The sequence below is a fragment of the Butyribacter sp. genome, assembly GCF_056818865.1.
This window is the reverse complement of record NZ_DBLYGC010000015.1, coordinates 1-57,671: the sequence shown is the minus strand read 5'-3', so window position 1 is coordinate 57,671 and position 57,671 is coordinate 1. Positions and strand designations below refer to the sequence as shown.

43 protein-coding genes, 1 pseudogene and 1 riboswitch (1 of these 45 running past the window's edge) are annotated in these 57,671 nt (G+C 35.3%); of the genes and pseudogenes, 31 read left to right on the top strand and 13 right to left on the bottom strand.

The genetic code is table 11. The features are described from left to right. The 8 genes from ACZLXV_RS08455 to ACZLXV_RS08420 form a co-directional block, all read left to right on the top strand. On the top strand, window positions 1-8 hold the 3' portion of the coding sequence (locus ACZLXV_RS08455; protein ID WP_482383119.1) for a peptidase associated/transthyretin-like domain-containing protein. It extends 3,166 nt beyond the left edge of the window; only the last 8 of its 3,174 coding nucleotides appear in the window; the start codon falls outside the window, past its left edge; it ends in the stop codon at window positions 6-8. Window positions 9-361: 353 nt separating this feature from the next. Beyond that, the gene (locus ACZLXV_RS08450) at window positions 362-3,007 is read left to right on the top strand and encodes a hypothetical protein (protein WP_482383118.1); all 2,646 of its coding nucleotides are present in this window, start codon (window positions 362-364) and stop codon (window positions 3,005-3,007) included. A 264-nt stretch (window positions 3,008-3,271) separates the two neighbouring features. Continuing rightward, window positions 3,272-4,849: an AAA family ATPase gene (locus ACZLXV_RS08445; RefSeq protein WP_482383117.1), complete on the top strand. Its 1,578-nt coding sequence runs from the start codon at window positions 3,272-3,274 to the stop codon at window positions 4,847-4,849. 375 nt (window positions 4,850-5,224) lie between these two features. Further along, window positions 5,225-6,226, top strand: coding sequence for a LacI family DNA-binding transcriptional regulator (locus ACZLXV_RS08440; protein WP_022225554.1), 1,002 nt, complete (start codon window positions 5,225-5,227; stop codon window positions 6,224-6,226). A gap of 185 nt (window positions 6,227-6,411) precedes the next feature. Further along, window positions 6,412-8,199 (top strand): ABC transporter ATP-binding protein, encoded by a 1,788-nt coding sequence (locus ACZLXV_RS08435; protein WP_482383116.1) that lies wholly within the window; start codon window positions 6,412-6,414, stop codon window positions 8,197-8,199. Window positions 8,200-8,224: 25 nt separating this feature from the next. Then, entirely contained in the window at window positions 8,225-9,994 is a 1,770-nt protein-coding gene (locus ACZLXV_RS08430) for an ABC transporter ATP-binding protein (RefSeq protein WP_482383115.1), read from the top strand. A gap of 80 nt (window positions 9,995-10,074) precedes the next feature. After that, complete coding sequence (locus ACZLXV_RS08425) at window positions 10,075-12,021, top strand: LTA synthase family protein (RefSeq protein WP_482383114.1); 1,947 nt, start codon at window positions 10,075-10,077, stop codon at window positions 12,019-12,021. 45 nt (window positions 12,022-12,066) lie between these two features. Then, entirely contained in the window at window positions 12,067-13,524 is a 1,458-nt protein-coding gene (locus ACZLXV_RS08420; RefSeq protein WP_482383113.1) for a glycosyltransferase family 2 protein, read from the top strand. A 2-nt stretch (window positions 13,525-13,526) separates the two neighbouring features. Here the strand turns inward: ACZLXV_RS08420 and ACZLXV_RS08415 are convergent, their stop codons facing one another. After that, complete coding sequence (locus tag ACZLXV_RS08415; RefSeq protein ID WP_482383112.1) at window positions 13,527-14,381, bottom strand: hypothetical protein; 855 nt, start codon at window positions 14,379-14,381, stop codon at window positions 13,527-13,529. Window positions 14,382-14,656: 275 nt separating this feature from the next. Between ACZLXV_RS08415 and ACZLXV_RS08410 the strand changes: the two genes are divergently transcribed. Together ACZLXV_RS08410 and ACZLXV_RS08405 are read left to right on the top strand one after the other, a co-directional pair. Then, on the top strand, window positions 14,657-15,157 hold the full coding sequence (locus tag ACZLXV_RS08410) for a GreA/GreB family elongation factor (protein WP_022225560.1): 501 nt from the start codon (window positions 14,657-14,659) through the stop codon (window positions 15,155-15,157). A 95-nt stretch (window positions 15,158-15,252) separates the two neighbouring features. Continuing rightward, window positions 15,253-16,983 (top strand): methyl-accepting chemotaxis protein, encoded by a 1,731-nt coding sequence (locus ACZLXV_RS08405; RefSeq protein WP_482383111.1) that lies wholly within the window; start codon window positions 15,253-15,255, stop codon window positions 16,981-16,983. 150 nt (window positions 16,984-17,133) lie between these two features. Here ACZLXV_RS08405 and ACZLXV_RS08400 read toward each other — a convergent pair whose 3' ends face one another. Continuing rightward, the gene (locus ACZLXV_RS08400) at window positions 17,134-17,691 is read right to left on the bottom strand and encodes a hypothetical protein (protein ID WP_367334585.1); all 558 of its coding nucleotides are present in this window, start codon (window positions 17,689-17,691) and stop codon (window positions 17,134-17,136) included. Between the two features lie 240 nt (window positions 17,692-17,931). Between ACZLXV_RS08400 and glmS the strand changes: the two genes are divergently transcribed. From glmS to ACZLXV_RS08365, 7 genes are all read left to right on the top strand, one after another. After that, window positions 17,932-19,770, top strand: coding sequence for a glutamine--fructose-6-phosphate transaminase (isomerizing) (gene glmS / locus ACZLXV_RS08395; RefSeq protein WP_482383110.1), 1,839 nt, complete (start codon window positions 17,932-17,934; stop codon window positions 19,768-19,770). 18 nt (window positions 19,771-19,788) lie between these two features. After that, window positions 19,789-20,217 carry a GtrA family protein gene (locus ACZLXV_RS08390; protein ID WP_482383109.1) on the top strand — a complete coding sequence of 143 codons (429 nt, stop codon included), beginning with the start codon at window positions 19,789-19,791 and terminating at the stop codon, window positions 20,215-20,217. A 15-nt stretch (window positions 20,218-20,232) separates the two neighbouring features. Further along, on the top strand, window positions 20,233-21,324 hold the full coding sequence (gene glf / locus ACZLXV_RS08385) for a UDP-galactopyranose mutase (RefSeq protein WP_022225565.1): 1,092 nt from the start codon (window positions 20,233-20,235) through the stop codon (window positions 21,322-21,324). A 117-nt stretch (window positions 21,325-21,441) separates the two neighbouring features. Further along, window positions 21,442-22,455, top strand: coding sequence for a UDP-glucose 4-epimerase GalE (gene galE / locus ACZLXV_RS08380; protein ID WP_482383108.1), 1,014 nt, complete (start codon window positions 21,442-21,444; stop codon window positions 22,453-22,455). A gap of 19 nt (window positions 22,456-22,474) precedes the next feature. Then, complete coding sequence (locus ACZLXV_RS08375; protein ID WP_482383107.1) at window positions 22,475-23,461, top strand: GGDEF domain-containing protein; 987 nt, start codon at window positions 22,475-22,477, stop codon at window positions 23,459-23,461. A gap of 68 nt (window positions 23,462-23,529) precedes the next feature. Then, window positions 23,530-24,756, top strand: a complete 1,227-nt coding sequence (tyrS, locus tag ACZLXV_RS08370; RefSeq protein ID WP_482383106.1) for a tyrosine--tRNA ligase — start codon at window positions 23,530-23,532, stop codon at window positions 24,754-24,756. 168 nt (window positions 24,757-24,924) lie between these two features. Beyond that, window positions 24,925-25,407, top strand: coding sequence for a hypothetical protein (locus tag ACZLXV_RS08365; protein WP_367336097.1), 483 nt, complete (start codon window positions 24,925-24,927; stop codon window positions 25,405-25,407). A 199-nt stretch (window positions 25,408-25,606) separates the two neighbouring features. Here the strand turns inward: ACZLXV_RS08365 and ACZLXV_RS08360 are convergent, their stop codons facing one another. Next, complete coding sequence (locus ACZLXV_RS08360) at window positions 25,607-26,785, bottom strand: GNAT family N-acetyltransferase (RefSeq protein WP_482383105.1); 1,179 nt, start codon at window positions 26,783-26,785, stop codon at window positions 25,607-25,609. Window positions 26,786-26,968: 183 nt separating this feature from the next. Between ACZLXV_RS08360 and ACZLXV_RS08355 the strand changes: the two genes are divergently transcribed. The 3 genes from ACZLXV_RS08355 to ACZLXV_RS08345 are packed head-to-tail and all read left to right on the top strand — an operon-like array spanning window position 26,969 to window position 30,117. Continuing rightward, on the top strand, window positions 26,969-28,207 hold the full coding sequence (locus ACZLXV_RS08355; protein ID WP_482383104.1) for a DUF1015 domain-containing protein: 1,239 nt from the start codon (window positions 26,969-26,971) through the stop codon (window positions 28,205-28,207). An 11-nt stretch (window positions 28,208-28,218) separates the two neighbouring features. Beyond that, the gene (locus ACZLXV_RS08350) at window positions 28,219-29,115 is read left to right on the top strand and encodes a mechanosensitive ion channel family protein (protein ID WP_482383103.1); all 897 of its coding nucleotides are present in this window, start codon (window positions 28,219-28,221) and stop codon (window positions 29,113-29,115) included. A gap of 60 nt (window positions 29,116-29,175) precedes the next feature. Continuing rightward, window positions 29,176-30,117 (top strand): magnesium transporter CorA family protein, encoded by a 942-nt coding sequence (locus ACZLXV_RS08345; protein ID WP_022225573.1) that lies wholly within the window; start codon window positions 29,176-29,178, stop codon window positions 30,115-30,117. Between the two features lie 116 nt (window positions 30,118-30,233). Here ACZLXV_RS08345 and argH read toward each other — a convergent pair whose 3' ends face one another. The 4 genes from argH to ACZLXV_RS08325 all read right to left on the bottom strand — a co-directional run bounded on the left by argH (window position 30,234) and on the right by ACZLXV_RS08325 (window position 35,458). After that, complete coding sequence (argH, locus tag ACZLXV_RS08340) at window positions 30,234-31,607, bottom strand: argininosuccinate lyase (protein ID WP_482383102.1); 1,374 nt, start codon at window positions 31,605-31,607, stop codon at window positions 30,234-30,236. Window positions 31,608-31,800: 193 nt separating this feature from the next. After that, window positions 31,801-32,067 carry a hypothetical protein gene (locus ACZLXV_RS08335; protein WP_022225575.1) on the bottom strand — a complete coding sequence of 89 codons (267 nt, stop codon included), beginning with the start codon at window positions 32,065-32,067 and terminating at the stop codon, window positions 31,801-31,803. A gap of 124 nt (window positions 32,068-32,191) precedes the next feature. Further along, window positions 32,192-34,564, bottom strand: coding sequence for an ATP-dependent helicase (locus ACZLXV_RS08330; RefSeq protein WP_482383101.1), 2,373 nt, complete (start codon window positions 34,562-34,564; stop codon window positions 32,192-32,194). A 21-nt stretch (window positions 34,565-34,585) separates the two neighbouring features. Next, window positions 34,586-35,458, bottom strand: coding sequence for a prephenate dehydrogenase (locus tag ACZLXV_RS08325; protein WP_482383100.1), 873 nt, complete (start codon window positions 35,456-35,458; stop codon window positions 34,586-34,588). A gap of 199 nt (window positions 35,459-35,657) precedes the next feature. Here ACZLXV_RS08325 and ACZLXV_RS08320 point away from each other — a divergent pair, with 199 nt between their 5' ends. The 4 genes from ACZLXV_RS08320 to ACZLXV_RS08305 all read left to right on the top strand — a co-directional run bounded on the left by ACZLXV_RS08320 (window position 35,658) and on the right by ACZLXV_RS08305 (window position 41,296). Continuing rightward, window positions 35,658-38,441 carry a transglycosylase domain-containing protein gene (locus tag ACZLXV_RS08320; RefSeq protein ID WP_482383099.1) on the top strand — a complete coding sequence of 928 codons (2,784 nt, stop codon included), beginning with the start codon at window positions 35,658-35,660 and terminating at the stop codon, window positions 38,439-38,441. Between the two features lie 60 nt (window positions 38,442-38,501). Next, window positions 38,502-39,050: a hypothetical protein gene (locus tag ACZLXV_RS08315; RefSeq protein ID WP_482383098.1), complete on the top strand. Its 549-nt coding sequence runs from the start codon at window positions 38,502-38,504 to the stop codon at window positions 39,048-39,050. 25 nt (window positions 39,051-39,075) lie between these two features. Further along, entirely contained in the window at window positions 39,076-40,113 is a 1,038-nt protein-coding gene (locus ACZLXV_RS08310) for a GNAT family N-acetyltransferase (RefSeq protein ID WP_482383097.1), read from the top strand. Between the two features lie 175 nt (window positions 40,114-40,288). Beyond that, entirely contained in the window at window positions 40,289-41,296 is a 1,008-nt protein-coding gene (locus ACZLXV_RS08305) for an Ig-like domain-containing protein (RefSeq protein WP_482383096.1), read from the top strand. Window positions 41,297-41,409: 113 nt separating this feature from the next. Here the strand turns inward: ACZLXV_RS08305 and ACZLXV_RS08300 are convergent, their stop codons facing one another. Continuing rightward, window positions 41,410-43,062 (bottom strand): Na/Pi cotransporter family protein, encoded by a 1,653-nt coding sequence (locus tag ACZLXV_RS08300; protein WP_482383095.1) that lies wholly within the window; start codon window positions 43,060-43,062, stop codon window positions 41,410-41,412. 779 nt (window positions 43,063-43,841) lie between these two features. Then, window positions 43,842-44,468 (bottom strand): annotated as a pseudogene (locus tag ACZLXV_RS08295) (polysaccharide deacetylase family protein); the annotation flags it as partial. 71 nt (window positions 44,469-44,539) lie between these two features. Continuing rightward, window positions 44,540-44,712: riboswitch (FMN riboswitch) on the top strand. Between the two features lie 183 nt (window positions 44,713-44,895). Between ACZLXV_RS08295 and ACZLXV_RS08290 the strand changes: the two are divergent. After that, window positions 44,896-45,531, top strand: a complete 636-nt coding sequence (locus ACZLXV_RS08290; protein WP_482383094.1) for an ECF transporter S component — start codon at window positions 44,896-44,898, stop codon at window positions 45,529-45,531. A 176-nt stretch (window positions 45,532-45,707) separates the two neighbouring features. On the opposite strand, the gene ACZLXV_RS08285 is transcribed toward ACZLXV_RS08290, so the two are convergent. After that, window positions 45,708-46,271: a helix-turn-helix domain-containing protein gene (locus tag ACZLXV_RS08285; RefSeq protein WP_482383093.1), complete on the bottom strand. Its 564-nt coding sequence runs from the start codon at window positions 46,269-46,271 to the stop codon at window positions 45,708-45,710. A 342-nt stretch (window positions 46,272-46,613) separates the two neighbouring features. Between ACZLXV_RS08285 and ACZLXV_RS08280 the strand changes: the two genes are divergently transcribed. From ACZLXV_RS08280 to ACZLXV_RS08265, 4 genes are all read left to right on the top strand, one after another. Beyond that, window positions 46,614-47,036 carry a DUF3592 domain-containing protein gene (locus ACZLXV_RS08280; RefSeq protein WP_482383092.1) on the top strand — a complete coding sequence of 141 codons (423 nt, stop codon included), beginning with the start codon at window positions 46,614-46,616 and terminating at the stop codon, window positions 47,034-47,036. A gap of 131 nt (window positions 47,037-47,167) precedes the next feature. Then, window positions 47,168-48,577 (top strand): extracellular solute-binding protein, encoded by a 1,410-nt coding sequence (locus ACZLXV_RS08275; RefSeq protein WP_482383091.1) that lies wholly within the window; start codon window positions 47,168-47,170, stop codon window positions 48,575-48,577. Window positions 48,578-48,616: 39 nt separating this feature from the next. Continuing rightward, entirely contained in the window at window positions 48,617-52,510 is a 3,894-nt protein-coding gene (locus ACZLXV_RS08270; protein ID WP_482383090.1) for an ATP-binding protein, read from the top strand. A gap of 26 nt (window positions 52,511-52,536) precedes the next feature. Next, on the top strand, window positions 52,537-52,965 hold the full coding sequence (locus ACZLXV_RS08265) for an SseB family protein (RefSeq protein WP_482383089.1): 429 nt from the start codon (window positions 52,537-52,539) through the stop codon (window positions 52,963-52,965). 23 nt (window positions 52,966-52,988) lie between these two features. On the opposite strand, the gene ACZLXV_RS08260 is transcribed toward ACZLXV_RS08265, so the two are convergent. The 3 genes from ACZLXV_RS08260 to ACZLXV_RS08250 are packed head-to-tail and all read right to left on the bottom strand — an operon-like array spanning window position 52,989 to window position 55,122. After that, window positions 52,989-54,554 (bottom strand): recombinase family protein, encoded by a 1,566-nt coding sequence (locus ACZLXV_RS08260; RefSeq protein ID WP_482383088.1) that lies wholly within the window; start codon window positions 54,552-54,554, stop codon window positions 52,989-52,991. A gap of 13 nt (window positions 54,555-54,567) precedes the next feature. Next, a complete protein-coding gene (locus tag ACZLXV_RS08255) occupies window positions 54,568-54,792 on the bottom strand; it encodes a hypothetical protein (protein WP_022223377.1) in 225 nt (74 codons plus the stop codon). A 45-nt stretch (window positions 54,793-54,837) separates the two neighbouring features. Then, a complete protein-coding gene (locus ACZLXV_RS08250; RefSeq protein WP_367336117.1) occupies window positions 54,838-55,122 on the bottom strand; it encodes a hypothetical protein in 285 nt (94 codons plus the stop codon). 206 nt (window positions 55,123-55,328) lie between these two features. On the opposite strand from ACZLXV_RS08250, the gene ACZLXV_RS08245 reads away from it, so the two are divergent. Then, on the top strand, window positions 55,329-56,450 hold the full coding sequence (locus tag ACZLXV_RS08245; protein ID WP_482383087.1) for an aldo/keto reductase: 1,122 nt from the start codon (window positions 55,329-55,331) through the stop codon (window positions 56,448-56,450). Window positions 56,451-56,465: 15 nt separating this feature from the next. After that, on the top strand, window positions 56,466-57,095 hold the full coding sequence (gene upp / locus ACZLXV_RS08240) for a uracil phosphoribosyltransferase (RefSeq protein ID WP_022223379.1): 630 nt from the start codon (window positions 56,466-56,468) through the stop codon (window positions 57,093-57,095). The last annotated feature ends 576 nt before the right edge of the window (window positions 57,096-57,671 follow it).

The window sequence follows — 57,671 nt, the reverse complement described above, 5'->3', positions numbered from 1 at the left end:
TGGACTAATATTGCAAAGCAAGATTGGTGAAATCGCCTAATTTATTAGGTAAAAGATATATAAAGGGGGGACTACATAAGTGGTTCCCCTTTTTTGTATATATAAAATATTTCAAGAACAATTGAAATGTTAGATGTCTCCCAAAAATATAAAATAAAAAGATTCAATTTAGGATAAATTTCTGATTGAATCTTTTTTATTTTATAATATATAAGAATTATTACTTAAAAAAATCAAATAAACAAATTATAACTGTATATAATTACAAAAAAATGGTGTTTTATGTAGTGATTTTTGTGATAAAATGCAAGTAAGAGGGTGGTTAAAACTAATTAAAAATATTTAATAGGAGGCAGAAGGCATGAGAAAAAGAAAGCATATTGCAAAGGTATTGGCATTTGTTTTAGCAGCAGGAATGATTACAACACCAATCAATAGTATTGGAAATGTTGCTGTTGCTTCAGCAGATGAGTCATCAGAAACAGCTAAAAGAGATATGGATAAGTTTACAGCATCACTTACGTATGGGGCAGATGGTGATTGGAATAGTTATCCAATAGAAATAGCAAAAGATGGAGAATATACATTTACACATACAGTTACTAAAGATAATGACAAGATATTACAGTTATCAGTAGGCACAGATCTTACAGCAGAAAGTTTGAGTGATAATTTTAAATTTGATATAGAATCGGTAACATTAAATGATACAACATACAAGGTTGATACATCAGCAACATGGAATTTGAGCGATAAAGGTGTATACGAATATACTATAATAAATGGTTGGGGAAATCTTAATAGTACAAGAGACGAAGAAAATAACCAAATAACTTCTGTAAAAACTGGAGATAAGATAACAGTTAAGATTAATATAACTGGAATGAATAATAATTTAGAAGAGCCGGAGGCAACAAAAAAACCATCAGAGGATAACGATAAAGCAGGTATGGATAAGTTTACAGCATCACTTACATATGGAGCGGATGGTGACTGGAATAGTTATCCAACAGAAATTACAAAAGATGGAGAGTATACATTTACACATACAGTTATTAAAGATAATGACAAGATATTACAGTTATCAGTAGGTACAGATCTTACAGCAGAAAGTTTGAATGATAATTTTAAATTTGATGTAGAATCGGTAACATTAAATGATACAACATACAAGGTTGATACATCAGCAACATGGAATTTGAGCGACAAAGGTGTATACGAATATACTATAATAAATGGTTGGGGAAATCTTAATAGTACACGAGATGAAGAAAATAACCAAATAACTTATGTAAAAACTGGAGATAAGATAACAGTTAAGATTAAGATAACTGGAACGAACAATAAATCAGAAGAATCAGAAGCAACAGAAGAGCCGGAAACAACAGAAGAGCCGGGAGCGACAGAAGAGCCGGAAACAACAGAAGAGCCGGAAACAACAAAAGAACCGGGAGCGACAGAAGAGCCGGGAGCGACAGAAGAGCCGGAAACAACAGAAGAGCCGGAAACAACAAAAGAACCGGGAGTGACAGAAGAGCCGGGAGCAACAGAAGAGCCGGAGGTAACAAAAGAACCATCAGAAGATAGTGGAAATATGGATAAATTCACTGTGAAGTTTTCATATGGAGCAGCGGATACAGAAGAAAGCTCGGATTGGAATTGGATGGAGCAGCCTGTAGAAATTACAAAAGACGGAGAGTATACATTTACATATACTACAACTAAAGATAATGATAAAGTACTGCAATTGGCATTTGCTACAAATCTTTATAAGGGAATTATGAATGACAATTTTAGTATTACAGCAGAGTCAGTAGTTGTTAATGACACAGTATATAAGGTTGATGCAACAAAAGCGGCATGGGACAATTCAGGAAAGGACGAAAATCCATATACATATACGCTTATAAATGGTTGGGGAGGTCTTGACAGTGTTGGTTTATCGAAAATTAAAGCTGGCGATAAGATAACAGTTAAGATTAAGGTAACCGGTACAAATAATAATTCAGAGGCACCAGAGGAAACAAAGGAGCCAGAAGAAACAAAAGAACCAACAGAAGATATAGACAAAGGAAATATGGATAAGTTTACAATTAAACTTACATATGGAGCAAGTAGTGACTGGGCAAGCTATTCATTGGATATAACAGAAGATGGAGAATATACGTTGTCGCATACTGCAACTTGTGATGTTGATTTTATAAATTCATTAACATTAAATACAAACTTATATGGTGGAAGCTTAAATTCTTATTTTAAAATAACACCAGAGTCAGTAACTATAAATGATACGGAGTATATGATTAACTCTGAAGTAGCAGTATGGAATAATTCTGGAGATGCAGTGGTAAATCCATATACATATACGCTTATAAACAGTTGGGGAAATTTAAATAGCGTTAATTTACCTAAAATAAAAAAAGGAGATAATTTAACAGTTAAATTTAGGGTTAAAGGTACAAATTCATATAAGTCATTTGTAAACATACCAACAGTTATAGCTACTATTAAACCAAGTTCAAGTCCAACAGTGGCACCAACAACAGAGCCAACAGTGGCACCGACAACAGAGCCAACAGTGGCACCGACAACAGAACCAACAGCAGCACCAACTGAAGAGCCTACAGTAGAACCAACAACAGAGCCAACAGTAGTACCAACTCAGAAACCAACGGTAGCACCGACAAAGAAACCAACGGTAGCACCGACAAAGAAACCTAGTCTGAAAAATACAACAATTACTGTTAAGAATGGAAAGAAGAAGGTTTCATCAGTAACAGTTAAGGTTGGTAAGTCAGCTAAGATTTCAGTATCAACAAATTCAAATGCAAAACTTTCGATTAGTGGAATTTCAAAGAAAGAATTAAAGGTTGCAAAAATTGTATTAAAAGATAATAAAATAATAGTTAAGGGTCTTAAAAAAGGAAAAGTGAAGTTTAAACTCGTAAGTAAAAAGACTTCAACTTATAAGAAAGCTTCTAAAACAATTACTGTAAATATAAAATAGTGATTTAAATAAGATTTAAATTCAATTAGATGTAACTTGTACATAGTCAGCATACTTTATTATTGAAGAGTATGCTGACTGTTTTTTGTTATATAATTGAAATAAGGCTATAGCTTCTGTATAATATAATGTATAAAAAGCGTTTTAAAAGTTAAATGTAATAAGAAAAATTGAAAATGAGTTGAAGGGGGCAGATTATTAGAGAATAAGATATGTGTTATGATGTTGATTTCTACAGGCAGTATGGAAGTGAGGTGGCTATAAATGGGTATATATTTTAATCCAAGTAATGCAAGTTTTAAGAAAGACAGAAATTATAAGATTTATGTAGACAAAACAGAGTTATTAGCTTATTTAAATGAAATAATTGATACACCGAAAAATTGTCTGGCGGTAAGTCATGCGAGACGTTTTGGCAAATCACATGCCGCCGGTATGATTGATGCATACTATAGCCTCGGATGTGATTCGGGAGAACTTTTTGACGATACAAAGATAGCCGGAGATGCAGACTACAGGAAATATATGAATAAATATAATGTTATTCATTTGGATATAGCGTCGTTTTGGGATTACTATAAGGAAAATATTGTTGAGAAAATTATCGAGTATATAAATAAAGACTTTAAAAATGTATTTGGAAATGAACTGGATTATGAAAAGAGATTTAGCTATAATTTAATGCTTATATATCAAAAAACAAATACGCCATTTGTAATTATTATCGATGAGTGGGATTGTGTTATCAGAAACAGCGACGATAAAGAGCTTGTACACAAGTATTTGCAGTTTCTTCATTCGTTATTTAAATCAGAGGAGTCAAAATCATTTTTGGCATTGGCATATATCACCGGAATTCTGCCAATTAAGAAGATTAGGGATGAATCGGCATTGAACAATTTTAGTGAATATACAATGCTGGATTCTTATCCGATTACGCAGTATTACGGTTTTACTGAAGATGAAGTTAAAGTGTTATGCGAAAGATTTGATATGGATTTTGAAACGATAAGAGCATGGTATAACGGCTATCTGATTGATGGAATCCATATGTATAATCCGAATTCTGTGTCTATGGCATTAAATAGGCATAAATTTGATTCATACTGGAGAAATACATCATCGTTTGAATCAATAAATACATTTATAACGCTTAATTATGAAGGTCTGAAAGATGATATTATGAGTATGCTGTCAGGTAAAAAAGTGAGGGTAAATCCGAATACATTCAGGAATGATTTATCAATCATAACATCAAAGGATGATGCATTGACGGCACTTATACATTTGGGGTATCTGGGGTATGATGCAGACAGAAAGAGTGCATATGTGCCAAACTACGAAGTTGCAACAGCATTTGAACTAGCATTACAGACAGGTGAGTGGAAAGATATAGCGAAAGCAATATCAACTTGTGATGATCTGTTATTTGAAACAATAGATGGGAATGCAGAAAGAGTTGCAGAATTGATAGAACTCGCCCATGACACATATACATCTGTCCTTAAATATAATGATGAAAATTCCTTGAGCTGTGTTCTTACAATGGCATATTTTACGGCACCCGGTTATTATAATATAATTCGTGAGATGCCTGCCGGAAAAGGATTTGCAGATTTTGTATTTATTCCGAGAGCAAATGCAGGGTTCAGACCAGCAATGGTTGTAGAATTAAAATATAATAAATCGGCAGATACGGCTATTAAGCAGATAAAAGAAAAAAGGTATCACGGAGCACTGTCAGGGTATAGTGACAAGATACTTTTAGTAGGAATTAGTTATGATGCAGATGGAAAGGATAAAAAACATCATACATGCGTTATAGAAGAAGTGATGATATAAATGGAAAAATATTTCCAAATTTGGTGTTGACAAATAGATATTACTTAGAGTAAAATATAACACATGAGGGGGGAATTTTTTAAAAAGCAAAGTCTCCCTTTTTTGGATATTAAAGATATGTCTCCAAAATATACATAACATATCAAAAATCGAAAGGAACCGATTTGGGATTTTTCCGAAATTCGGTTCTTCTTTCGTGTATTGGATCTTTTTTGGTATCAATCTTCATGTCAAAGCAGCCATAGAATATCATGATTTTATCGTGTTTTCTGTGGCTATTTTTAACATACTTACAAAAATACAGTTGATAAAAAATTTAATAGATGTTATTATATATAAAATCGTGTACGCACACGAAATGTTGTTTAAAAAGAGGTGATATTTATTTCATGTACTATTAAAGAACTTGCAAAAGCATGTGGTGTTTCGGAGGGGACAGTTGACAGAGCTGTTAATAACAGGAGTGGTATAAAGGAAAGTACTAAAAAGCGTATTCTTGAAATGGCAGAACAGATGGATTACAGACCGAATCATCTGGCAAAAAGCCTTGCAACGGGAATTACCAAAACGCTTGGAATAGTGTCAGTAGATTTAAGTAATAACTTTTTTGCACTTCTTGTAGAGAGTATTGAGCAGACAGCGAGAGAACATGGATATTTTGTGAATCTTGCTTTATCTCATAATGACCCGGAAAAAGAGATGGAAGCCATAAGGTATATGGCAGAGCGCAGAGTTGATGGGATTATTTTGTTTCCGTTGGGAAAAGGAGCGCAGTTCAGTTCTTTTTTAAAGAAACTAAATATCCCGATAGTTACTATCTACAACAGAATTGAGTGTGATTTTGTGCATGTGGATGTTGACTGCCGTCTGATTATGAGAAATGTTGTTTCTTATCTTGCTGGAAAAGGTTACAATGAAATGATATATATTGACCCTCATTTTCAGAATATGAAATCGAGGGGAATCAATGTCTTTTCTATAGAACAGCGCCGTATAGGTTATCTTGAGGGAATAGACCATGAAAAGCTTGGAGAGAGTAATATTCTTGAAGATATGGACGAGAAGCAGCTTGTAGATATAGCTAAAAGAAAAGACGGCAAGAGAAAAGTTTTTATATGCAGAAACGATACCCCGGCAGTAAGGCTTATGACAATATTTAGAAAAAATAATATCAAAGTTCCGGAGGATGTAGGTATTATAGGTTTTGATAATATTGCCATACTTGATAATATGTCACCGAGGCTTACATCGGTTGACTGTAATATAAAAACGACCGGGCGTAAAGCTACGACGAATCTTATAAGAATGATAAACGGTGAAAAAGATATAAGAGACTGCGTTGTTGATTATAATATTGTTGAGGGCGAGACACTTTAAAAATAAAGAGGATAGGTAAATAAATAGATTATTATATGACACAAATTATAAAATGTGTCAAAGAATATTTATTCTTAAAAAATATATATTTATTTACCTACCCTCTTAAAACGAGATAAAATCGTGTACGCACACGATAAGACTCTCAGACAAAAATAAAACTAAAAAGAAAGGTAAGAACAGAAATGGATGCGATAAAATTTGGTTTTAAATATTGGAAAAAGTATATTGTGGCGGCGGTTATTTTACAGATAGTAAGTTTTCTGGCAATTATTGCTGACCTGCTTATTCCGTTTGTATCGGAACTTTTTGTTGATTTTGTAATTATGGATAATGACAGTGAGGCGAGCGGTGTTTTTGCATTTCTGATAGATGGTGATTATGGTAAGAGACACAGTTTTGAATTGTTTTTCAACATTGCGTTTGTCTTTTTGGCATTGCTTGTTTTTCGTCTTATATTCATATATATAAAAAATACCATGCTTGAAAAATATGCATTGAAATTTGAGACTGATTTAAGGGTTGTAACTTTTGACAAGCTTATGCAGTTAGACAGCCAGACGGTGTCAGAATATAACACGGGAGAACTTCTTACAACACTTCATACTGATACCATAATGATGAAAGATTTGTTTGGAAGAATAATACCGGGAATGTTTGACAGTATGTTTGTATTAGGGGTGTGTACCATGCTTCTTACATCAATAAATGTAACACTTCTGATAATTCCTGTACTTCTTGCACCTTTTTTTGTAGTTGCTCTTTTGAAGTTCAGAAAGAAAGCGCAGAAGAATTACAGGGATATAAGAAGCAGCAATAGTAATATGAATCTTACGGTTCAGGAAAATATTGAAGCTGTCAGACTTGTGAGGTCGTTTACAAATGAGGGGCGTGAAAAGGAAAAGTTTGATAAATCAAACATGAATATGAAAAATTCATATATAAATCAGGTTAAACTTTCAGCGGGTTTTGAAGTTATATTCAGTTCGATAAAGCAGGCTGCCTATATAGGCACTATAGCTTTATGTGCCATTCTTGTTATAAAAGGTCAGATGCTGGTTGGATTTCTGGTAGCAGCATCCGGTTATGTTATGAAGATTATGGATCATGTGTCACAGATAAACAATATGCTTTTCCAGATGCAGCAGCAGATTGTTGCGGGGGACAAGATAAGAAGTTTTATGGTATGTGAAACAAAAATAAAGGATGGCACATATTCTGCGAAAAATATTGATAAGCCGGATATAGAATTTAAAAATGTAACTTTAGAACTTGGCGGTAAAAAAGTTCTTGATGATGTAACGCTGTCTGTGCCGTATGGAAAGAAGGTTGGTGTTGTAGGAGCAACAGGAAGCGGAAAGAGCATTTTTCTTAAATCGATGGTAAGAATAAATGATGTGAGTTCGGGACAGATAACGATGGATGGAAAAAATATAAAAGAGTACAAAACTGATGAACTGAGAGAAAAATTTTCTTATGTTTTTCAGGATGCATTTTTATTTTCAAATACAATAGACAGCAATATTGCATTTTCAAATCCCGATGTTGATGAAAAGGCGGTTAGGGAATGTGCTAAGAGGGCAATGGCAGGCAATTTTATAAATGAACTTTCAGACGGCTATCAAACCATAGTGGGTGAAAAGGGATTTGGACTTTCAGGAGGTCAAAAGCAGAGAGTATCTATCGCAAGAGCAATGTTAAAGGATGCACCGGTATTTGTATTTGATGACTCAACAAGTGCACTGGATGCGGAAACAGAAAAGAAACTTCTTGAAAATCTGAGAAAATATTATAAGGAAAAAACTATTTTTATTGCTGCACACAAAATGTCATCTGTTATTGATTGTGACGAGATAATTTATTTAAGTAAAGGAAAGATTGTTGAGAGAGGGACATTTGATGAACTTATGAAACTTGACGGACATTTTGCAGGTGTGTATAAGACACAGATGGCAAAGCAGACTGTAGCTTAAAAAATGAGTAGAAATGAGGATTATTATGGCTAAAAGGAATACATATTTTGAGGATGAAGTTGTTCATAAAAAAATTGACATAAAACAATTTGGACGTATTTTAAAATACATTATGCCGTATAAACATATATTTATAATAGTAAGTGTACTTATGCTTGTATCAGCTTGTACGGCTTTATTACCGCCAATGCTTTTGAGATATATAATAAATGATGTGGTTATCGAGAAAGATATGGCAAAGCTTTTTTATGTTGTCTGTGGTCTTATTTTTCTTGCGGCAACTGATATTGGACTTACTTATGCACAGCAGAGAATGATGGGACAGATGGGACACAGCGTAATTGCTGACATGAGAAGAGATATTTTCTATAAACTGCAGGAGCTTCCGTTTGAATATTTTGACAACAGACCCGACGGTAAAATAGTTGTGCGTGTGACAGATTATATAAATGATCTTGCTAACTTTTTTACAAATTATGTTGTAATGTTTTTAGTTTATCTTGTAAAAATAGTTATAGTTACGATATTTATGCTTTCGCTCAGTCCGGAGCTTACATTGATTGTAGCGTGTACCACAATTCCGATGATGACGTTGGTTTTGCTGCTGAGATATAAAATAAGAAGGAGATTTGCATGGCACAGAGCAAAACTTTCAAATCGTTCTGCATTTCTTATTGAAACCATAATGGGAGAAAAAATTGTAAAGAACTATAACAGGGTAAAGAAAAATAAAGAGATATATGAAGATTTACATAACCAGAGTGTTAATGTATGGTGGGGAATTGTTAAATTAAATAATTTAAATACGCCGATTGTTGAGATATTTTGGAATATTGGTACTCTTTGTCTTTACGGAGTGGCACTTTACCTTATATTAAATGGAAGCAGTCACGTTGATGCGGGAACAGTAGTCGCATTCATAAGTTATATGGGACTTTTTAGCGGACCACTGACCCAGATAGCTATAATAATACAGCAATTGGCACAGGTAAGTTCAAATCTTGAGCAGGTATTTGACACAATAGACTACGAAGTAGACATAAAAGATGAAGAAGGGGACGTTTCTCTGAAAAATGTAAGGGGGCAGGTAGATTTTGACAATGTTACATTTTCATATGAGGATGATATAAATATTCTTGAAAATGTTAATCTTCATGTAAAACCGGGAGAGACAATTGCACTTGTAGGACCTACAGGGGCAGGAAAAACAACAATCATAAATCTGATTACGAGATTTTATGATGTGACAGGTGGTTCGGTTAAAATAGACGGAAATGATGTGAGAAAGGTAACACTGGAGTCGCTTAGAGAAGAAGTAGGAGTTTTGATGCAGGACCCGTTTATATTTAAGGGAAGTGTTATGGAAAACATAAGATATGGAAGGCTTGATGCAACAGACGGGGAATGCATAAATGCGGCAAAATATATTTATGCCGATGAATTTATAGAAAGACTTCCTAATGGATATGACGAGGAACTGGAAGAAAGAGGCGAAGGGCTTTCAGCAGGTGAAAAACAGCTTATCAGTTTTGCCAGAATAATTCTTAAAAATCCGTCAGTCATAATACTTGATGAGGCAACAAGTTCGATAGACACGGAAACAGAGAATATGATACAGAAAGCACTTGACGTAATATTATCGGAAAAAACTGCATTTATCGTCGCACACAGACTGTCAACAATAAGGAATGCAGACAGAATTCTTTACATAGCAGACAAAGGAATTGCGGAAGAAGGAAACCATGAGGAACTGATGGAAAAGAAGGGGCTTTACTACCGATTGAATGTGCGCTGATATAATTACAATTGAAATAAATTTAACTATGTGTTATATTAAACTCTGTTTGAAAATATTTTTAAAGAGGGTGCGAATACATGGGTTCTTTTGGTTTTAAGAGAAGACACGGTCTTAGTTTTTATGGAATGGGACATGCTTCAAATACGGGAAATAAAAGCAGCGGTGGTTTTTTTGACTTTTTAGTTTTGCATAAGAGTGAAATTCTTATGTTTCTGCCATTTTTTGTGATGGATTTAAGTCTTAGGATTATGGGACATAAAATAGAGTTTTACCCGGCATATTATCTTCAGCCGAATTTGTTTACTATAATATGGGTGGCACTTTTTATTGCGGTTACAAAATATCTAAAAGGTATTTTTGGAAAAATTTTTTACTGGCTTATATTTATCATAAGTTTTATTATGTTTTTGACAAACGCGATATATTATCCGCTTACTTCGTTTTATTTTAATTTTTCACTTTTGGAACTTGCAAGTGAGGGAAGTTCTTATATAGGTGATACGATAAAGCATACACCGGTGTATGTATATATAATCGCACTGATTGTTGTTGTACTTGCGGTTGCTGCCACGATAAATATGAAAAAGAGTGAGAAGTTTCAGGGCAGAAAGCTTTTAATTTCGTTTATAGTATTCATCTGTCTGCATCTGCTTATTCCTGTTACTATGGGAAGCGGCAACAAAAATCTCAGGTGGAACAGCTTTAAGAAAGCGAGAAATGTATACAATGAGTTCAGTGATTCAAATAAGAGTATGAAAGTTTCAGGTCTTTATGAATATACTGTAAGAAATTTTTACATTACATTTCTAAAACCTAAGGAAAAGATAAGTGACAGTGACAAAAAGTTTTTGAAAAACATATATGAAGCGAAGGATGATAAAAAGCCGAATGATTATACAGGTTTGTTTAAAGGTAAGAATGTAATATTTTTACAGCTTGAGGGTATGGATGAGTGGCTTCTTACAAAGAAGAATACGCCAAATTTATATAAGCTTAAAAATGAGTCTGTTGATTTTACAAATCATTTTTCGATATATACGGGAGGCGGTTCAACCTTTAACTCTGAGTTTGCCGTAAATACAGGTTTTACAACTCCTATATCGTATAATGAAAATGTGTATACATTTAATAAAAATACATTTAATAATACGATAGCAAAGCTGTTTAAAAATCAGGGATATGCTGTAAATGCGTTTCATATGAACAGCAGTGAGTTTTATTCGAGAGGAATAAATTATAGAAGCTGGGGTTACGACAATTATTATGGTCTTAAAGATATACTTGACAGCAAAGATAAAGAAGATTTGAGTTATGAGCTTGACAGAAAGCTTATTGAGAATAAAACTTTCTATAACAAGATGTTTAAGCAAAATGATAAGTTTGTGGATTACATTATCTCATATACACCGCATACGCCATTCACAACCGAAAAAGAGGTTGGAAAGCTTGTTGCAGAGATGAAATATGGAAAAGGGAAAGTTCCAAAGCTTTCGGAGGAACAGGTTGCTGACCTCATGGTAGGAGAAACCGATTATATGGTTGGTCTGCTGATTCAGGCATTAAAGGATAATAATCTTTATGACAATACTGTTATAGTGGCATATGCAGACCACTATCTTTATACAATAAACGACAAGTCGGTTCTTGATAAGTACAAGGAGACAGACAACAATCTTATAAACCGTACACCGTTTTTTATATGGAGCAGTGATGTAAAATCTCAGAAGATTGATAAGGCAAATATGCAGATGAATATTCTGCCGACGGTGTTAAATCTTTTTGGAATTGATTACAACAGTAATTATTATATAGGAAAGGATATTCTTTCTGATGATTACGAACCGCTGGCATTTTTCTCGGATTCAAGCTGGTATGACGGAAATGCATATGTATCTGACGCAAAGGTGACAAACGGTGCGAAGATATCTGAGGATGAAGTAGAAAAGAAAAGTAAAACAGTTGAAGAACTTATAAAGAAAAATGACCTTACATTAAAGTATGACTTTTTGAAAGATTATAAATAGAGAGACAGCGGTACAGTAACAGCAGGGAGTGGAGAAAAGAAAATAATGAATATTATAAGCAACATAGCGCATTTTTTAGGGAATATTTATACACCGAGCCTGTTTTTATTTACAGCAATAGGTATGTTTATGAAGATACTGAGTATACATGATGTTCCGTATATGATAATCGGGCTTTTTTGTACAAGAAAGTTTAAGCCGGCAAAGCACAATCACAAATATGCGGTGCTTATTCCGGCAAGAAACGAAGAACCGGTTATAGGAAATCTTATTAACAGCATAAAGAAACAGGATTATCCACAGGAGCTTATAACAATTTTCGTTGTTGCGGATAACTGTACTGACAATACGGCAAAGATTGCAAGGAAACTTGGAGCAATCTGTTATGAACACAATAATCCTGATGAGAGAACAAAAGGTTTCGGTCTTAAATACCTTTTTGAGCAGATTGAAAAAGATTATGGAATACAATCTTTTGAGGGATATTTTATTTTTGATTCGGACAATCTTTTAAAGAAAGACTATATTTCAAGAATGAATGATTCTTTCGATGCAGGTGAGAAGATAATCACATCGTACAGAAGTACAAAGAATCTGACGGAGGGATGGATTGCTTCGCTTTATGCGATTCATTGGCTGCGCTCAATAAGACAGCGTCACAGAACAAGATCATTTCTGCATCTTGCGACGAATATTCAGGGAACGGGATTTCTGTTTGCAAATGAGATAGTAAAAGATGGGTGGAAGTATACATCTCTTACTGAGGACAGGTCACTTACCGCTGACTGCGTGGTAAACGGATATGAGATTTCATACAACAATGATGCGATTTTTTATGATGAGCAGCCGACAAGTTTAAGAGTTGCATTGCGCCAGCGTTTAAGATGGGCAAAAGGACATCTTCAGGCTTTCGGCGAGAGCGGATGGGGACTTTTCAAAAATATATTTATAGACAAAAACACTAAATGGGAAAAAGACGATACATGGTACAGATTTTTATGGCGTACTATAAGACACAGATTTATGTCGTTTGATACATTTGCCCAGCTTTTGCCAAAACAGATAGTTACGGCATTTAAGTGGATAGTCTGGAATTTGTTTTTGTTCCCGTTTACGATATACAATGCAGGCGGACAGATGTATATATTTAGAAATGGAACATGGCTTTCAAAACTTGTAAGACATTTTACGGGAAATGTTGTTGTGAATCTTGAACCGGGCTGGAAGTCATATGCTATATGTGTCCTGCTTGTAATCTGGATAAGATTTTTCTATAGAATTGGAATGTATCTTGCCAGCATATGGATGGCAATTTATATATTTATAATAGAAAGAAAACGTATACAAAAAGTAAGTTTTGGCAAAAAAATTTTGTATTGTCTTACATGGCCGCTATACGACGTAATAGAACGCTATGTAAAATACATAGCGCTCTTTAAGAAAGTAGAGTGGAAACCTATTCCACATGAGAGTAAAATCACGATAGATGATATCGGACAGTAATTTTAAATTGTTCCGGTAACAGTGAGTGTTGTTATTCCAGGAGTAACACTCCATGCACCTGTTGCAGGGTCCTGAGTATATGAGGCAGCTGGGACTGTTATCTTACCGGTAACAGTTTCAAAGCTGCCTGTTGTTGTATCATAGGTGTAATTGCCTGTTTCTGTCCAAGGAGCAGAGTTGTAAGTTACACTTATATTTGTCAATGCAGGAGTGAATACATCGGATATGCTCAGTGAATCTTCGGCAGTGGCAGCAGTATTACCGAAGTTCTGGATAATAAACGTGTAAGTTATCTGTCCGTTTTCGGTAATAGTTGTCGGAGAAAGAGTTTTGTTGATGCTGAGTGAAGCCGCATCATCGGTTGTTATTGTCTCAGCGGCAGTTATTGGACCGGTGATGGCATTGCCTGTAACAGTTGCCGTGTTTGTGACAGTTGAACCGGTTGTAAGAGGAGCAGATTCGTTGATTTTTGCCTGATATACAAGTACGGTGTTTCCGTTTGCAGGTATTGAGATGTCAGTAAAAGTGAGCTCAGGTAAAACTGTTGCGGCAGGTGCAGCCTGAAGTACACCATTTGTATAATATTTAACTGAACCTTCGACATAATCAAGGGGAATGAGTGTAAGAGTGTTGAACGTGTAAGCACCAAGATTATCTGTTATTGTAAGACCTGAGACAGGGGTATTACTTGAATTTAACAGGCTTATAACATAAGTTATGGTGCTGTCAGAGTTGTAAGTTGGTATTACAGCTTTTTTTGTTGCAGTCACAGCCTCGATTATTTCGCCTGTAGTGATGTTGGAAACGGTTGACTTTCCGTTGTGGGAAAGTGTTGCCTGGTTAAAAAAGAGTGCCATATATTTTTCCTCCTGTAAGATATAGCAAGAGTTTCAAACCATAAGATATAAATTATTAAACTGATAAATTTATATTCTTTGGGATTTTTTCTCTTTAATATGAATATATGCATATAATAATGGCAGGTTACTGCGATATTTATAAGCTATTGTCAAAATTGAAGATGTAAATAGTATCATTTAATAAAAAAAGTTTATAAAAAACAAAATTAGTATAGTTTTATCTAAAGAAAAGTGGTAATATATGTTTATTAAATTATGGGGAGTTGGTAAATATGTATGACAGGCTGACTAGGAAAGATGTCGAAAAAATGCAGAAGGAGGTAGATGAGAGAAAGCTTGTTGTAAGAAAACAGGCTTTGGAAGATGTAAAAGAGGCGAGGGCACAAGGAGATTTAAGCGAAAACTTTGAGTACAAGGCGGCAAAACAATTTAAAAACAGAAATGAGAGCCGTATAAGATATCTTGAAAAAATGATAAAAACAGCGACGATAATAGAAGATGATTCTGATGAGTCACAGATTGGGTTGAATGATTCGGTAACTATCTATATCGAAGAGGATGACATGGAAGAATGCTTCAAAATAGTCACGACTATAAGGTCTGACGCAATAAACAATATGGTAAGTATTGAGTCTCCTATAGGTGAGGCACTGCTTAAACATAAAGTCGGTGACAGAGTTTATATTAAGATTAACGATAGTGACGGATATTATGCTGTGATAAGAAAGATAGAGAAAAGTGATGACGAATCAGAAAAAATAAGCAGCTATTAAGTTTCTGGTCGAAAGAGTGTATAAACAGTATAACACTGTTGGAGATTACATACGAAATTGATTTTTAGTGGGTAAAATGAAAGTGAGGTACATCAATGAAATTTAAAACCAGAAGTGTGAGAACATATCTTGTAATTCCGGTACTTATACTTGGAATTTTTAGTGTTATTGCACTTGTAATGTTAGGATTGTCATTAAGAAATGTGAATGGAATAAGCAAAAATATTGCACAGATACAGATAAGAAATATAATCTGTCTGGATAAGATAAACGCAAATACAACTGAGATGCAAAAAGACGTTATGTCGTATTGTCTAAAGACACAGGACAGTGAAAAAGAGACTATATTAAAAGATATAGAAGAAATTAAAAGCGATAATGCATCATATCTTAAAAAATTAAAAACAACGCTTCAGACTGATAAGTTAAAAAAGCAGCTTGAGACACTTACAAGTGACTATAGTGAGTATGAGAAGAAGCTTGATGAAATTATGGAAATGGCAGCTACAGACTCTATAGGTGCACTTGAAGAAACAAATACCAATCTCAGTAAATATGCTGATAAATTGGCAGATGATGCAGACAGCATAATTACAGATAATGATAAAATTACAAATTCAAAGGTTAAGGAACTTTCAAGCAAAAGTTCACAGGCAAATACGGTATCAAATGTTGTATTTGTAATAGTTGCAATACTTGTGGTTTTGGTTATCTTATGTATAGAATTTGTAGTCATAAAGCCTCTTAAAAAGATTGACGGAGAGCTTGATGTTATTATAGATGAGATAAATAATGACAAAGGTGACCTTTCAAAGAGAATAAGTCTCAACAGAAAAGATGAAATTGGAATGGTTTCAGCCAATCTCAATGTATTTATAGAAAAACTTCAGTCAATTATGGCAAAGATTACAACAAATTCAAAACAGCTTGATGAGACAGTCGGAAATGTTGTCGGAAAGGTTTCTACTGCAAATTCAAGTGCGTGTGATATTTCAGCAGTTATGGAAGAGTTGTCTGCTACTATGGAGGAAGTTGCCGCAACAGTTAAGAACATTGATGAAAGTACAGGTGTGGCAAACGGAAAAGTAGACAGAATGGCTGAAGAGACAAATAATATTCTTGAGTATTCAAATGAGATGAACGAGAGAGCAACAAAACTTCAGGAAACTGCAAAAACAAACAAAGATGAAACTACACAGATGGTTGGCACGATTATAGCAGAACTTAAAAATGCCATGAAAGAGAGTAAGCAGGTTGAGAAGATTTCACAGCTTACAACAGATATTTTAAGTATATCAAGCCAGACAAACCTTCTTGCGTTAAATGCATCTATAGAAGCTGCGAGAGCAGGAGAAGCCGGAAAAGGTTTTGCTGTTGTTGCTGACGAGATAAGAGAACTTGCTGAGTCGAGCAGAAAGACCGCAAACAACATTCAGGAAATAAACGAACTTGTTATTTCTGCTGTTGATGGTCTTATAAAGTCCTCAAATAAAATAGTAGATTATGTGGATGAGACTATACTTCCTGATTATGATAATTTTGTTTCAAGTGGTGAGCATTATAATAATGATTCACTCCACATCAAAGAAATTATGGGAGAGTTCACATCATTGGCAGATGACCTGCAGAGCACAATAAGTTCAATGTCAGAAGCAATAAAAGGAATTACGAAGGCTGTTGAAGAGAGTGCAGATGGTGTTACAAGTGCAGCTATGAGTGTTGATTCTTTGGTTGCCGACATGAATGATGTAAACAAAGAGATGGAAGCAAATCAGGATGTTTCGGATAAACTTAGAAAAGAAACTGAATGTTTTATAGAGGTCTGACATAAGTAATAGTAAACGGTATTTTAAGTAAAGATAAAAATACGAAAAAAGATAAAAAAACAGAAACATCGCAAAAAGGTGTTTCTGTTTTTTTATCACTGCTTATAGAAATGAGCGAGCATTATAAGGTATGGCATAACTGTTTAAAAGTTATAATAAGCACTCCAAAAGCTTTTCATTGACAGGGAGATAGATTTCAGGAATCTTATGATGTGCATCACCGTATGTATGCTTTGCAAAGCAGTTGCATACAGCATCATGTGTCTGCTGAGTATATTTGAATGAAAATACTTTAGCAATGCGGTTGAAGAATACAGGTGAGATAGAGCAGCCCCAGTCTTTTGTATCGTTGGCATTTATAAGATTTGGAGTTATGATAAGCTCTTTCTTTGTAACTGTATTGTAAGCTGTGAGTATAATGTAGTCATTTGATTCGTCTACGGCAAATTTAAGCTCACAAAGCTGTGACACATCCTCTCTGAATCCGAGTGTGGCAAGTACGGAATTGTCAACATGTGCAAATGGATCAAACACATCGGTGATAATCCTGTCACTGTCACTTGAAATAAGTTTAATAAGTTTATCTATGCTTGTCTGACTTAAAACATCACTGTTTAAAGAATTTTTCTGTTCTGAGAGGAAACCTATGAGGGAATCAATCTCTTTCTGGTTTAAAAGTGAAAAACTTGAATTTTGTGTATCGCTCATAAAATAATACCTCCATTGTTTCATAATTGATTTGTTTTTGCTGTTTTTATTGTAAGATAATTTCATTATATAGTTTATTGCGTCAGGTTTCAAGAGAGGAAAGAAAAAAAGCTGTACTTGTCGATATTATTTTATTTTCAGGAGATTAAGGCTCTATTTATGTTGCAATTTACTAAAAAATTAAATATAATAAAAATGTTTATGATTTTATGCAGATAATAAAGGAGACTACAAAAAAATATGTGTGGAATAGTTGGATTTATAGGTAAACACCAGGCTGCTCCGATACTTTTGGACAGTTTGTCAAAGCTTGAATATAGAGGATATGATTCAGCAGGTCTTGCAGTAAGAGACGGCGAATCGGATATAGAAGTTGTAAAGGCAAAAGGAAGACTTAAAGTCTTAGCCGAAAAAACAAATGACGGTATGGCTATGGCAGGAACATGTGGTATAGGTCACACGAGATGGGCTACACACGGAGAACCATCGGAGACAAATGCACATCCTCACAAGAGTGATGATGGAAATGTAGTAGCCGTACATAATGGTATTATTGAAAATTATCAGGAACTCAAGGATAAGCTTACTAAGAAGGGGTATGAGTTCTATTCAGCTACAGATACAGAGGTAGCAGTAAAACTTATAGATTATTATTATAAAAAGTATGAGGGAACACCTGTCGATGCGATAAATCATGCTATGATAAGAATTCGTGGATCATATGCGCTTGCTGTTATGTTCAGGGAATATCCAAATGAAATTTATGTTGCAAGAAAAGACAGTCCTATGATACTTGCAACTGCAAACGGAGAGTCGTATATTGCCTCAGATGTTCCTGCTATACTTAAATATGCAAGAAATGTATATTATATAGGAAACCTTGAAATAGGAAGAGTAAAAGCCGGAGAGATTACTTTCTACAATCTTGACGGAGATGAGATAGAAAAAGAGTCAAAAGAGATTAAATGGGATGCGCAGTCAGCTGAAAAAGCAGGCTTTGAGCATTTTATGATGAAAGAAATACATGAACAGCCAAAAGCTGTCAAAGATACGTTTAACTCAGTTGTCAAAGACGGTGTGATTGACCTTTCAAATGTAGGTCTTACAAAGGAAGATATTGAAGCGATAAGCCGGATTCATATAGTTGCCTGTGGTTCGGCATGGCATGTTGGCATGGTTGCACAGTATGTCATTGAAGATATGGCAAGGATTCCGGTGAGGGTTGAACTTGCATCAGAGTTCAGATACAGAAAACCTATATTGGATAAAGATGATCTTGTTATAATTATAAGCCAGTCGGGTGAAACGGCTGACAGTCTCGCTGCACTCAGGGAAGCAAAGAGCATGGGAATAAAGACACTTGGAATTGTAAATGTGGTTGGTTCTTCTATTGCAAGAGAGGCGGATAATGTTTTCTATACACTTGCGGGACCTGAGATTTCAGTGGCTACGACCAAGGCGTACAGCACTCAGCTTATAGCTTCATATATACTTGCAATTGAGTTTGCGATGGTGCGTGGAAAAATTACTAAAGATCAGTATGACGGGTATATTGATGAGCTTTCAAAACTTCCTGATAAGATACAAAAGATTATTGACGATAAGGAGAGATTACAGTGGTTTGCTTCTAAGCAGGCAAATGCAAAAGATATATTCTTTGTCGGACGTGGCATAGATTATGCTATTTCACTTGAAGGAAGTCTCAAACTCAAGGAGATAAGTTATATACATTCAGAGGCATATGCCGCAGGTGAGCTTAAACATGGAACTATAAGTCTTATTGAAGACGGTACTCTTGTTATCGGCATCCTTACACAGAATGCACTTTATGAAAAAACAATAAGCAATATGGTTGAGTGTAAGAGCAGAGGTGCTTATCTTATGGGACTTACAACCTATGGAAATTATAATATAGAAGATACTGTTGAGTTTGCAACATATATTCCAAAGTCAGACGAACATTTTTCGGCAAGTCTTGCAGTTATTCCGCTTCAGCTTCTTGCTTATTATGTATCGGTTGCTAAGGGTCTTGATGTTGATAAGCCGAGAAATCTGGCAAAGAGTGTTACGGTAGAGTAAAGTTGAGGTTTGATACTTATGGTAGAAAAAATCTGGAATTTATTCCTTAAATATAAGGAGGCAGTATTATACCTTGTATTTGGAGGATTTACAACTCTTATAAATATTGTTGCTTACGCTTTATGTAAGCATGTCATAGGAATTGATACCATTCCTGCAAATGCTATCGCCTGGATACTTAGTGTAGCATTTGCGTATGTTACAAATAAAATATTTGTTTTTGAGAGCAAAACTTCCGGAATGGGGGCTCTCATAAAAGAATGTCTTTCATTTGTATGGTGTCGTCTTGCCACAGGTCTTATGGACATGGCGATTATGTATGTAACAGTTGATGTTCTTCATTGGTCAGATATGGTTATGAAGATTTTATCAAATATTCTTGTTATTGTATTGAATTTTGTGTTCAGCAAATTATTTATATTTGCAAAGAAAACAGAGAAAGCGTGAGGGGAAAGGATAAAAATGAAGTACGATTATTTGATAGTAGGCGCAGGTCTTTTTGGGGCGGTTTTTGCTCATGAGGCAGCAGCGAAAGGAAAAAAATGCCTTGTGATAGACAAGAGAAATCACATTGCGGGAAATATTTATACTGAAAAAATAGAAGATATAGATGTACATAAGTATGGTGCACATATTTTTCATACATCAGACAAAAAGATATGGGATTATGTAAACAGGTTTGCAGAGTTTAATAATTACATAAACTCGCCTGTAGCAATTTACAATGATGAACTTTATAATCTTCCGTTTAATATGAATACATTCAGCAAGATGTGGGGAATAAAAACGCCTGCAGAGGCTAAAGCTGTTATTGAAAAGCAGATTGCAGAACTTAACATTGGCGAGCCGTCAAATCTCGAGGAACAGGCACTTAAGCTTGCAGGAAGAGATGTTTATGAAAAACTTGTAAAAGGCTACACACAGAAACAGTGGGGAAGAGAATGCAAAGATCTGCCTGCATTTATCATAAAGAGACTTCCGCTTAGATTTACCTACGATAATAACTATTTCAATGACAGATACCAGGGAATACCGATAGACGGATATACAAAGATGGTTGAGAATATGCTTGAAGGCATAGAAGTCAGATTATCGACAGATTACTTTGATATAAAGGATGAGATAGATGCCGATAAGGTTGTTTATACAGGCATGATTGACAAATTCTTTGATTATAAACTAGGTGTTTTGGAATACCGCTCAGTTCGTTTTGAGACTGAGAAAGTTGACACTGACAATTATCAGGGAAATGCGGTAGTCAATTATACATCGGCTGATGTACCTTATACAAGAATTATAGAGCATAAACATTTTAATTTTGGCAAACAGCCTGTTTCCATTATAAGCAGGGAGTATTCTTCTGAGTGGAAGAAAGGTGATGAGCCTTATTATCCTGTTAACAACGAAAAAAATAATAATTTATATCAGGAATACGAAAAACTTGCAAAGGCAGAAAAGAATGTTTTGTTTGGTGGCAGGCTTGGGCAGTATAAATATTATGATATGGATAAAGTTATTTCTGCAGCACTTGATATGTGTTCCGAGGAACTTTAGAATAAGTGTTTTGTAAAATACAGACATAATTTAAGAAAAACGGTTTATTGACCGAAAATTATAAAAGTGGGATAAAATACAATGTAAAATTACTGAAGTTGAAAGAGAGGTTTCTTGATGAAGATTTTGGTTACAGGCGGTGCTGGTTTTATTGCAAGTCACACAAATGTTGAACTTTTAAATGCGGGTTATGAAGTTGTTATTGTAGACAATCTCATAAATTCAAGCAAAAAGTCGATTGACAGAGTTGAGGAGCTTACAGGAAAAAAGATTACTTTCTATGAGGAAGATTTACTTAATGAAAAAGCATTAGATGATATTTTTGACAAAGAAAAGATTGATTCGGTTATACATTTTGCAGCATTAAAGGCAGTAGGAGAATCCTGTGAGATTCCTTTGCGGTATTTTGACAACAACCTTACAGGAACATTAAATCTTCTTAAAGTTATGGAAAAGCATAATGTCAAATCACTGGTGTTCAGTTCTTCAGCTACAGTATACGGGAAACCAAAAACTGTTCCGATAAAAGAGGATTTTCCGTTATCCGTTTCAAACCCTTATGGCAGAACGAAGCTTATTACCGAGGATATGCTCAGGGATATATACAAATCTGACAATGGGTGGAATATTGCGATTTTAAGATATTTTAATCCGATTGGTGCCCATGAGAGCGGACGCATAGGTGAAAACCCGAACGGTATTCCTAACAATCTTCTGCCTTATATTGCGAAGGTTGCGGCAGGACAGCTTGAGTGTGTAAATGTTTTTGGTGATGATTATGATACACCTGACGGTACGGGTGTGCGTGATTATATTCATATATCAGACCTTGCAGATGGTCATATAAAAGCACTTCAAAAACTGTCAGAGCATCCGGGACTTGTGACATATAATTTAGGAACTGGTGTCGGCTACAGTGTACTTGAAATTATAAAAAGTTTTGAAAAAGCATGTGGAAAGAAAATTCCATATAAAATTGCTCCGAGAAGAGCAGGAGATATAGATATGTGTTATGCTGACCCTTTGAAAGCTAAGGAAGAGCTTGGATGGGAAGCAGCGAGGGGCATAGATAAAATGTGTGAAGATGCATGGAGATGGCAGGTTCAGAACCCAAATGGATATGAGGAATAGTAATAGGAGGATTTTAACATTGGGCAAAGAGAATATTAATACAGCAGAGTACCTAAAATCTCTTGAAAATATTATTCAGTTTCAGAGTTATGTGCTGGAACATATACACGATGACTTTTCAGTATTGTTTAATATTATTTCCAAGAGTTTAGGTATTGATGCTATGCTGACGTATTCCTGCACTGAAGCCGGAATGGTAGAAAGTGTTGTATACAATAAGGATGTATCAAATCCGGCAAAGTATAATACATACCTTAATGCAGGTATTGGAAGAATGTTTAACATGAACCACAACATTTATTCATTTCCTGAGGAATTGCCTGATGATATGAGAGAAGAAATTCAAAAAGCATATGAGGATATTGCCGGCAAGGAGATAGTTGTATGTTCGGGAATAGTGGAGAGTGTTCTCTACAGCGTTGTGCTTATTTTGGGAGAACATGATACAGATCTTGGTATAGAGTTCAATGATTGTTCCGATATGTTTTTAAACAGTGTCCATCTTATGATGGAGAGCCGGATAATGACACAGAAAATGCGCTATGACAGTGAGCATGATCTGCTTACCGGCTTATATAACAGAAGATGTTATTTTTCTAAGTGCAAAGAAGAATATAATATGCTCGCATCTGTTGGAATATTTTTTATGGATGTAAATTATTTGAAAAAGACAAATGACATGTATGGTCATGATGCAGGAGATGCATTATTAAAAAAGGCGGCAGAGAGTATAAAAGCTATAGTATGTGAAAATATACATGGTTTTAGGATGGGTGGCGATGAGTTTATTATGGTTGCCTTAAATTGTGCAGAAAGTGATATTCCAAAGATAAAAGCAAGGTGGGAAAAGGAACTTGAAATTGTCAATGAAAAATATGGTATGAGCCCATGCAGCGTAGCTGTCGGAACTGCATTTGCAAGGGGAAGTTTTCAGATTGAGGAACTTTGCAAGATAGCGGATGACAGAATGTATGAGGACAAGAGAAGAAAGCACAATTGCAGATAAAATATTAAAAGAAAAACGACAGTTAAAATTATATTCTGTTGAAAATAAATCAATAAACGGAGGTTATTATGGAATTATATGACGAATTAGTGGCTCGTGGACTTATTGCACAGGTCACGGATGAGGAAGAAATAAAAGAATTGATAAATAACGGTAAAGCTACATTTTATATAGGATTTGACCCTACGGCTGACAGTCTTCATGTAGGTCATTTCATGGCACTCTGCCTTATGAAGAGACTCCAGATGGCAGGAAACAGACCGATAGCTCTTATCGGCGGAGGTACAGCTATGATTGGTGACCCTTCAGGAAGAACAGATATGAGACAGATGATGACTGCTGAAACAATAAATCATAATGTTGAGTGTTTTAAAAAGCAGATGAGCCGTTTCATCGAGTTTGGGGAAGATAAGGCTATGCTTGTCAACAATGCAGATTGGCTCATGGATTTAAATTATATGGAAGTTCTCAGAGATATAGGACCTCACTTTACTGTCAACCGTATGCTTGCAGCCGAGTGTTACAAACAGAGAATGGAAAAAGGTCTTTCATTCCTCGAGTTCAACTATATGATAATGCAGAGCTATGACTTCTACACATTATATCAGAAATATGGATGTAACATGGAATTTGGCGGTGACGACCAGTGGAGCAACATGCTTGGTGGTACTGAGCTTATCAGAAGAAAACTTGGTAAGGATGCATATGCAATGACAATAAACCTTTTGCTCAATTCTGAGGGAAAGAAGATGGGTAAGACACAGTCAGGAGCAGTATGGCTTGACCCTGAAAAAACATCTCCGTTTGAATTTTACCAGTATTGGAGAAATGTAAGTGACGCTGATGTACTTAAATGTCTGCGTATGCTCACATTCCTTCCGTTAGAGCAGATTGACGAGATGGATAAGTGGGAAGGCAGCAAGTTAAACGAAGCTAAAGAAATTCTTGCATATGAACTTACAAAACTTGTGCATGGTGAGGAAGAAGCCGAGATGGCTAAAGAAGGTGCAAGAGCGTTATTCTCAGGCGGAAATACATCACAGATGCCTGTGACAGAACTTAGTGAGTTGGATTTTGGTGAAGATAAAAATATCGGTATTCTTACATTGCTTGTAAAAGCAGGTCTTGCAGCTTCAAACGGTGAGGCGAGAAGAAATGTACAGCAGGGCGGTGTCTCAATTGACGGAGAAAAAGTATCAGACCCTAAGACTGTAATAAACAAAAATGACATTAGCGAAGATGGTATTGTACTCAAACGCGGAAAGAAAAAATTTATGAAAATTGTTGTTAAATAATAAGAGGTTGTGGTCAAAAGTTTTTTTGACTTTTGCATCATAATTAACATGAATAACTTTACGCATCTCGTAACATAATAGTTTTAAGAGATGGGATGATTGTAAAATCGTATCTGTTTCTAAAGCATTAGAAAGCTAAAAAAACTAAAGTTGTGTTAGGAGGAAATTATGCGAAAAAGGATTGTGATGTTTATTACTACATTGGCGTTATCTACCATGATGCTTGCAGGATGCGGAGACAAGAATAAGACAAATAATTCGGTTACATCTTCTGCTACTGAGGAACCGGATGGCGATGCCACAGAAGGACCGGTTGTAAATGAGGATGACAGTGATTATGATGAGAGTGACAGGGTAGATGAGGACGGTGACGGTGTTGTAGGTGACGTTGTTGATGATGCAGCGGATGCGGTTGATGATGTTGTTGATGACACAGCCGACGTTGTTGACGATGCTACAGGAAATCAGGGAACTGACGGACAGGCAAACAATGCAGGACAGTCAGCAGTAGATGACAATGCGGCAACAACAGCGCCTGACGGAAAAAAAACATCCAATAAAAATAACAACAAAAAGAAAAACAAGAGTAACAAAAAAACTAAAAACAAAAAAGCTAATAATAAAAAGACAACTGACAATAAAAGCAGATAGCAGACTTATAAGAAAAAACAGTTATTTATCGAAATGTCAATGATACAGAACGCTGTACCGGTTTGATACACGGTGTTAAAGCTTTGATAAATAAAAAATCGGACATATTGAAAGATGTGTCCGATTTTTCGTATATATAAATTTAAAATATCTGCCGATAAGTGTATTCGACGGTTTAATGGTTTACAGATTTGTCAAATTATAGATAAATACTGTAAAGATGTCTGTTTCTGTTGTTGAAAACAACATCTTTTTCATATTTCATTCCAAGTTTTTCTGCTGTTTTTATGGAACGCATATTGTCGAAATCTATGACAGCGACAATTCTTTTTAACTCAAGCTGTTCTTTGGCATATTTGAGAACTGCTTCACAGCATTCCAAGGCATATCCGTAGCCCCAGTGCTGGCTGTCTAACAGATATGACAGCATTATCTCGTTTGTGCCGTCAATGGTTTCATTTTCAAGACCGCATCTGCCGATAAGTTTTTTGCTTGTCTTTCCAAAAACACCCCAAAGACCAAATCCATAGAAAGAATAGACATTTTGTATGTATGCTTTCTGTTTTTCCATTTCAAGTTCAAGATAATCATCTATATTATCAATATATTTCTTCACCTGAGGGTCGGAATATATAGGATAAATATCAGGAATGTCTGATACGGCAAGTTCCCTGATAAAGAGACGTTTAGTCGATGCAATCGTCAGTGGCTTTCCCTGGGAACGTAACAGGGTATTTTCAATAAATGTCTTGTCGATACCATCAAAACTTTCAATAAGTACATCTGCATCATTGAGATTTTGATTGCCCGAATTTGGGTTGATAAAGCCGATACATGCTACATTGGCGGCTTTTGCAGCTTTCACACCGAAAGTTGAATCTTCGATGATAACGGTATCCTCAGGTGCTGCACCAAGTTTTTCGAGTGCAAGCAGGAAAGTATCAGGTGACGGTTTTGGATTTGCAACCGATGATGCGGATACAAGTTTTTCAAAATATTTCTTTATGCCGAGTTTTTTGACAACTGTTTCTATTTCCTTCGGTGAGGAAGAAGAAGCGATGGCAAGCTGTACTCCATCTTTGTATAGTCTTTTTATAAGAGCGTCAACACCTTCAACAGGAATATAACCCTCTTTTTCATGTAGTTTTTTCTTTGCAAGGTTCAGTTTATCTAAGAGTGCATTTGTAGTTATGTCGAGTGAAAAGTCTTTAATTGCCGTTTCTGCCATTTTTTTGCTGGAACTTCCCGTAAAGGATTTGCAATAATCTAAATCTGTGTCAACTCCGAGTTCCTTAAATGTATTTAGTGACGCTTTTGCATGCTGTGCTTCACTATCTATAATAACACCATCCATATCAAATATAACCGTTTTAAGCATGGTAAGCACCTCCTCTTTATCATTTTTCAGTGGATTATTTTACACCTGTTATTTTGTATCTTTTTTTGATATAATATCATATATTGTGACTATGGTCAAAATATATGAAGTTATATTGCTGCTGTTTCAACGCATATGCAGACAGTAACGTTATATCAAAAAGATAAGATGGAGGATAAATATATGGCAATAATAAAACCGTTTGTGGCAGTAAGACCTGATGCCAAAGTTGCAGACAGGGTCGCAGCATTACCTTATGATGTTTATAATAGGGCAGAGGCTGCTAAAGAAGTTGAAAGGGAGCCGCTGTCATTTTTAAAAATAGATAGAGCGGAAACTCAGTTTCCCGACAGTGTAGATACATATGCACCTGAAGTTTATGATAAGGCGAAAGAAATTTTTGAGGATATGGTTTCTGACGGCACATATATTACGGATAGTGACGAGTGCTATTATATATACAGTCTTGTGATGGATGGCAGACGCCAGACAGGTATTGCAGCCTGTGCAAGCGTTGATGATTATATGAACAACGTTATCAAAAAACATGAAAATACAAGAGAAGAAAAGGAGCAGGACCGTATCAGACATGTGGATACGCTCAGTGCACAGACAGGCCCTATTTTCCTTGCATACAGGTCTAAAAAAGAGATAAATGATATTGTTTCAAGAGTTATGGAACAGGACAAACCGCTTTATGATTTTACGGCTATTGACGGGATAACCCACACTGTATGGAAGATAGCTGAAAGGTCAGATGTAGAGAACATAAAGAAAGCATTTGAAAATATAGGAGAAATATATATAGCAGACGGACATCACAGGGCAGCATCAGCCGTAAAAGTCGGTTTGAAGCGCAGAAAAGAAAATCCGGGTTACGATGGAACAGAAGAATTTAATTATTTTCTCTCAGTTTTATTTCCTGATGACCAGCTTATGATAATGGACTACAATCGAAGTGTCAGAGATTTGAATGGTCTTACAGAAGATGAATTTATGAAGAAGATAGAAGAATATTTTGATATAGAGAGTTTGGAAGAGGCAAAGCATCCTGACAAAAAGGGAAAGGTTTCCATGTATTTATCAGGAAAATGGTATATGCTTACAGCAAAAGAGGAACTTCTAAATATAACTGACCCTGTTTTGTCTCTTGATGTTTCATTGCTGCAGAATTATCTTCTTGAGCCGGTTATTGGCATAAAAGACCCGAGAACTGATGAAAGGATTGATTTTATCGGAGGAATAAGAGGACTTAAAGAACTTGAGAAGCGTGCAGAGTCAGATATGAAGGTGTCATTTGCAATGTATCCGACTTCAATAGGAGAGTTGTTTGATGTCGCAGACGCAGGGCTTCTTATGCCACCTAAGAGTACATGGTTTGAGCCAAAACTCAGAAGTGGTATTTTTATTCATAGAATTTAACGGAGGAATTTATGCTTTATACAAAGGGACTACTCAGTGCTGCTGCCGGTATTACAGAGCAGTCTGCCAGCGGAAAGGCAATAGGTGTCGATGAACTTCATAAAGTCATGAATTCATCGGCATCTGACGAACAAAAGACAAGTTTCTTCATTCAATATCTGTTAAGTCAGAGAGAATGGCTCCTTGATTTTGCAAAGACTCTTTTGATTGCTGTTATAGTTTTTGTCATTGGTAGAAAAATTGTTAAATTTGCACTTAAAATCACAAAAAAGACAATGGAACGTAAAGATGTGGAAATCAGTGTACAAAAATTTGTTATGTCGCTTGCCACATTCGCATACAATATTTTTCTGATAATTATAATAGCAAGTGTTTTGGGAATAGGAGCCAGTTCAATAGTAGCTATCATCGGTTCGGCAGGTCTGGCGGTAGGTCTTGCATTGCAGGGCAGTCTTTCAAATCTTGCCGGAGGTGTATTGATACTTCTGCTTAAGCCGTTTAAGGTCGGAGATTACATTATTTCGGCAGGTGCAGAGGGAACGGTTCAGAGTATAGATATTTTTTATACGAGGATTGCTACTACAGACAATAAAGTAGTTGTTATACCGAATGGTACTATTTCAAATTCTAATGTTACAAATACGACGAAACAGGATGAGAGGATGCTGGTTCTGGATTTTACTGTCGGTCTTAATACAGATATAGCTGAAGTGAGAGAAAAAATCATGAAGCTTTTTGAAGCAGATGACAGAATACTTCATGATATGAATAAATGTGTTGTCGTTGACAAACTTACACCGGTAAATATAAAAATGCAGGCAAAGGCATGGACAAAGAGTGAAGATTACTGGGATGTAAAATATCTTTTACTTGAGCAGATAAGTATTGTGTTGCAAGGTTTCAGGTGATGCGTTATAATTTAATTGTGTTTTGAACATTAAAAATTGAAAGAAAGTTGGTGAGATTAAGTGGTTAAGTATTACAGAACAGATGACAAAAAGATTTATGAATTTTCTGAACTCACACAAGGTATTTGGATAGATATGATAAACCCGACAGTTTCGGAGGGTGAAGAAGTGGCAGAAAAGCTGAATATCGATATTCAGGATTTGCTTGCCGCATTGGATGAGGAAGAAAGTTCGCGTGTCGAACTGGAAGACGGATATACACTTATTCTTATCGATATTCCGACAACCGAGATAAGGCATGACAAGGAAGCCTACACTACTATACCGCTTGGCATAATTCTTACGGCAGATACTATTATTACTGTTTGTACCGAAGAGACTTCCATATTGCAGGCATTTGTGAATGGAAGAGTAAAAGAGTTCAGCACCAAAAAGAAACTAAGATTTGTTTATCAGATTCTTTTCAGAGTTGCTTCTGCATATCAGACAAGTCTTAGGGTTATAGATAAAAAGCGTACTGAGATTGAGGAGAGAATTGATGATGATACAGAGGACATAGACCTCATAGACCTTCATGCTCTCGAATCCACATTGGTATATTTCGCTACATCACTTAGAGCCAATGCGGTTGTAATGGACAGACTTACAAGATATAAAAGACTTGAGCAGTATCCTGATGACAAGGATCTGCTTGACGATGTAATCGTAGAAAATCAGCAGGCTATTGAGATGACAAGCATTTACAGAGATATTGTAAATGGAACGAGAGAACTTATGTCATCAGTTATTGACAACAGATTGAATAATGTTATGAAAACGCTTACGATAGTCACACTGGTTATGGGTATTCCGACACTTGTATCGGGAATTTACGGCATGAATGTCAATTCAAAGTGGGTACCTCTTGCAAATGTACCATTTGGATTTGGAATTATATGTATACTTATTTTGGTCGTATGTGCAGTGATGCTTATAGTTTTAAAGAAAAAGAAATTTTTGTAATTAAAAATTTTGTAAATAAAAAACTTCCACTTAAAATTGTAAAAGTGGAAGTTTTTTGTTGCCAATATTTGAATAGTGCCAATATTTACATACTTTCGGTATTTTAAATAGTAAAATTACTCGGCAAGGTATTTCTCGTAAACTTTTATTACTTCGTTCATTGCATTTGGACCCGGTGCACCGATAGTGTTTCGCTTATCTACACATGTTTCCATGCTTATTGCATCGTATATATCGTTTTCAAATACAGGACTTATAGCCTTATATTCATCTAAAGACATTTCGCCCAAAGAAATATTTTTGTCGATGCAGTAAAGCACAAGCTGACCGATTATACCATGTGCATCTCTGAATGGAACACCGTGTTTTACAAGATAATCTGCAGCGTCAGTAGCATTTGTAAATCCACCCTCTGCACTTGCACGCATACGGTCTTTATTGAAAGTCATTGTATCAAGCATGCCATTGAATAAAACGATACAGCCTTTTGTTGTGTCGATTGCGTCAAATACAAATTCCTTGTCCTCCTGCATATCTTTATTGTATGCAAGTGAAAGTCCCTTCATTGTTGTGAGAAGTGATGTAAGCGAACCGTAAACTCTGCCTGTCTTTCCGCGTACAAGTTCGGCAATATCAGGGTTTTTCTTTTGTGGCATGATACTGCTGCCTGTTGAGTATGAATCATCAATTTCAATATATCTGTACTCATTTGTATTCCATATAATTATTTCTTCACAGAAACGGCTTAAATGCATCATTATGATAGACATTGCACATGAAAACTCAATGAGATAATCTCTGTCAGAAACAGAATCCATACTGTTTAATGTAGGACCGTAAAATCCGAGAAGCTCAGCAGTACGCTCTCTGTTTAAAGGATAAGTAGTACCGGCAAGAGCACCTGAACCGAGAGGACAGTAGTTCATGCGTTCATATATATCTTTGAGACGTGAACGGTCTCTTTTGAACATTTCAAAGTAAGCACCCATATGATGAGCAAGTGTTATAGGCTGTGCTTTCTGTAAATGAGTAAATCCCGGCATGATAGTATTGATATTTTCTTTCATTATCTTTAAGAGACTCTCTAAAAGATTTTTTAAAAGGCTGTCCATTTCAAGGACTTCTTTTCTTGTGTAGAGTTTCATATCGAGAGCAACCTGGTCATTTCTGCTTCTTCCTGTATGAAGTTTCTTTCCGGCATCGCCGACACGCTCAATAAGGTGAGCTTCAACGAAACTGTGTATATCTTCGTGTTCTTCATCAATGATAAGTTTTCCTGATTTTATATCTTCAAGAATTGATTTGAGACCGCCTATTATCTTGTCCTTATCATCGGAAGAGATAATCTGCTGTTCAGCAAGCATTGTAACATGAGCGATACTTCCTGTAATATCTTCTTCATAGAACTTTTGGTCAAATGAAAGAGATGCATTAAAATTGTGTACGAGTTTGTTTGTTTCCTTTGTGAATCTTCCTCCCCAAAGTTTCATATTGCATGTTCCTCCGTTTCGTAAGTATTTAGTATCATATATATATAAATTTGCCCAAACTGATGCCACGGATTGCTTCATTGCTGTGCAATTTCCGACCCTTGCATCAAAATACCGAAATGGATACACCATTTCGGTATTTGGTAAATATCTGTACAAGTTAGAATGAAAAAAAACTATAAAAAATAGTGTATTAGTCCTCTGCCTCAGGTTCTCCGTCAGAAAATTCAATGTAATCATCATCAAAATCATCTGAATAATCATCAGGGTCGAAATCCTCAAGATAATCAGGTGTAAGATATTTGTATACTGCGAAAGCAATACCGGCTACTGCTGCAATGGCACCGATTATTGCAAGGGCAATAACGATAGTATTTTTATTTTTTTCTTCAAGTTCTTTTTTGTGTAATAATTCAGATACTTTTGCTGCATTGATTAAATCTTCAAATTTGTTGCTCATAATCCCCATCCTTTCTTCTTTTCAAATTGATAATATTAAGTTTTATCATTCAGACAAAATATTTGAGTTTCGTCTTCCTCTATAGTATATCATATGATGTAAATGATATCTAGTAGTAACATAATTATTTTTTCTCAAGTTTTGCAAAAGAAGCCATCATTTTGCGTGTGACTCCGCTGTCAAATTCAACAGTTACCATATAGTCACCTGAACGCTTTAACATGTCTTTTACGACACCGTCACCGAATTTAACGTGTGAAACACTGTCTCCTGTTTTGTAATCAGGCTCTACGGCTGTATTGGAGGTATCATTTCCGAAACCTTTTCTGATAAGCGGATTGTCAAGAAGTCCAGCACCGGATGCTTTATGTTTCTGCTGTTTTACTTTCTTTTCGGCGAGAGGATTCCAGTTAGTGCTGTCAGGTTTTTTATATGTAGGTGTCTGCTGTATTTTTGGCTGTGTCCTTAAAAAGTCTGTTGCACTGTAACTGCCGGCAGGTTTTGAGGTAGTCTGGGTAGACTGCTGTTTTGCTGGACCTGCCTGTTTGATAAGGTAACGAGGTATCTCATCAATAAAGCGTGAAGGTCTGTAAAACTGCATTTCGCCGTTCCTAAATCTTGCCTTTGCACAGCTTATCGAAAGTTTTTTCTGTGCTCTTGTTATACCTACATAACAAAGGCGGCGTTCTTCTTCCATTTCTTCGGGGTCATCACCGTTTACAGCCATATATCCAGGGAAAATGCCGTCTTCCATACCGACAAGATATACATAAGGAAATTCAAGCCCCTTGGCACTGTGGAGTGTCATAAGCAGTACAAGATTGTTGCTTTCGTCAACATTGTCAATATCGGCAACGAGAGCGATTTCTTCAAGAAAACCGCTTAGAGTAGGTTCTTCCTCGTCACAGCTTTCAATATACGATGCAATTTTGTTGACAAGTTCTTCGATATTTTCTATACGGTTTCTGGCTTCTTCGGTATCTTCTTCTTCAAGAAGTCTGATATAGCCTGTCTCTTCTATGATTTCTTTTATAAGGTCATCAAGACCATAGCCATCCGTCTGTAAATGTCTTTTGAAAGATTCAATAAGATTGACAAAAGAATTTATTTTGCCGCTGCTTCTTTTTATGCCGTCAATGTAATCACAATTTTGTAATGCACCGTAAAAACTGAGTTCATGTTCAATAGCATACGAGGTTATGCGGTCGATTGTTGTAAGTCCGATACCTCTTTTTGGGACATTTATAATTCTCTTTACCGATATATCGTCAAGTCCGTTTTCAATTGTGCGCAGGTATGCGAGCATATCTTTTATCTCTTTACGCTGATAGAAGTTTACTGCGCCGACAATTCTGTAAGGAATGTTATTTGTTACAAGTTTTTCCTCGAAAATACGGGACTGTGCATTAGTTCTGTAGAGAATGGCAAAATCTTTGTAGTCAGCCTGACCGCTTCTTGTGACTGCTGCGATAGCCGCAGCTATTGATGATGCCTCGTCATAATCAGAGTCAAATTGTGACAGATAGATAAGGTCTCCTTTTTCATGGTGCGTCCAAAGTGATTTATCTTTTCTGACCTGATTATTTCTTATAACTGCATTCGCCGCATCAAGAATGTTCTGTGTCGAGCGGTAATTTTCTTCAAGTTTGATAACTTCTGTCTCTGGATATGAATTTTCAAAATTGAGAATATTTTTTATATTTGCGCCACGGAATTTGTAGATTGACTGGTCATCGTCACCTACCACACAGAGATTATGCAGAGTTTCGCCGTTTTCACCGCGTGTGTTTGCAAGAAGATGAATAAGCTTAAACTGTGCCGTGTTAGTGTCCTGATATTCGTCTACCATAATATACTTAAACCTGTTTTGATAGTATTCGAGGACATCGTTATTTTCTTTAAATAACTGTACCGTTTTGCAGATAAGGTCATCGAAATCAAGTGCATTTGCGTCGTGAAGCCTGCGTTCATATTCTCTGTAAGCACGGGCATAGAGTTCTTTTTGATGGTCCCCCATAGCCATTTTTTCATATTCTTCCGGTGTGATAAGTTCGTCTTTTGCGGATGAGATAGCATTCATAAAAGTTCTCTCTTTATATTTCTTTGGGTCAAGATTAAGATATTTTATGATTTCGCGCATAAGTGTTTTCTGGTCATCACCGTCATAGATGGTAAAACTGCGGGAGTAACCTAAAGCTTCGATATTTCTTCTGAGTATGCGGACGCATGTAGAATGAAATGTGCTGACCCATATATCGTCGGCTTCATCGGCAAGGATAGATTTCACACGTTCACGCATTTCGCCTGCCGCTTTATTTGTAAATGTCAGCGCAAGAATGTTCCATGGTCTGACATTGTATTCGTTTATCAAAAAAGCAATTCTGTGGGTCAAAACTCTTGTTTTGCCCGAACCTGCACCGGCAAGTATCAAAAGAGGACCTTCAAAGTGTTTTACGGCTTTTTCCTGTTCAGGATTTAAACCTTCTAATATATTCATGTTTACCTCCATAGGTTTGTATTAGTTTAAATTGTCACGATATTTTTTTGCATTTTCAAATATTTTCATAAGTTTATCTTCATCGCGATTGCTAATCGAATTTTTTGCGTCAGTAAGTGTCACGATATATTTGTCAAGAAAAGATATAATCGCATCCGGGTTTGAAAGACAAATATTTTGCCACATTTCAGGTGAAGATGACGAAATGCGTGTAATATCCTTTAAACCTCCGGCAGCGAGCCTTGCGTAGCTGCCGTCAGAATCTTCATTTGCAACAGTATTTATAAGTGAAGCTGAAATCAGATGAGGACAATGGCTTATGGCAGCAGTTATCTTATCGTGTGTTTCATAGTCCATGATTTCACAATGAGAGCCGGCTGAAATTATAAAGTTTTTAAGCCATAAAGTATACTCTTTAGGTGTTTCGTTTGTCGGCGTAAGTATATAATATGCATCTTTCAGATATGATGAATCTGAATTTGCATAACCTGTTTTTTCAGAACCGGTCATCGGGTGGCCACCGACAAAATGACTGTTAAGACCAAGACTTTCTATAGTATGGTGAATATTTCCCTTAACACTTCCTACATCAGTAATAATGCATTTTTCAGATATGTATGGGACGAGTTCTTTCAGATATGATATGTTTGTAAGTACCGGGGCACATAAAAAGATTATGTCACATTGTGAAAAATCGGAAAGAGATGTGCAGATTTCGTTTAGAATACCATCTGCTTTCGCTCTTTCAAGTTTTTTATGCGGTTTGGTACGGTAATAATTATATGCGATAATATAAGACTCCGGATATATTTCCCTGATGGCATGTGCTATAGAGCCGCCAATAAGTCCAAAGCCTACAAATCCAAAGTTTTTTAAGATAAGTTGTTCAGTCATGATATAACCTTTCGTAATAATCCGGATTTCAGTATAAAATAGAATACTGATTTGTTTCTTATTTATTCTAAGCTAGTGAAAAAATCATGTCAACAAAAACCAATAAAACTTTACACTTATATCAAAAAATTGTATTATAGTATGGTGAGATATTTTCGCAAAAAATATTTTACAGTTGATTTTTAGTTGGAGGAAAGTTATGAATACTTTACGCAAATATGTAAAAAATGCAAAGGATGTTTTCCGTATTATAGTAGGTGCGATAGGAAGCTATGTAGGTGTAGTGTCAAATATACTTGGTGCTGTCATGGGAATACTTGCGTCTGTTATGGTAATTGGCGGAATTGTCGGTTTGTGTGTATATGTCAAAGTTCTGCCTATGTTTACAGAGGCGAGAGAGGAAGTATTTGACAAGCTTGTTCATCTTAGCAAGGATGATTTTATTATGAAGGAGGATACGGTAGTATACGACGCTAACGGTAAGAAGGTGGGTTCGGTAAATGCCGGAAGTTATAAATATGTGAGTATAAATGACATATCACCATATATTTATGACGGATATATTGCTGTTGAGGATAAGCGTTTCAAAACTCATGGAGGAGTGGACCTTGTTGCGACCATGAGAGCAGGAGTTTCTCTGTTGAAACATAATATGGAAATTACACAGGGAGGAAGTACGATTACGCAGCAGGTTATAAAGAACAATCTGCTTACACAGAATAAAAGTTATACAAGAAAGATTGCCGAGATACTTCTTGCACCGACTATTGAGAGTAAGTTTACAAAGGCTCAGATTATGGAGTTTTATTGTAACAGCAATTTTTACGGCAACAAGTGTTATGGTGTCGGAGCGGCAAGCAGATATTATTTTGGAAAGAAATGCGCTGACCTTGAACCACAGGAGGCGGCTATGCTTATAGGACTTTCAAACAGTCCGACAGCCTACAATCCGGTGCTTCATCCACAGGCAGCATTAAAGAAGAGAAATCGTGTGCTTAAAACTATGTGTAATGAGGGAGCTATAACTCCAAAAGAGTATAAGGCTGCGGTGAAAAAGGAGTTAAATATAAAACAGTTGTCTGAAGAAGGCAGCAGCAATGAGACATATGTTATAAGTTATGCCATTCATTGTGCCGCTATCTCACTTATGGAAAAAGAAGATTTTAAATTCAAGTATGTATTCGATTCAAAAGAAGATTACCAGAAATACAACAAAACATATTCAAAAGCATACAGTGAGAAGATTGAGAGTATCCGTTCAGGAGGATATAAGATTTATACTTCCATCAATATGAAAAAACAGAAGAAATTACAAAAATCTGTAGATGAAGGACTTGCTTTTAATAAGGAAAAGGATAATGATTCGGGTAAGTATGCTCTTCAGGGGGCAGCAGTCTGCGTTAATAATGAGACAGGGTATGTTGAAGCGGTTGTAGGAGGAAGAGGAAAAAACGATCAGTATAACAGGGCATATCTTGCTGCAAGACAGTCGGGAAGTGCAATAAAACCGCTTATAGATTATACACCCGGTTTTGAATCGGGAATGTATTCTCCTTCGACAATAGTAAATGACAATAAATTTACAAACGGTCCGTCAAATGCGGGTGGTGCTTATTATGGAAGTGTACACATTAGAGAGGCTGTTGCAAGGTCACTCAATACTGTAGCATGGCAGGTTCTTGACAATATTTCAGTCAAGTACGGTCTTTCATTCCTTGATAAACTTCATTTTCATAATATAAGTTATATTGATAATGATAATATGGCACTTTCTCTCGGTGGATTTACAGAGGGTGTGCGTGTAGTTGATATGGCTAAAGGATTTTCGACACTTGCCAACAACGGAAGTTTTAGTGACAGGACATGTGTAAAGAAGATAGAGCATGTATCTGACGGTGTTGTGTACAAAAATAATAATGAAAAGACTCAGGTCTATTCAGAAGATGCTGCATGGATGATGACAGATGTTTTAAAAGGCGTATTCAATGAATCTTACGGAACAGGACGCAAGTTAAAACTTGAAAACGGACAGATATGTGCCGGCAAAACAGGTACGACAAACTCAAGTAAGGATGTTTGGTTCTGTGGATATACAAAGTATTATACGACAGTTGTGTGGGCCGGATATGATACTCCTAGAGCAATGCCCGGAGCATCAGGTGCATCAATCCCCGGTGTAATCTGGAAAGATTATATGGATAAGATACATGAAAAATTAAAACCACAGGATTTTACGATGCCGTCTACGATAAGTCTCGCGAAATATGACAGTGCAGGAAATATCATTGAGGGAACGGCTGTTGCCGGAAGCAAGACAAGACCGGCAGGCATGGATTATTTTTCAAAGTCAATTTTATCTGAGAAAGCGGAGGAAGTTCAGGTACTTAAAGATAAAAAGTACCAGAAAGAAGTCCTTGCGGCTCTCAAGAAGTTTGAGAAAATGTATATTAAGAATATAGCAGACTATTATGACCTTGAAAATGATTATAAAAAGCTTACTGACATGATATCAAGTATTGTGGATGACGATGTCAGGACAGATTATGCTATAAGGGCAAGAAATAAATATGATTCTCTTAAAGATGAGACTGTAGATTGGAAGAAAGTAGTAAAAGCATACGAGAAACAGCAGAAAGAGGAAAATGAGAGACTTGCCGAGAAGAAGAAAAATGATTCACAGAGAGCTTTAAATAATCAGATTTATAAAAACAGGATTAACCTTGCCAGAACAAGAATAAAGAGAATGCATGGCTATATATATCAGCCGTCGAATATGCAGCTTCTTATAGATTCGGCAAAACAGGCACTTGATGCATGTAAGGGATATGCAGAGTATACAAGTTTAAAAGCAATGTATGATGAATATAAAGCCGAACTTGAAAATCTTCCGACAAAAGCTGAGTATGACAAGAAAAAGAATACTACTACACCAACAGAAGCACCGGTTGAGACTGCTGAACCGATTCAGGATGGGGAAGAATAACGGGTATTGTTTATACTGTAAAGGTCAACAGCATCAAATAAAGGAGGAATCAGAAAATAAATGGAAGAAAATAAAAATGACATTGATGAACTCGTGAAAAGTATAGACTCATCTTTTGAGGAGATGTCACTTAAGGATATTGTAGCTGCCCACGAAAATTATTTCGGGGCAGATGACATATCCTTTGATAAGGACAAGACGGAAGAAGTTAAAAAGGAAGAAAAAAACGAAGTTTTAAAAGATGACGGTAAAATCGACAAAGCAGAGCTTTTAGAAAATTTGAAAGAGAATGAAACTAAAGATAAGAATGACAAAACAGAAATGTCTGAAGAACAAAAGCAGAATATACGCGAAATGAAAGTAAAAAAAGCAGGACACATAGGAAACTGGTTTCAGACATTCTGTTATATGAGAATACCGGTAATAGGATTTATATATATACTGGTAATGGCATTTAGCAAAAAAACACCTGAGTATAAAAAGGAGTTTGCAAAAGGCTATATTTTATATAAAGTTTTAGTTTGGATTTTGGCAATTGTGCTGTTATATTGTCTTTACAAAGTTGGACTTGATTTTGTAGATGGAATGCTATCACTTATTAAAGAGTAGGATTTGAATAGGAATGAGGATGGAAATGAATAATTGTGATAATGTATGCATATTATTAGGAAGTCCGGATGCAAATGGAAATACTGCTGCAATGTGTAAAAATGCAGCAGTTTTTCTTGATAATATGAAAATAAAATATCAAATTTATAATCTTTACGAGGAAGAAATTGATTATGTACTTTTAGAAATATCAAAATACGATGCTGTTATTATTGCTACGCCTATACACTCTTTTTACTGTAGTGATATGGTAAAAGAACTTATGGACTTAGCATTTGAAGATGAGGAATTTTTTGAAAATTCATTGAATGAAAACGGAGAAAAGATAAGATGCGGGATAATGGTTTCTCACGGATATGATGAAGAATATGCGACAGAACCGTTTGAAACAGGTTTTTCAAGATGGTGTGAGCATGTAGGATTTGATTATTATGGGAAACTTTCGGTTAGAGATACCGGGGATAAAGAGAGATTTTGTGGGACAGAAAATTTAAAGAAAACTGAAAAGTTTATATGCGGAATTTGTGGGATAAATGAAAGAAAAGACAACGATGAAAATGCTTATATTTCAGGCAAAGATTTTTATCTGACTGATGCAGATAATGATAAGAAGACATTTGAAAGATTGTTCAATATGTATATGTATGAACTGTCAGCTTATGTAGATTGGATGGGCGAGTGCATGACTGATGATGCATTGTTTATTCCTGACAGACTTTCAGAATATTATGAGATGAATGAAAAAAAGCCGTACATAGTAAAATATAAAAATAAAACAGCCGGTTTGGTTGTATTTTTATTTCCGGATAAGAAAAAAGAACCAGCAGAAGCTGACTTTTATATAGAAGAAATATTTATTCTGAGAAGATACAGAAAAAATCATATTGCGGCAGAAATAATAAAAGAATTGTGGAAAAAAAATAAGGGAATATGTGCAGTGTGTGCACTGAAGAAAAATGAAATCTCCGTAAGATTTTGGGAGAACATAATAAAAAAATCAAATTATGAATATACAGTAAAAGAGGATGATGAGGTGTTCTTTTTTGAGATAAAGGTTGAGTGATGTGTTCTGATATTATTTGCTGAAAAGTTTATATTAGTCTATAGGTGAACAGTTTTAGCGAAATTTAGAGTAAAATTTAGCTTGGAGGCATAATTTGCCAACAAGGGAAGATTATGGTATAATGAATCACGGTTTTTTAAACCAAAAACATGAATTGAAAATCAAAGGAGGCAAAATGAGAACAAATTTATTGAAAAAGACAGGAGCAGTATTATTAACTGCAGCAGTTGTGGTAGGAAGTGTTTGGAGTGCACCAAAACAGAGTAAAGCAGCAGATACTAAATATGTCCAAATTTTCTCAAGCGGAGATGTATCGGTATCAGCATTTGAGGAAAAATCGTATGAGTTTAATGTTGTCGGCGGCAAGCAGACATATACTTTTTTATATGCAACGGAAAAGGTCAGCGGCTCAATATCATATTATCAGGATGGAGAATCTTTAGGAAATGTAACGATTAGTTCTTCTGACTGGGTATATTCAGATACTGCAAAATGCTATTGCTGGGGATATAAGTGGATACCGTCAGCAGATTCTGCATACAAAGTTGAAATATCATTAAATGCAGATGCACTTTATGACTTAGAAGTTGTGCGTGATGCCAATCAGGCAGCTATAAGCAATACAAAGCTTACTATAACAGAAGGATTTAATCATAAACTTTCAGTATCAAATGCGGAGGGAAGCGTAAGCTGGTCTTCAAGCAACAGCAAAGTAGCTACTGTTTCATCAACAGGACTTGTAAAGGCTAAAAAGAACGGTTCTGCAACTATTACAGCAAAACTTTCAGATGGCACAAAGCTTACTTGCACGGTTTCTGTAAAGAAGAATGTATATTCTAAGAGCAAGATACCTGTATCATCTGTTACATATGGAAAAACAGGTGTTGATGTATATAAGGTTTCTTATGATAAAAAAGGAAATCTTGTTATGAAAGCAAATATTTTAAATAATTCATATCATACAGATACAAAAATCAAAAAGCTTAAGATTACAATTAAAACACTCAGTGGAAAAACTGTAGCTACATATTCTATTAAGAATAAAAAAATAAATATTAAAGCAGGTGCTAAGCAGGGATTTACATTTACAGTAAAGAAAAAGAATGTAAAGATTAAAAAAGCTGATTTAAGAAATATTGATGCACCTAAAACTACAGGAACAATCGAGTACAAGAGATTTTAGTTTATAAAATGTAAATATAAGTGATTATACTACCCCCTGTCTTACAGATAAGATTATTTGTCAGGCAGGGGGGTTTTTAGATTGATTAAGTAAGAGGTTTTAAGGTTGTATTTTTAAACTATTTCTTTCATTGTAATTTTCAGCATCTCATTTGATATGTTGAGTGCATGGTCTCCAACACGTTCAAAGTCAGTAAGCATTTCTGAGAAAAGTATACTTTCCTCATCAGTGCAAAGCCCTTTTTGAATGCGTTCGTACATATTATTTCTAAACTGCACTGTCATATCGTCAATTTTTTGTTCCATGCAGATAACATTTTCATGCCACTTTATTATATTATCCGGTTTTTGAAGCAGCATATCCATTGTTTTATCACAAATATCTTTTATCTCATCGATTTCATTGTTGGCATTGTCTGAAAATGAAATATTTTTTTCTTCAATCATTTTAGAATAGCCTGCAATATTGATAGCGTGGTCACTTATACGCTCAATATTACTTGTGATTGTATAAAAAGAATTGAAAATCTGGCTGCCGGCTTTTGTTGCCTCGTGAGTAATTGCATTTGTTATGTATCTTGATATTTCCTTATTTAGGAAATCAACATATTCTTCACGATTTTCAACTTTTTCATATTTTTTAATATCCCCATGCATAAATACATCAAACGAATCATGAATATTTTCTTTTGCCATTTCAGTCATTCTTAAAATTTCATTGCGTATTCCCTCAATACAGATAACTGATATCATAGTAGTTTCTGTATGTACATTTTTAGGGTCAAGCAGATATTTTACGGACATGCCGTTTTCACCGGATGCTTCATTTTTTGACTCTCTTAAAATAAGTGAGGCGATTTTTGGAAGCATGGTTCCGACAGGAAGCAGTAATAATGTCGTGACAATATTAAATAATGTATGAAGATTGGCAATCTGTGAAGGGACGGCTGTCGGAGTTATACTTTGTATTATGCTTATAAGAGGGGTTACAAGACACAAAATTGTAAATATAATTGTTCCGAAAACATTAAATATGATGTGTATCAAAGTTGTTCTTTTAGCATTCGTGGTTGTGCCGATTGAGGCAAGAAGAGCTGTTATACATGTACCTATATTTTGCCCGAAAAGTATAAAAGCTGCACTGTTAAGCCCTATAACACCACTGGCAGCAAGTGCCTGAAGAATACCTACAGATGCTGAAGAAGACTGGATTATGGCTGTAAATATCATACCCATAAGAATTCCGACAATAGGATTTTGGACTTTTGCAAGGATATTTATAAATGCCGGCTGGTTTGCAAGAGGTTCCATAGAAGAACTCATCATAGTCATGCCGATAAATAAAACACCAAGCCCGGCAAGAATTTCGCCAAAATGTTTGAGTTTTTCGTTTTTCTGAAAAACAACAGCGGCGACACCTATAAAAGCGAAAAGAGGTGCTATAGCTCCGACATCAAGAGCAATAAGCTGGCCTGTGATTGTAGTACCTATATTTGCGCCCATTATAATCCATGTGGCCTGTTCAAGTGTCATAATACCTGAATTTACAAAGCCGACAACCATAACAGTTGTAGCCGATGAAGATTGAATTACGGCTGTGATTAGAGCACCTGTTAATACACCTATAATTCTGTTAGATGTTATTTTTTTCATGATGTCACGCATTTGATTCCTGGCAGCAAGTTCAAGGCCGTTGCTCATCATCTGCATTCCGTAGAGAAATAAAGCAAGACCGCCCAGTAGTCCCATTATATTTGTAAGACTCATATTATTAAAATCCTCCTAAAAAAAGTATACGAAATAAAGCATTTGGGTGAAAGTATTTTTTAGGCGAATCTTTTTTTGCCGTCTGATTTATGGATATAGATAGTTATGAGTTCATTTAGATGCCCAGTAATTACAGAAAGGCATTCTGTTTCAAAAAAACAGTATCCTGCTAATAAAAAGAATGATACAATAAAAGGAGAGTATTTAAAAACTCTTGATTGTCTGTTACAAAGATTTATAAATTGATTTATTTGAAATGTTTCTGAGGTATTAAAAGTACCTGTTATAAATAATGAATAAAGCAGGTAGTTTTCATCGTCAATAGCTTCAGAATTATTATGTACGTCTTTTGATAAATTGGTATTAACCGAATAAGAGGAGTTGTGCATATCATAGTGTGTCATGCCAAAAACATTATCCGCAAGCAATGAAGCTATACAGATATTTGGAATCAGAAAAAACAGAATCAAAACAAATCGTAGTACAAGTTTTTTTCTAAAACACATACGAAAACTCCTTTCTTGGTTTTCTTAATAAGACATATCGGATTGATTGTATCATTTAAGAAATGCTTAGTCAATTTATTTTCGTTGTGAATATAGAATATAAATCAGAGGATGAGCTTGGAAGTCTTATTAAAGCGGTTAAATGTTTTTGAATTAAAAAGCATTTGACCGCTTTTTTTCTGATTATGATAGATTGTTAAAATTGCAGTAAATTATAGCAGCATAACAGCAAATTTTTTGACTTGGCTTAATTAAGGTTAAGGGAGTGGGATGTTAAGCGGTTGTGGAGTTGCTGTTATCTGGTTCTTTGTCTGATGCATTTATTTTATGCTGTCGACCTTCAGTATCCATTTCATAATCTTTAGAATATATAAGTTCAGACATTTTTACAAAATCAAAGCCTTTTTCCTTTAGACCGTCAATAAGCTGTGGAAGTGCTTTTGCGGTATATTTTGCACCATTGTGGCAGAGTATAATAGAACCGTTACCGAGATGCTTGTGGTTTAAGACAGTGGTAAGTATGGAATCAACACCGTAATTTTTCCAGTCAAGACTGTCAACATCCCACTGTATAGCATGGTAACCACATTTCTCAGCAGTTTCAACAAGTGTATCGTTGTAATCTCCATAAGGCGGACGGAAAACTTTCATATCATATCCAGTAAGTTTTTTTACTTTATTATGTACTTTCATAATTTCATCCTCGCATTCGCTGGAAGATATAGTTGACATTTGCTTGTGATTTTGACTGTGGTTGCCTAATTCGTGTCCGGCTTTGTAAAGTGCTTTTACATCATCAGGGTAGGTATCAACCCAGCCGCCGGTCATAAAAAAAGTTACATGGACATTTTTCTCTTTCAATATTTTAATTATTGTCTGAGTGTCTTCATTACCCCAGGCGGTGTGTAGCTTGTTGTAAAATTTACACTTGCACATAACATAAACATGTGATATTATAAGTCAAAATAAAGAAAATTCTTCAGGGCGGGGTGTGATTCCCCACTGGCGGTAAAGTCCGCGAATCGATTGTATCAGGTGTGTTGAGGATATCTGTTGGATTGCTCAAAACCAAAACATTGATTATATCGACTGAATCGGTGAAATTCCGATACCAACAGTATAGTCTGGATGAGAGAAGATTTTAGAAAGCATTATTATATTTGAAGTTGCAGAACCCTGAGATTATTCTATCTCAGGGTTTTTATATTTATCCACGCAAAGTAAAAATCTATGCAATGATGCATAAACTTTGGCAAATGAACAAAAACTCCATTATTAATGTGAATAAAACCTCAAAGAATTTTCGTACAAAGAAAGGAAGAGGAAAATGGCAGCAGCAGGAAAGACATTACACGTTACAAATGGTTCAAACGGCACGAAAAAAAGGGGAAGCATAAAGAAAATGACGCTTACGGCGATGTTAGCCGCTATAGCAGTTATTCTTATGTATATGGAAATACCGGTACCGTTTATGCCGGGATTTATAAAACTGGATATATCTGATTTGCCGGCACTTTTTGGAAGCTTTATATATGGTCCGGCATGCGGAGTATTGATATGTCTTGTGAAGAATGTATTGCATTCATTTGCTACGAACACGATGTTTGTCGGTGAGATTTCTAACTTTATTTTAGGTTGTGCCTTTGTTGTACCAGCGGGAGTGATTTATCAAAAAAGAAGTGACAAAACAGGAGCAGTTATAGCTTCAATTACAGGTACAGTGGCGATGGCACTTTTAAGCATTGTATCAAATTATTTTTTGGTATATCCGATTTACTATAATTTTATGCCAAAGGATATGATACTTAAAGCTTATCAGGCAATATTTCCGGGGGTACACAGTATATTACAGGCACTTATCGTTTTTAACGTACCGTTTACTTTATTAAAAGGTGCAATCTGTGTAGTGCTTGCATGGCTTTTATATGTACCGCTTGCACCGATGATGAGAATTAAAGATTAAAGTAAAATATACAGTTTATAGCAAAGAAGCGAATGAGTAAAAGATTATACAAATAAACAATAATAAAGAACAGAACTAAGAAAATAAAGAATAAGCCCCTGAACCGGCTACAAAAGTCAGACTAAAGTTTATATAAGTCAGGTACTTGCAAATGAATGTCGGTTCGGGGGCTGTTTTTATCTTGGTATACCTATAGAGCCGCCTTGTAAGTTACTTTTTACTTTTGGGTGTGCAAAATAGTAGCTGCTAGCCAAAGTCTTAGAGTATTCTTCGTGTTCAATCTTTTTTTGCTCACGGAGTTCATAATCCGTAAAAGGTTCATCAAAAGTGCTGAGGTCATAGTCAGCAAAGTATTCATCAAGAATCATTTCACGACGGAGATTTTCAACCTGCTCTGTAAGTTCTTTGGCATCGGTTGTGTGTGTATAGTCGACAGTATCAAGCAGTTTGCAAATCTGTGTCATAACTCCTATTTCACGCTGCAACTCATTGCTGTGTTTTTTGCAAAGTTCTGCTAATTTTTCAGGGGAGTCTAACATTTCATGTATCTCATCAATTGAAAAATGAAGTTTACGCAATGATACTATTGTTTTTAGCTGTTCTATTGAAGCTTCGTCATAATCTCTGAATAATCTGCCGGATTTAGTTTCCGTCGCAGGTTTAATAAATCCACAGTCTTCATAATAACGTATGGTTTTCTGGCTTACATTAAGTAAGTTTGCTAATTCTTTAATTTTCATAAATAATCCCTCATTTCCATGTGAAGTATAATATTGTGCCAAGGTTTAGGATGCATTTTAAACCCTGTATCAAAACATTGTTTTCTTGTATCTGAATTAAAAATATCATATAACCTTAGGGAATAAGCAAGTATTTTTTTCATAATATCACATATTTTAAAAAAAAATCGTCAAACATCCGTTATTTGTGCAAAGGCAGAGTTGAGGATACAAGAAAAATTGTTATATTTAAAGCGTATTTGCGGGGGAGTTGACTTCGCAGTTGAATTTGATTTTTAGGGTGCTAAGATGTATACTGTATACAAGAAAAATGAATAAATATTAGAATGGGGTGTTCAACAAATGATTATAGGAATTTTTCTGATGGTGACATTTTTTACGGCATCACTTGTACTTATATATTTATCAATCAAATCAAAAAAAGAGATGGAGCGCAAGAAAAATGAGTGTACTGAAATAGCGAAAGGTACAGTTGAGACGATACGCAAGATAGGTGACAGTGAGAATAATGATAATTATTATCCGACATTTGCCTTTTTTGACGGTAACTGTATTGTTCAGGAGGAATCAAAAATAGGTTATTCAAAAGGTGTGTGGAAAAAGGGAGATTTGGTGCAGATAAGGTTTAATGCAAACAAACCATCTGATTTCTGGGTGGAGAGTGATTCGATACCTGCGTGGGTGTGGCTTATTTCAATAGGAATAGGTTTTGCCGCAATAGGTGCATTAGGAATACTATTGTGCTATTTTACAACAAAATATTAGTGCACTGTATCATTGGCATTTCACAGTCATTGATACATTACATCGGTACATTATAGCAGAGAGGAAATACAAATGAAAAAAACGATTAAAAGTTTATGCGTTATTGTTATGGCAGTATTTTTTTTGATAGGATGTGGCACAAAAAAAATAACCAAAAGACTGAGGGAAAAGTCAAATTAGACCCGGAAAATCCGGTTCCAATAAGAGTGTGGCATTACTATAACGGCAGTCAGCAGGCGGCATTTGATGAGCTTGTAAATGAATTCAATTCCACAAAAGGTAAAGAGCTTGGAATAAATGTGGAGGGAATAAGCCAGGGAACTGTTTCTGATTTGGCAAAGACAGTTTCAGATTCTATTGACGGAAAAGTCGGTGTTGACAAACTTCCCAATATTTTTTCTTCATATGCAGATACAGCTTATTATGCACAGCAGAAGGGAAAACTTGTTGACCTTTCAGAATATTTTTCTAAAGAGGAAGTGGAAAAATATGTTGATTCATACATAGAAGAAGGATATTTAAAAAATGACAAGGCATTATACCTGTTTCCTGTAGCAAAATCAACAGAGAGTCTTATGATAAATAAAACAGATTGGGAACCGTTTGCGAAACAGACAGGTTTATCATTAGACGAGCTTAAGACAGTTGAAGGCGTTGTTAAAGTTGCGAAGCGTTATTATGAATGGACAGATGCAAAAACACCTAATAAGCCGAACGATGGAAAAGCTTTTTATGGCAGAGACTCTATGGCAAATTATTTTGTTATAGGAATGAAACAGCTTGGCAAGGATATTTTTGAAATTAAAGATGGCAATGTAACGTTTAATGTAGACAAGAAGCTTATAAAACGTCTGTGGGAAAATTATTATGTACCTTATATAAACGGTTATTTTACGGCACTTGGCAAATTCAGATCAGATGATGTTAAGACTGGTGACATACTTGCATATACCGGCTCATCAATGTCAGCCATGTATTTTCCGGACAGAGTAGAAGATGACGATAAAAGTTATGACATAGATTATGAGGTGCTTCCTGCACCGATAATGTCAGGTGGAGAAAATTATAAAGTTCAGCAGGGAGCGGACATGGCTGTAACAAAGTCAGATAAAAAACATGAATATGCATCTTGTGTATTTATAAAGTGGTTTACACAAAAAGAACAAAATCTGCAGTTTGTATGTGAATCGGCTTATATGCCTGTATTAAAGTCTGCGAACAATGTTAAGGCATTGGATGATATAATAGAAAAGAAATCACTACATATAAATAATAAGACATATGACTGTCTGAAAAATGTAATGGGAGATTTCGACAATACAAAATATTATACAACTAAAAACTTTGAAAACGGAAGCAGTGCAAGAGAGGTTTTGGAGACAAATTTATCTTCTAAAGCACAGAAGGACAGAAAAGAAATAGAAAAAGCGCTGGCAAAAGGAATGAAGCGTTCAGAAGTTATCAAAAAGTATACAACAGAGGAAGCATTTGACAAGTGGTACGGGGAGTTTAGTGATGCACTTAGTAATTCATTAAAATAGGTTTAAAATATGGGGTATTTTGAGCCAAGGAGGGGAATTTTGAAAAAGAAAAAGAGACTGCTTTATGTATTTTTAATACCGCTTTTGGGAATAGTTCTTTTTCAGGGAGTTGTTCCGTTTTCAATGCTGTTTTTCAGCGGTGTTAAAGAAAATTTAGAAAAAAATACAGTAAATATGGACAGCCATATAACAGAAAACCGTCAGTTGACCCTGCAGAATGCAATGAATGAACAATGGGGAGGGATAAGCAGGGAAAGCGATGAAATGGATAGTGTTTTAAAAGATGAATTAAAGCAGGGAAAGTTGAATATAAAAGACTTTTTAAATGATTCGTCGGCACAGCAAAATTATTTAAAACATATATTTAAGAATTTGGTCTCAAGCCTGCAGCATGAAAATAGTTCAGGTTTATTTGTTGTACTTGCTAATGGTGAAAATATAGATGAAGAAACGGAGTATAACGGTTTTTTTATCAGAGACTCTGATCCGCAGACAAAAACGGCAAACAATGCAGATTTACTGCTTGAAAGAGGCAGTAAGGGACTGGCACGCATAGAAAATATTACTCTTGATACTGCATGGACAACAAATTTTAAATTTAAAGGTGCATGGAACAGATCGGCAGATGATTTTTTTTATAAGCCGTTTCTTGCTGCACAGAAAAATAAAGATACAGACATGAAAAATCTCGGATATTGGTCGAAACCGTTTATTCTTGAAGATCATTATATGGACAATCACAAAATGATAACATACTCTGTGCCATTGATTTATGACAATGAAATATATGGTATTTTAGGTGTTGAGGTATCGTTGTCATATTTGAACACATTTTTTCAAGCCTCTGATTTTGACCGTGGACTTAATTCCGGGTATGCTCTCGTAATGGAAAAAGAGAATGGAAAATTTGAGGTGGTTACGGGAAATGGAATATTATATGACACGATTGTCAGAGAACAGAAATTTAAAATCAGGAAATATAAGAAGATTTCCAAATTATTTGAGATAGAAGATGCATTGCTTGGAAAAAATAAGATATATGCAGTGAAAAATCCACTTGATTTATACATTAACAATGCTCCGTATGAGGATACAGAGTGGGCATTATACGGTCTGGTGTCGCAAAAATCTATTTTTGAACTTGGAGAGCAGGTTTATACGAGTATTGTCATAGCTATACTGATTTGTGCACTTCTTGGAATAGCGGTAGTTATATTGCTTATCAGATATGTTACAAAGCCTGTATATCGTCTTATGGAAAGCGTTAGAGGCGGTACTGCCGGAATACACAGCTTTAAAGTGTCAAATATATTGGAAATAGATGAATTGCATGATATTGTTGAGAAGGTAACAGATGCACAGAAGAGAACTGAAGACCAGCTTCTTGATGAAAAAGAGAAATATAGAATTGCAGTTGAGAGTTCAAAAGACATATTTTTTACATATGAAATAAAAGATTGTGTTATGGAGATTGTTAACAGTTCAATATACGACGGTAAATGGGATTGTTCGGATGACGATTGTTCACTGTTAGATAATATTCACTCTGCAGACAGGGCGTTGGTGTTAGATAAATTCAGACACGATATTGGGGATATGAGCATAGAATTTCGTCTGCTTATGAATAAGTATCATGAATACAGATGGGTGAATTTATGCGGCAGTCTGTTAAAAGACAATAACGGTGAAGAGACAAGAGTAGTAGGTTACATAAGAGATATAAATCAGCGAAAGATATTAGAGATAGAAAAAATACATAAGAAAAAATTTGATTCACTTACTTCACTTTATAATCTGGAAACGGGTATAGAACTTATAAAGAAGTTTAGAGAAGGAAAAGAAGATATAATATTATTTTTGGTTGATATTGACAGATTTATGAATATTAACGAGCAGTACGGTCTTGTGTTTGGCGATATTATTTTACAAAAAATGTCTGACATAATGGTTGAATGCTGCAGGCGTAACAATGTTGCGGAGTTTATCGGTATTCGTGCAGGTTCAGACGAACTTTTATGTATGGGAGCCGGTGTATCGATAAACAAAATTATACATATAATCGAAGAAATGAGTGCAAGTTTTGCGGAACTCACAAACAAAAATTATTTGGATTTAAGTTTTAAAACTGGAATAACAATAGCTGATAAAGATATTTCAACAGAAAAGCTTGTAAAACAGGCACAGGCGGCAATTAAAGTTTCAAAGGATAAAGGCAGTCTTTATTCGGTATATCAGGATTTAGAAGAAAATTGTCAAAAACTTGATGATGAAGCAAAATTCGGTGAAATAGCATCATATCTTTATATAGAACAAATGTCTATTGTATCAATAGCACTTAATCTCTTTGATAAAGGCGGAAACTTTGATACAATTCTCGACATTTTCACATTAAAGTTAATAAAAAAATATAATATAGAAAATCTTTTGATAACAATGTTTAATGAAGAAGATGCAGTGATAAGTGTGGATTATGATTGGTCAGAAAGGAAAAAAGAGACGAGAAATCATAATAATATAAATATTTTCAGATGTACTGCACAGGATTGTGCTGCTTTTATGAGAGTTACCGATTTGGATACAGTCAGACGTATGGACGAGAGTGTACCAATAAATCAGAGTATATCTGAAATGTATAATGCGAAAGATGGAGTAATTATAAATATGGAGGACAGCGGGAAATATTTCGGAAGTATATTTTTATTTGGGATACCGTCAGATATTTGCAATGACGATATGGAGAAAAAGACTCTTCAGGAAATAGGAACTATTATACAAAATCGTATGAATCTCGATAAACATGATTCAGCGGCACAGGCTAAATCAGACTTTTTGGCACGTATGTCTCATGAGATAAGAACACCGATGAACGGCATTATAGGAATGACAGAAATTGCAATCAGAAGAAATCGTGAAAGAAAAATGGTTACCGATTGTTTGAATAAAATTAAAAATTCATCTCATTATCTTCTCAGTTTGATAAATGATATTCTTGATATGTCTAAAATTGAAAGCGGAAAGATGCAGTTGATAGAAGAAAGTTTTGTGTTGAGCAGTGCTCTTAAGTCTGTCGGTGATTTGATGGATGCGAGATTTTCTGAGAAAAATATAAATTACAAAAAGATTGAAGAACTGACAAATAAATCTTTTTATGGAGATGAACTTAGAATTACGCAGGTTTTGATAAACTTGCTTGGAAATGCGGTTAAATATACAAAATCCGGTGGAAATATAACATTGATGGTAAGGGAATTGAGTACAAATGGTGGATCTTCAGAATTGTATTTTGCAGTTGAGGATGATGGTATAGGTATAAGTGAAGAAGATCAGGAAAGAGTTTTCAGGAGTTTTGAGCAGGTTAAAGACTACAAGAGTATCTATAAGCAGGGAACAGGTCTTGGTCTTGCGATAAGCAGCCGTCTTATAAATATGATGGGCAGCAGCATAAAACTGGAGAGCATACCGGGAAGCGGAAGTACATTCAGTTTTAAGATTAAATTGAAAGTAGCGAAAACAGAAGAAAAAGAGAAAGTTGTAAAGAGAGACAATGTTGAACTGAGAGGAAAACATGTCCTTGTTGTCGAGGATAATGAACTTAACAGTGAAATTCTGTGTACAATTCTTAAAGATGAGGGTATGATAGTGGATACAGCATTTGACGGGCAGCAGGCGGTTGATATAATAAGGGAATCAGCAGAGTATGAATATGACCTTATTTTCATGGATATAATGATGCCAAAAATGGATGGTTTGGAGGCAACAAGAGAAATAAGAAATATAGGACGTGCTGATTGCAATACAGTACCTATCATTGCGATGAGTGCAAATGCCTTTGAAGAGGATGTAAAAAAATCTATTGCAAGCGGAATGAACGCACATTTATCTAAACCTCTCGATATTGTCAATATGATGGATGTTATGCAAAAATATTTATAAAGTTATAAGCGGAAAGGAAAGCATGGATGAATCAAAACTTTAATGATAAGATAGATAAAGGTCTTGTTGGAAATAAATTGATAGAAGAAGCGATAAAAGGTCTGCAGGAAGAAGCGACACAGGAAATGCTTGCACATACACTGACTGTAATAAGAAAGAGAATGAAACAGAAAGGACAGCTTATAATTGCTGTCGAGCCGTCATTTGGCTCACAGCAAATGAATATAAGCGTCGAAAAAACGGCAGATGGACTTTTGTGGTGGACAGCGTATACCGGATTTGAAGAAGAAATGAAAGGCGGAAATCAGGTAAAGTCAACATTTCTAACCGATATGGAACAGTTGTTTAAATCAGTACTCGATGTCGACGAGATAAATGGAATAATATTAAACCCGTGGAATAGAACAATTATGCTCGATAAAACACTGATAAATATTATTTTTGGAAACATTTAATAATAGCATTAAAACTTTTTAACTTACAGGTGGTCAACATTATATACGATTTTGACCATGTTGTTTTCATATATGTATATACAATTGACCATCTGAGTTAAGATAATTCTGTCAGGTTTTGAAATCTCATTGTTTTTGAGCATTTCGCTGATGACAGCAGGTGTGTTGTCAAAATCAAATGAGGAAATGTTATCTGTTTTTTTGTGGGAAGTTTTGTCGAGTTGTTTTTTGAGGGCAGAAATTTGTAGATTGCACCGTCTGATAAAGTTATCATATTCGTTTTCTGAAATAAGATTTTCATTTAAATCTTCGTTATAGCTTCTTTTCTTTTGTTCAAGTCTGTTAATTTTAAAGTGAATATGTTCATCTGTTTTCAGATTATGTGATGAGTTGTTTACAGATGTACATTCTTTATATAAAAAATGTTCTAAATTGTCAGTTTCTTTTAACAATTTGTTGAAATCATTTGTAATAAATCTTAAAATTGTTGATTCAGAAATTCGGTGTGACGAGCAGGTGTTTTTACCGTATCTGTTATAACTGCCGCACACGAATACCGATTTATTATTTCTTGAAATTTTAACCATGGCTCTGCCGCAGTCACCGCATTTTATGATTCCGGCAAGAAGATGAATGTTTTTTTTTAAGGAAGGCTGCCGGATATTATTTGAAAGCAGTAATTGAACACGGTCGAAAGTCTGTTTATCTATTATTGGTTCATGTGTATCAGGGACGATTATCCATTTGTCTTTTGGAAGTGCAGATACCGTTTTACTGCATAATGTTCGGAAAGACTTGTTTTGAACCATACAGCCGGTGTACATTTCATTTTTAAGAATATGTCTTATGCTGCTATATGTCCAGTATGTTGTATAATTTAATCTGTTTCCGTTCTTGTAGTTTAGTCCCTGCAATTTTTTATATTCCGATGGGCAGGGAATACTTGATGCGTTGAGAAGTTTTGCAATTGTATTTTGACCGACACCTGAAATATAGAGGGCATAAATTTGTTTTACGACTTCAGCGGCATCATTATCAATTATAAGTTTATTATGATTTTTCGGCGATTTTTTATAGCCATAGCATGCGAAAGCTCCTATAAATTGGCCGTCAGCCTGTTTTGCACGCAGCGTAGAGCGAACTTTGTTACTGATGTCACGTGGATAGAAGCCATTAAACATGTTTTTTATATCTATTATCATGTCATTGGATGTGTCGAAATCAAAAAAATCTTTATCTATATTATCATCAATTGCAATAAAACGGATTTTATTTGACGGAAAAAAATCATGAATAAAATAGCTTGTTTTAGGACTGTTTCTGCCGAGTCTTGACAAATCTTTTACTATAATTCCGATAATCAGACCGCAGTGTATATCATGTATCAGTTTTTTAAAATCAGGACGTTCAAAGGTTGTTCCACTAAATCCGTCATCGACATAGAAGTTATAATCAGTTATTTCGGGCATGTTTTTAATGAAACTCAAAAGTTTTAGTTTTTGATTGGAAATGCTCAGACTTTCGGTTTTATCACCATCATCATGACTTAATCTGACATATAGTGCCCAGTATTTTTTTGAGTTTTTCATTATATCCCCTCACTTAAATATTATTTTTTTTGGATTTATTATGATTAAATTCAACATTTGGAGTTTGACTGCCTTTAGAATAAAATTCACTGTTTTGAGCTTGCTTTTTGACAGATTGAGAAGTATTATAAAATGTCTCAAACTCAATCCGTATGATATTTTTTAATAAAGTTTTGGTATTATATATTTCTTTGTATTCGCGAAAAACAGTAATATCATTATCAGAATAGGATTTCATTTTAAACCTCGCTTTTTGCATATTGTTATAATATTTAAGGTAAATTTAGTTCATCAGGATGACATTACCCCATGCGGCATCAAATGATAATGCAACTTTAGGTTTATCTGTATCAACACAATAAATCGGAAGTTTTTTTTCTGAAATAATAGAAGACATTGCTTGTCTTGAAGTGACAGTAGAATTGTCAGACAACATGAAGGCAACAGCAATACTTGCTAAGCATACAGTTGACAATATGCAGATGCCTGTTCTAAGAAAATGACACAAAGTTGAATGCTCATCAGAATTATCTGGTGATAATTTTTGAAGAAAATCTTTTAATATCAAAATACGCTCCTGAATATTTAAGTACACCTGTAGATATGTGCCTAAATATATTTTTTTATATTTGTATGAAAAGTAAACAAAAATATGCATTTAAACAGTTAAAAATGGAGAAGTTATATTGAAGAAAGTTAATGGCTTAAACTTTACGATAATAAAAAAAGATGATAAAATAAATTAAGTACGTTGTACTAGAACAGGAGGTTTTTATGGAAGATAAAAAGTTGGGTTTTGGTCTAATGAGGCTGCCATTGTTAAATCAAAATGACGATAAGAGCATAGACATTGAATTGACAAAAAAGATGGTTGATAAATTTATTGAAAGAGGTTTTACTTACTTTGATACTGCGTGGATGTACTGTGGATTTGAAAGTGAGAATGCCGTAAAAAAAGTGCTTGTTGACAGATATCCGCGGGATAAGTATACTATTGCAACAAAGCTGCATGCAGGATTTATAAAAAGTAAAGAAGACAGGGATAAGATTTTTGATACACAGCTTAAGAAAACAGGTGTTGACTATTTTGATTATTATCTGATTCATGATGTTGGAAAAGACCATTACAAGATATACAAAGAACTTGAGTGTTTTGAGTGGCTTCAGGAAAAGAAAAAACAGGGACTTGTAAAACATGTCGGATTTTCTTTTCATGACACTGCGGATGTGCTTGACATGGTTCTTACGGAGCATCCGGAAGTTGAGTTTGTGCAGTTACAGATAAATTATCTTGATTGGGACAGTGATGCCATTCAATCGGGAAAATGTTATGAGGTTGCAAAGAAACATGGTGTGCCGGTATGGGTAATGGAACCTGTAAAAGGAGGAACATTAGCGAATGTGCCATATTCAGTTGAAAATATGTTTAAAGAATATGCACCTGATATGTCTATACCATCATGGGCTATAAGATTTGTTGCAAGTCTTGACAATGTGAAAATGGTTTTGAGCGGCATGAGTAACATGGAACAGCTTGAAGATAACACCGGTTTTATGGCAGATTTTAAGCCGTTAAATGAAAAAGAGATACATATGGTAAAAAAAGCAGCAGAAATAATAAATGGAAATATAGAAATTCCATGTACAGGATGTTCATATTGTACAGATGGCTGTCCGCAAAAAATTGCAATTCCAAAGTATTTTTCTCTTTATAATGCTGACAAACAGGAGTCAAAGGATAAAGGATGGACACCGCAGGGTGAGTATTATGACAGACTTACACTGAACTTTGGAAAAGCGAGTGAGTGTATAGAGTGTGGTCAATGTGAGGGAGTCTGTCCACAGCATCTGCCTATTATAAGTGACTTGAAGAAAGTAGCAGATTATTTTGAATAATAAAGTGAGGTAAAGATGGAAAATGTAAAAATTTTAAATCATCCGTTATTGCAGCATAAAATATCAAGACTTAGGGATGAAACAACAGGAACAAATGAATTTAGAGCTTTAGTGGAAGAAATTGCGATGCTTATGGGTTATGAAGCTCTCAGTGACCTTCCGACAGAAGATGTTGAGGTAAAGACTCCTATAGAGACCTGTAAGACACCTGTACTTTCAGGAAGAAAACTTGCAGTTGTGCCTATACTTCGTGCAGGTCTTGGAATGGTTGGCGGAATAACAGCATTGGTACCGACAGCCAAGATAGGTCATATCGGTCTTTGCAGAAATGAAGAGACACATTTGCCGGAAGAATATTACTGTAAGCTGCCTGATACTATAGAAGAAAGACAGGTTGTAGTTGTAGACCCTATGCTTGCGACAGGCGGTTCAGCTAAGGCAGCAATTGATTTTATAAAACAGCGTGGCGGAAAAAACATAAAGTTCTTATGTGTTATTGCAGCACCTGAAGGTGTAAGAATGCTGCATGAAGCACATCCTGATGTTCAGATATATGTAGGTCATCTTGACAGGGAACTCAATGAGGACGCATATATATGTCCTGGACTTGGGGATGCAGGAGACAGAATATTCGGAACAAAATAAAAATTACTAAAAATGAAAAAAATGTGTTGACAAATGTCGATTGCAGTGATAATATAGATTTCGCTGTCGCAGAGAAGCAAAGAAAGAACGGCTGGAAAGTGAGAGTCTTTCTAACAGCAGTTCTGTGAAAGCGAAATCTTTTTGATTACATAAGTAGTTATCTAAAAGATATTATAGTTCATTCTTAACAATGTATTGATTGAAGAGGATGAAAAAAAGTTCTTGACAATGTCGAAAAGATGTTGTAAGATAAATATCGCTGTCGCATAAAGCGATGAGAGAACAAAGCTTGGAAGCAAGAGTTTTCTTATTGGATACGAAAGCAGGAAATCTTAAAGATTTCTAAGTTTTATTTTTTGAAAAACTTCAAAAAATAAAATAAAAAAGTTCTTGACAAGCTGAAAACAAAGTGATAAAATATATATCGCTGACGCAAACAGCAAGTCAGTAAAAAACTAACAACAAGTTGTTAGTTGCGAAGGTCGGACAAAGACCTTGAACCTTGATAATTGAACAGTAAAACAACCCTGAAAATTCTAAAATAAATTTTCAAAAGTTCTTATTTAACACATGCAA

Bases quoted from the DNA above. Each gene is read 5' to 3' on its own strand.
- ACZLXV_RS08450 (WP_482383118.1), top strand. From the start codon at position 362: ATGAGAAAAAGAAAGCATATTGCAAAGGTATTGGCATTTGTTTTAGCA.
- ACZLXV_RS08445 (WP_482383117.1), top strand. From the start codon at position 3,272: ATGGGTATATATTTTAATCCAAGTAATGCAAGTTTTAAGAAAGACAGA.
- ACZLXV_RS08435 (WP_482383116.1), top strand. From the start codon at position 6,412: ATGGATGCGATAAAATTTGGTTTTAAATATTGGAAAAAGTATATTGTG.
- ACZLXV_RS08430 (WP_482383115.1), top strand. From the start codon at position 8,225: ATGGCTAAAAGGAATACATATTTTGAGGATGAAGTTGTTCATAAAAAA.
- ACZLXV_RS08425 (WP_482383114.1), top strand. From the start codon at position 10,075: ATGGGTTCTTTTGGTTTTAAGAGAAGACACGGTCTTAGTTTTTATGGA.
- ACZLXV_RS08420 (WP_482383113.1), top strand. From the start codon at position 12,067: ATGAATATTATAAGCAACATAGCGCATTTTTTAGGGAATATTTATACA.
- ACZLXV_RS08415 (WP_482383112.1), bottom strand. From the start codon at position 14,381: ATGGCACTCTTTTTTAACCAGGCAACACTTTCCCACAACGGAAAGTCA.
- ACZLXV_RS08410 (WP_022225560.1), top strand. From the start codon at position 14,657: ATGTATGACAGGCTGACTAGGAAAGATGTCGAAAAAATGCAGAAGGAG.
- ACZLXV_RS08405 (WP_482383111.1), top strand. From the start codon at position 15,253: ATGAAATTTAAAACCAGAAGTGTGAGAACATATCTTGTAATTCCGGTA.
- ACZLXV_RS08400 (WP_367334585.1), bottom strand. From the start codon at position 17,691: ATGAGCGATACACAAAATTCAAGTTTTTCACTTTTAAACCAGAAAGAG.
- glmS (WP_482383110.1), top strand. From the start codon at position 17,932: ATGTGTGGAATAGTTGGATTTATAGGTAAACACCAGGCTGCTCCGATA.
- ACZLXV_RS08390 (WP_482383109.1), top strand. From the start codon at position 19,789: ATGGTAGAAAAAATCTGGAATTTATTCCTTAAATATAAGGAGGCAGTA.
- glf (WP_022225565.1), top strand. From the start codon at position 20,233: ATGAAGTACGATTATTTGATAGTAGGCGCAGGTCTTTTTGGGGCGGTT.
- galE (WP_482383108.1), top strand. From the start codon at position 21,442: ATGAAGATTTTGGTTACAGGCGGTGCTGGTTTTATTGCAAGTCACACA.
- tyrS (WP_482383106.1), top strand. From the start codon at position 23,530: ATGGAATTATATGACGAATTAGTGGCTCGTGGACTTATTGCACAGGTC.
- ACZLXV_RS08365 (WP_367336097.1), top strand. From the start codon at position 24,925: ATGCGAAAAAGGATTGTGATGTTTATTACTACATTGGCGTTATCTACC.
- ACZLXV_RS08360 (WP_482383105.1), bottom strand. From the start codon at position 26,785: ATGCTTAAAACGGTTATATTTGATATGGATGGTGTTATTATAGATAGT.
- ACZLXV_RS08355 (WP_482383104.1), top strand. From the start codon at position 26,969: ATGGCAATAATAAAACCGTTTGTGGCAGTAAGACCTGATGCCAAAGTT.
- ACZLXV_RS08350 (WP_482383103.1), top strand. From the start codon at position 28,219: ATGCTTTATACAAAGGGACTACTCAGTGCTGCTGCCGGTATTACAGAG.
- argH (WP_482383102.1), bottom strand. From the start codon at position 31,607: ATGAAACTTTGGGGAGGAAGATTCACAAAGGAAACAAACAAACTCGTA.
- ACZLXV_RS08335 (WP_022225575.1), bottom strand. From the start codon at position 32,067: ATGAGCAACAAATTTGAAGATTTAATCAATGCAGCAAAAGTATCTGAA.
- ACZLXV_RS08330 (WP_482383101.1), bottom strand. From the start codon at position 34,564: ATGAATATATTAGAAGGTTTAAATCCTGAACAGGAAAAAGCCGTAAAA.
- ACZLXV_RS08325 (WP_482383100.1), bottom strand. From the start codon at position 35,458: ATGACTGAACAACTTATCTTAAAAAACTTTGGATTTGTAGGCTTTGGA.
- ACZLXV_RS08320 (WP_482383099.1), top strand. From the start codon at position 35,658: ATGAATACTTTACGCAAATATGTAAAAAATGCAAAGGATGTTTTCCGT.
- ACZLXV_RS08315 (WP_482383098.1), top strand. From the start codon at position 38,502: ATGGAAGAAAATAAAAATGACATTGATGAACTCGTGAAAAGTATAGAC.
- ACZLXV_RS08310 (WP_482383097.1), top strand. From the start codon at position 39,076: ATGAATAATTGTGATAATGTATGCATATTATTAGGAAGTCCGGATGCA.
- ACZLXV_RS08305 (WP_482383096.1), top strand. From the start codon at position 40,289: ATGAGAACAAATTTATTGAAAAAGACAGGAGCAGTATTATTAACTGCA.
- ACZLXV_RS08300 (WP_482383095.1), bottom strand. From the start codon at position 43,062: ATGAGTCTTACAAATATAATGGGACTACTGGGCGGTCTTGCTTTATTT.
- ACZLXV_RS08290 (WP_482383094.1), top strand. From the start codon at position 44,896: ATGGCAGCAGCAGGAAAGACATTACACGTTACAAATGGTTCAAACGGC.
- ACZLXV_RS08285 (WP_482383093.1), bottom strand. From the start codon at position 46,271: ATGAAAATTAAAGAATTAGCAAACTTACTTAATGTAAGCCAGAAAACC.
- ACZLXV_RS08280 (WP_482383092.1), top strand. From the start codon at position 46,614: ATGATTATAGGAATTTTTCTGATGGTGACATTTTTTACGGCATCACTT.
- ACZLXV_RS08275 (WP_482383091.1), top strand. From the start codon at position 47,168: ATGTGGCACAAAAAAAATAACCAAAAGACTGAGGGAAAAGTCAAATTA.
- ACZLXV_RS08265 (WP_482383089.1), top strand. From the start codon at position 52,537: ATGAATCAAAACTTTAATGATAAGATAGATAAAGGTCTTGTTGGAAAT.
- ACZLXV_RS08260 (WP_482383088.1), bottom strand. From the start codon at position 54,554: ATGAAAAACTCAAAAAAATACTGGGCACTATATGTCAGATTAAGTCAT.
- ACZLXV_RS08255 (WP_022223377.1), bottom strand. From the start codon at position 54,792: ATGAAATCCTATTCTGATAATGATATTACTGTTTTTCGCGAATACAAA.
- ACZLXV_RS08245 (WP_482383087.1), top strand. From the start codon at position 55,329: ATGGAAGATAAAAAGTTGGGTTTTGGTCTAATGAGGCTGCCATTGTTA.
- upp (WP_022223379.1), top strand. From the start codon at position 56,466: ATGGAAAATGTAAAAATTTTAAATCATCCGTTATTGCAGCATAAAATA.